A 56946-nucleotide genomic window follows, 5' to 3' on the forward strand; every position below is an offset into this window, starting at 1 on the left:
CCTCTACAGCGAAGGCCTGTCCGCGTTCAAGGCCGGCAGCGAGGATTTACGCTTCGGATATGACGAGGGCCTTCCCGGCAAGGCCTGGGCGAGCGGCCATCCCGTGATCCTCACAAAGTTCGCCAACTCCTATTTCAAGCGGACCGACCAGGCTCTCGAAGCCGGCCTGACCTGCGGGGTCGCCGTGCCGGTGTTTGCCGGCGAATTCCTGCAAGCCGTCATGGTGCTGTTCTGCGGCGACGACGAGGCCCATGTCGGCGCGATCGAGCTCTGGCACAACGATGCCGAGCTCTCGCACGAGATCGCGCTCGTCGACGGCTACTACGGCAGCGCCGACATGTTCGAGTTCAATTCCCGTCACACCAGATTTTCGCGCGGCTTCGGCCTGCCCGGACGCACCTGGAAAGCGGGCCTGCCGCTGATCATCAGGGATCTGCACGACGCCAAGAGTTTCCTGCGCTGGGAGGACGCCGCCAAGGTCGGGATCAATCTCGGCGTCGGCGTGCCCTACCGCACCGGCACCGACCAGACCTGGGTGCTGACGTTCCTCTCCGCGCAGGCGACGCCCATTGCGCGCCGCTTCGAGATCTGGGTCCCGAACGAAGCCCGATCAGTGCTGGTGTTTCGCGCCGGCGATTGCAGCGCCCAGACCGACCTCGCCGCGCTCTATGCGCAGAGATCGATCGCCAGGGGCGAAGGCAGTATCGGCGGGGCCTGGGCCACCGGCATGCCCGCGCTCAACGACGACCTCGCGCATGACGGCTCGATCGCCGCCGTGGGGGCTCGCGCAGCCGGGCTGAGCCGGATGGTGGTCCTGCCGGTGATCGGCAACGGCAGGCTCGAAGCGATGCTGGCCTGGTATCTCTAGCCAGCAGCTCAGTCCTCGGCCTGCTGATCGGCCTCCGACGGCGTTGCGTCCTTGCTGCGTGGCGCGGCCGTCTTCGGCGCAAGGCTTCCGTCGAAATCGTCCGCACCGGGGGTCGCGGGTGACCAGGGACGATCCGCGCCCCTCGCCCTCACGCCCTGAACCGCAAAACCGTCGCCACGCTGCGTCAGCGCCAGTGCGCCCTGGCGCGCGAGACGCGGTCGATCGACCACCATCGCGGCGCAATCCGGCGGCGCCGGCCTTGCCGTCACGACCAGCGCGGCGCGACTGCAATCATCAGCCAGCGCGTCGATGCGCAGCGCCTGCGCAACCATGCGGCCGTCGGCGAGTGGCGTCACACAGCCGGACTCGTCGCACGACACGCCGTCACCGAGCGAGGCGCTGGCGGCATCGCGCGGGTCGGCGTCCGCGGCCAACCATTCCTTCAGCAGGAAGTTGTCCTTGTTGGTCCGCATCAGATGCAACTGGCCGTCCCTGCCCCGCACGGCGACGTTCTGGCCGTCACCGGCGATGAGGATGTCGGGTTGCCGGACCGACAGACCCCAGATGGTTGCCGCGGCGAGCACGAACGCGCCCGACCAGCGCAGCGGCGTGCGTAGCAGGCCCATCAGGATCAGGCCGAAGCTCGCGGCGATCAAGGGCGCCATACCAAAGGCCGGGAGGCGGCCGATCGCGCCCGGCAGTGCCGCCACCCAGCGCGTGACCGCGATCATCCAGTCGATGCCAATCCCCATCAGCCACCAGAACACACCGTCGAGCCCGAATGGGGCCGCGAGCAATCCCAGTAGTCCCGCCGGCATCACCAGCGCCGACACCACCGGCATCGCGCCGAGATTGGCGAGCACGCCGTAGGGCGTGACGCGGTGGAAATGGAAGGCGGCATAGGGCGTGGTCGCAAGCCCCGCGATCATCGAGGCCATGAACAGCATCGCGATCTCGCGGCCGCCCCATAGCGCGATGCGCGCGGTCGTCGAATGATCGGGCGAGGCAAACAGGTTCGGCATGCCGATCTGCACCAGCGCGACCAGCCCAAGCGTTGCCGCGAAGGACATCTGGAAGGCCGGAGGCCCATCCCAAAATCATTCGTCTCATCAACATGCTAGCTGACCTTGCGCACCTTGCTCCGGGAATTTTTCCGGGATTCCGCGAGTCGCTCGACGGCGGCGGCGACGTCCTCATCCATGACGTGCGCGTACCGTAACGTCGATTTGATGTCGGCGTGGTTCATCGCCTTCTGCACCAGCTTGAGGTTGCCACTGTCGCGCAGCAGCTTGGTCCCGAAGTCGTGGCGGAAGTCGTGGAACCTGAAGTTGGTTAAGCCGGCGACTGCGCGGAGGCGCTGCCAGGCCGTCTTGGCGCCGGTGTAGGTCAAGGGATAGCGTTGGCCGCGCACTCTGCCGAGCTTCTTGTGGGCAAACATCGCGACATAGGTGAATACGAACTCGGCGTGCTGGCCCCGCAGCGGAAACAGGATCTCGCGGACATGCGAGGTGATCGGAAACACGACGCGCCGGCCGCCCTTGCCGGTCCTGACGATCTGCCGAGTACCGAAGTCTACTTCCGACCATCGTAGCGTCACGCATTCCTTCAGCCGCATGCCGGTAGCGCGTGCGAAATCGAAGAACGGTCCGTAGTCCTCGCGCATCGCGTCATCGAGCGCAGCAGCCTCTTCGCTCTTCAGCTCCCGGATGCGCTCGGCAGGTTCGGGCAGCAATAGATCGTCCCATTTCGGTTCGCTCTCGAATACGGTGCCCTCGGCCTTGGCGAATGTGAAAAGCCGCTGCAACACCTTTGTGGCGCTGCGATTGACGGTACCGTTGGCGATCTGCGGCAGCGCGGCCTGCTGCTCTTTGCTGGGGCGCTTGCCACGCCGTGAGACGCGATGACCGCGGCGCCACGCCACAAGCTCTTTGGTCGCCTTGTGATCGATCTCGGTGAGAGATTTGGCCTTGCCGAAATACGTGATCAGCCGCGCAAGGTTGGTCTCGGTGGCTTTCGGATCGGCGTCGTACTGCGCCTGGTCGTCCCAGAGCCGAGCGGCAACGTCATCGATCGCGAGCGACGTCTTGGATCGTGCCATCGCCTTGACCAACGCCTTGGCCTTCACTCGCTCGTCGGATTCGAACCGCTCGGCTTCCTTGCGAGCCGTGCATTTCGTTGAGCCATGAAACCGACGACCACTGAGCTGGAAGTCGTACTTGTAGTACGGCGATCGCTTGTCCTTGTAGACTGACATGGTGGCGCCTCTCGCTGCCGTCGGAGTGCTTCGAACTCGACGATATCCTGTTCGGCGTATCGACGGCGCGGGCGCTTCTTCCCCCGCCCCACGTTGATGTAGCTGATTTCGCCGTCCTGGACCAACGCGCTGAGTTGGTCCTCGGTGATCTTGAGCCGATGGGCGGCTTCTCGCGGCGTCAACAGCGGCGCCGATGTTGGTTGCAGTAGTTGTCCAGACATACATGCCCTCTCCCCCGGCTAATTTCGGGGATCGTGATGGAGGGCAAAGACACCGTGGACAGACGCAACCAATCATAAGATTGGAGCGCGCGATAGTCCGGTAACAAGCGAAATCTTGGTCGACCAACAAGCATGGAGCGGATGAAGGTTTCAAGCCATCCCAACGTAAAGAGGCCCCGGAGATGATCCGGGGCCTCTTTCATTTTGCTTTCTGTGGGTCCTACGCTGGTTGGGGCGCGGTGCTGTGAACACCGGTGCCTGGCTCATCCTCTCTTGCGAGCGGCGGCGCGAGCGCACGGCGCTCGGTGATGCCACCGTAGGATTCCAGCAGACGTTTGGCGCGCTCGACAGTGTCCTCAGTTTGGCGCATCGCGGCCAGCTCCCGCTCCAGCCTCTCGAACAATGGAGCCCTCTTGGGGCCATCCAGCACCAGCAGGTACGCAGACACGGCAACGGCACGCTCTAAGCGCTCGACGGTAACCTCCCCGCCGGGGGGACGCGCTTCCTTCTGAAGCGTATCGCACGTCAGGCGCTCGGCGTTGACGGCATCGCGCTCTTTGGTTTTGCCATCGCGGATCGGCATATTTCGTTTCCACCCGAACTCAGGCGTCCATCCCTGCAGATGCTTTTTGGGCGTCCACCCTCTCATGTCAGCTTTCTTGATCATGCTGCGCCCCGTGCCTGACGCTGCAGCTCTGTCTCAAAGTGCGCAATGAGATTGTCCCACGCGCTATCGCACTCGGCAGCGATGGCGTCCTCCGCGGCGATCGCGGCGAAGTGCGCCTCGTCGTATGCGGCGCGGCAGTCGCACTTGGCGGGAGTGACAGTGCCCTTGTGGGCGCCGATCTCCTCGCGCAGCGCAACCAGGCAAACGAAGAGGGTGAAGGGTGGAAATGTCGGGTGTTCGGACCTAATGTCCGATGCAGCTTTGGCCATGATGATCATATCCATCTGGTTAGAGTTAGGACCTGGCCGGTGCTTCCAACACCGCCAGGTCCGCACCTGTATAGCGCGAATCGATCGCAAACAAAAATCAGAACATGCGACAAGCGTCTAACAGACGTCCAACAACCTCCGATAGCTCTCTGATTTCCAAGACGATTAATTTATTAAGCGTGCAAGGCGCGATGGGCCGTCGCCTCACCTAGAGTCGCGATGGCCTGACGAATCGGAGGATCTGCAAAATTTCAACGTCCAACAAAAGCTCCCACGTGCGCGTGTTGGACGTTTGTTGGACGTCGCCCCAGCCAGCGAGCATCATTGAATGAAGCTCATCGCGGTGCGGGGACATTGTGTGTGACCTGAGGATGTGATCCCCTCAATCATTGCTGATGGGGGGCATTTTGCCGATGGGTTCGTTCAACGGATATCTGATGGCCGCTGTCCTGGAGTCGCTCCTGTTCGCCTCGCCGGCCGCTCACGCCGACGATGTGCTTCTCGGCAAGGTCAACTGTCTCCTGGCGAAGGGGGCGATCACAGTAAGTCAGAACGCGTGTGTCGACGTTGGCATCGTCGTCGCCAAGATGAACCGGCTGGGCACCGTAGACTTCAACCGCAAGCAATTGATCAAGGTTTGTGAGGTTGACCTGTACGGACTGGAACCCGGCGAGGACGCCTCGGTGTACCATCACGCCTGCGAACGCATCTATGATCTGACGTTCTGATCGACGCAATGCCGCGGCCGAGCAACTCCGTCTGAAGGCACGGTTCGCGCTGGAGGCATCGGCCGAGCATGCGAGCGACATGTTCGCCTGGAGGGTGAAGGAGCTGGTGGCAGTCTGACCTGGACAGCGACCGGCAGCATTCGATCATTGCGAAACAACTTTGCTGGAAATCGTTCTTGCGGCCTTCCTGCAAGCAGGCACGCCGCAAGCCAATCCCTCTTATCAATGGTTGATTCGGTCCAGTTGCAACGGATAGTTGCGCGCCAAATCCACAAGTTGCCACGGAGACCGGGAGCAAGACGCGCCCGCCGCGCGCAGGACGTCTCATCCCGACCGATAAACGTGAGTTGGAAACCCACAATTCCGGTCGCAAGCTAGGCGGGCGATTCTATTGGAGACGGCAATGAAGAAAGAGCGCAACTGGTACGGCGACGTCAGCCCGATGACCGAGGAGGATTGGGAGCGGTTTTGGCAAGCTGTGGAGCGGCGGTTCGGGGCGCTCGCTCGGCCTGTCAACCCGTGAAATTCCACGGGTTGCCGAACAGGCCGGGATAGAAGACGCTCCGGCCCATGGCTTCCCGTGAGATGGTCGCGCGGCCTTCGGAACGTAGCCTGACAGGTGGTCCGCGTGACGGATACGAAAGGGGCGTCATGCGCCCCGCCTGTCTATTTGCTGTTCACACTCTCCGGAATCGCCCGCTCGACCTCGGTGGCGAGCACACTCAAGTGATCCGCCAGCCGGCTGAATAATTCTCGCTTCTTAGGGTCGCCAACTCGCGGATGAGGGCGCACTCGGCTGCATCCGTTCGGAGATTTTTAAACCGAGTCTGGATGTCTTACATTGCGGCTCCTCCGTTCCCAGACGGGAACCGTATTGCTAAGGCGCGGAAGCGAACAGAGCTGATTGCCACGCCCCTATAAGCCCCCAATGGCCGGGGCCGTCCTCAAGTCACAAAAACGCGTTAGGATGGCCGGCTTCAGCAGCTTTGCGACTGCCGCGGCCAGGAAGCGGATCGGTTGCGCAATCGTGCGTAATCTCCCCGCAGCGCGTTTGCCGAGAGAAACGCAAAAAGGCCGCGGGCAATAAGCACCGCGGCCAGACTAGCGAAATGTCAGGTCAATTAAGTCGTGCGGCGCCGACGATGCGGTCGGGCCATCCCTACCGATTCGCGAGAGACGCTGGGCGGGAGGGAGACGTCAGGAGGCACCAGAAGCTGGTCGCGCAGAGCGCTCTCCAGAATGTCCGTTAAGTTTTCGGCCAACTGCCGATTTCTTTGCTGGTTTTCGGGCCGGCTTCGCGGAAGCGGTTCGCTGAAGATCATTGGCGGCGCTCCTACTGGGTTTGCTCGGTTTTGTTCTGGCAGGTGCCAGCTCGGTTGACAAGAATTGTATTCGTGGGACGCGGTTCTCTGCCTTCGGTAAGGGCATCACACCGTCCTTGCCCAAGACCTCAGACAAACCTACCATCTCAGACGTAGGTTCCAAAACCTGGTTGAACAGAAGCCTTGCTTCAGTGCGATCGATCACAAAGCCATGATCAGGGTAGCCGCTGACCAAAAACTCCAAGCTCTGGGTATCCTTAAGCGTTCGTGACCGCATATTCAGGCGCAGTCCGTAGTTTTTTGTGATGCTCATCGCGCGACTATTTTCGCCGATCTTCATCGGGTCGATCTGCCGATAGATCGGGTCGAGCAATTTGACCACCATCGAAGACGCAAGCTCAGCCGCCGTGCGAGTCGTGATCGAGCCACCAGTGTCCTGCCGTATGGTTAGCAAGAAGTTAAGGAACATTTTTGACGCGGTCGTCTGGAGTGACGTGAGCGCGGACCCCACCGTGAGGCCCGACCCCATTTCAAGGATCTCGTCGGCCTTGGCAATCTGAATGTCCATCGGGCCGAGTTCGCCGCGGTCGCCGACGTAAATATGGCTCGCTGCAAGCGCGATTAGCGTGCCAGCGGATTTGCACCAACCCGGCACGTAAAGCGAAACGTTGTCGTATTGAGCTTGCGCGGCCCTGCCGATCTTGAACGCGGCATCCGGGTCACCGCCAGGTGTGATGAGAATGAGGAGAATATTCTTACGTCGACGCCGGCCGCAGACCAAATCGATCACTCGGTTGCTGTTCGCGAACGTAATTTCACCGTTATAAAATAGGATATCTGCGTCGAGGGCCGTTGCGATCTTATCGGCTTCGCCCGCTGCCTTTGCCTCGTCGAACATCTTTGCTCTCTGAAAAAAGTCATAATTCGGCAAGCCGGCTTTAAAATCAAGGACAATAGCTGGGGTGCCTTTTGCACCGACGGACAACCTCCGAGAGCCTGACTGATCGACCTCGCGTGGGGCAACCTATATCGACGGGTCCTCGAAATTGACGTTTTAAGCACGTGGCTGTACAAAAATCTCAGGATATTTGTACAAATCACGGGCAAACCCATGGCGCGCAAAGCAAAACTGGTCGAAGCGGTCGCCTACATCCGTACCAGCTCCGCTGCCAACGTCGGCGCCGACAAAGACAGCGACAAGCGACAGCGCGCCGCGATCGAGGGCTTTGCCAAGCGGGCCGGCTGCGTCCTGGTCGGCGAGTTCACCGACGTCGCCGTGAAAGGTGCCGACCCAATCGAGACCCGCAAGGGCTTCGCGGCGCTGCTCGACAAGATCGAGGGCAACGGCGTCCGAACCGTCATCGTCGAGGATGCTTCCCGCTTCGCTCGCGAACTGCTGACGCAGGAACTCGGCATTATTGCGCTGATGGCGCGCGGCGTGCGCGTGCTCACGGCCAACGGCGATGACCTGACCGACAACACCGACCCGTCGCGGACCATGATGCGCCAGATCGCAGGCGCCTTTCACCAATACGAGAAGGCCCGGCTGGTGGCGAAACTCAGGGCTGCCCGTGAACGCAAGCGCGAAGCGGGCCACAAGGTAGAGGGGCGGAAAAGTCTCGCTGAGACGGCCCCTGAGGCAGTTGCAATGGCACGCAAGCTGCGGGAGCAGCGTCCCCGGCTATCGCTGCGCCAGATTTCCGCGGCCCTTGCGGAGGCCGGCCACGTCTCGATCAAGGGCAACGGCAGGGGCAGCCCGCGGCCGGGTGGCAATCCCTACTCGGCCTCGGCTGTTGCTTCGATGCTGGAGTGAGCAGACTGGTCACTCGCGTGTTGGCGTCGGGCATAGGCGGGCTGTCTATGTCGGGTTCTGCCCCGCGGTTCGCGAAGCGTTCTGGGTTGCCACTACGTTCTCATGCGTAGCTTGGTACTGTCCGTATTTAAGCCCCGGTGTCCTAAGCTGAATTCGGCTGTGTCCTAATTTGTCCCAGCGGCTCCAAAGGCATACCCCATGACATGGATCAAGGTATCCGGACCTAGCGGAACAAAAGTGGTCCGATGGAGGCGCTGGCCTGTTTCCGAGCGCAGTGGCCGGTTTTGATTTTGGGAGTGGCTCGATTTGAATGTTCACTTCGGAACCGACGAGGTCTCACCGGCATATTAGGAATCGGAACTTCGAACCCCCACGGTTAGGACCCGAGGTAGCGTCATGCAGAAGCGCCGACGATTTAAGCAAACCGTATCCCTTGAAGAGCGCCTTGCCGAAGAAGCCCGACGACTTCGCGAAGAAGCTGAACTCCTACCCCATGGACCTGTACGCGATGCAGCCCTGCGCAGGGCGCGCCAAGCTGAGACTGGCTCGCACATGAGCGAGTGGCTGAGATCCCCCGGGCTAAAGCCGCCGGAGTAATTTCTAGCAACCATCTGACAGCCAGCCTATTGTCCTTACATCACCGGCCAAGGCTCTGCCCGTAGGCGTCGGTGGCTGAGAGACCGATCGCGCTCCCGCCTTCTTGGAAGGGATGCGCCATGGACACTCCCAAAGGGCCTCGGCTGCCCCGTGAGCCGCCAAGCCACTGTCCTGCATGCGACGGCGTTCCTCGCCTGTACCTTACGCTCCCGAATCTCAGCAAAGGAACAACGGCCTACGTTTACCGCTGTAAGTCGTGCAGCCAGCTAATTTGGGACGATTAAGGCCGCCTCCTGGGGCGCCTACCCGGGGCATGTCCTAAGTTACAATTTCGGATTGAAAATTTAAGCGTAGGCTGATGACAGCCCAAGCGAGGTGGCTTCCCTTTGCCTCGCTCCGGCTAGGCCCGTAGCGTGCTTACGGAACGCTGCGGGCCGCTGATATTGGCCGCCTCAGTTGGCGGCCTCTATCATTGGTCCAGCTTCACTGGTCATTGGGGTGTCCTCCCTGCCCGGCCTGACCACGGCTCCTCCTCGGGCGGCACGTCGGAATAATCGTCGCCCTCAGGCTTCTCGGGCGTTGAGCCGCGCGGCAGCCCGCCGGTGATCTCGATACGACACACGACTTCACGCGTGCCGCCGCTCGGATGTGGCGTCCTGTCGTCCGGCACTGTTGTGGTAGCGATTCGCGCGTGAAAATATGGCGCGGCGTCGCGTGCGATGGCGGCGGCCGATCGGAGATGGTCAACACGCTTTCGAGCGTTCGTGCTGCTGTTCGCCAGTTTCCAAAACTCTCGCATCACGCCTAACATCACGTCGGCCGGCGTTAGTCCGGTCGCCTGCGCTTCCCGCTCCCGCGCCGCGCTCGCCCGATTGGGCTGGTTCTTTCGTCGTCCGGCACCGGGCCGCTTACCGCCGCGCATGTTTGATATTTTTTCAAAGGTCCCTGCGGTTAAAGCTCTCCCGCATCCAAGCGGGTAAGGCGCGCCTCAATCGCGAGGCCACCGGCGAGAGCCGTCGCCGATGGCCAGGTGCAGTCGAGCGTTTCGTTACTGCACAGTCCCCGTGCGCGTGCCGATATAGGCGACGTGCCGGACCGGGCGCGAAAGCTGCTTAAAGATCGTGCCGTTGCCGACGAACTCATAGACGGTGTGGCCGCCCGGCATTGTCTTGGTAATCTTGCGGTGCTCGAATTCGCGCATGCCTTCCGTGCTCATCGACGCCGCCATGGCGTCGCTGCGGATCTCATTGATTACGTTATCGAGCGCGACATGATCCGCCGCGATGATCTGCAGCTCGACGCCCTTCCAGCGAGGAGAGTGAGACTGCATCTTGCGGGTCGTGCGGATCTTGTAAGCAACTAGATCCTCACCGGCCATCGGCGGCTCTGCCGCGCTGCCCAACGCCCGCATCACGGCATCGGCCTTCGCCTGGACGTCGGCGAACGCATTCAAGTCGGCCATCGGGCGCGTCTGCTTCCGCTGCATGCCGGCAACGCTCGACGCCAACGCGGCGAATTCGCTGCGGCCAACGCTGTCGGCTGCGACGCGCTCGGCCATCGTGCCGTCGACGCCGCGATCGCGCTCGCCGGCCTCGTCGGCTTTCCTGCTCGCCTTAACGTCCTCAGCGAGTGCATCGCATTTCGCATTTACTGCGCTGATCGACGCGGTGATGTCGGTGCGCATCGCGTCCACGGCGTCCATCAGCGCCTTAAGTTGTTCAGCGTCCATTTTGGTATCTCCATTTTCGTTTGAGTTGGTTGTAGGGCGGCATCCTGTGTGGATGCACCGTACAGCCAGGCGCGAGTTTCTCAAAACCCCTTTGTGGATAGGGTTTGCGGGGTAACAAGCGATGCGCCGCGCGGTTTGCTTTTCCGCGCGTCATACGGCATGGTGATAGCGCGATGGATCTCCGATGGTCGCACCTGTGATCGCCCACCCCTTGGCCTCTGACCCAAGGGGTGGGCGAAGTTCTGACCGCAGCCGAGCGACGGATGGACTCGCCGGCCGCAGATGCCAGCAACGCGGCGCTGGCGCTTTTCCGGAAGCGCGCAATGAAACAGACCGTCGACAACATCCAATGCGTCGTGGCGCTTCTTAGGTTGCGGCGACGCCGCCGCTCAGATTAGGCTGGAGTTTCGATCGTCACCGAGCGGAGAGCCAGGCATGCGGAAGATCATCACCGTTGTTGTTATGGCCATCGGGCTTCTGACAATGAGACCCACACTGGCCAATGAGGACACAACGAGCGGAAGCTATTATCTCCGACACGGCTGCAAGCCCAACCTAACAAAGACCTTAACGCAGCTTGAGGCTTTCGAGACTGGATGGTGCTCAGGGACGATCTACGGCCTCCACTACGCGGCCGACATGAAAACCATCTGCAGCCCACCTGACGTCACCGTTGCCCAGGAGGTCGGCATAGTGACCAAATACATTGAAGATCACCCCGAAACGCGCGAGCGGCCTTTTAGGCTTCTTGCATTGGCGGCGCTAAAAGAAGCGTTCCCCTGTGCCAGCAACACCAAATAGCGCCCATTAGCCTATGGCGTGCCGTAATACGCGGCGCTGAAGCGGGTTAGCGAAATTCCGCCGCCCTTATGGCGTTGAGGGTCTCCGTCCGCCGCGCGCAAAGTGTCGCGATGGCGTGGCGGCTGAGCACTTTGCCCTCTTGCTCCGCATCGTCGAAGCTCTCCAGTGCGTCAACTAATTCGCTGCGGAGTTGTTCTGGCGTCTTGATCATCTGACTGCGGCTCGCCTGCACTGTTTGCTCGCCACCATGATGGACATGCCTTTCTTAACTAAAAGTTGCCCAACAGCTCGGCGGACCGTCGTCGCCCCGGTGCTGCAATCTTCATGACGACGCTCACTACGTGGTCCCCTGCACATTCGTCGCGATCGCGTTGAACTCCGTGACCCAGCTATAGGCGTCGTGCTGGCGGAAGTTGCCGTAATGATGGACCGACGTGATGAGGAAAGTGCCCTGCTGCGCCGCGCTCTGATTGATCAGCGAGCTCTGGGCTTGCGCAGTGTTTTTGATCAATGTCTTTGGCATCCTCACGGGATCTGAGAGCGTGATATCCGCACGCATGGCGCACTTGAAAGCTATCGTAAACGGCTCGATCCACGTCGGCTGCCCGATCAGGTCGACGAACGCGATATCCTTCACCTTGGTGTTGGGCTGATCGGTGACGTTGATAGTGTTGCCGTCCATGCTGATCTGGACGCCCTGATAGTCCGGCCTGTTGATGATCGACTTGCTCGCGCCAAACAAATATTCGGCGAACGCCTTCACGCCCCCATAGATGCCGGGTGAATCCTCCGGTGCGACCAGATTGCCATTGAGGTTCACTTTGACCGTCATCCCCGGGTAGCCCGTGGTTAGAGCTGCCTTGATCGCATCCGAGGCGTTCTGCCCTTTCTTCCAGTTAAGCGAAATATTCTTCGGTTGGATAGCCGGCCCGCCCTCTGCCGGCGGTACACCTGGCGAGATGATCAGGTCGAGCGACATGTCTGTGCCTTGCCAATTTCCAAACGATTGACTGATGTAGCCCTGCACGAGCAGGCCGGCCTGCTTTGCGGCCAGTGACGCGAGTGGAAGCCCCGGCTTGAATCCCCCGTAGACCTTTATCGTTTTAAAGTTGAGGTCCTTCGCCTGGCTGATCATCGATAACGGGATGCCCCACACCTTGACGAAGGCGCCAGCGTTGCCCGGGCTGTGGAAGGCGGCAATCGGGATATCCAGTTCGACTTGCAGCGCGCCGCGGATGTTCTGGCCGTTGAGGTAGCTGGTGAAGACGGTCTTGCCCCCGTCTATTTCGATTCGGTAATAGCGCATGGCCTTCTACTCTCCTTTCCAAGCCGAATCCTGCATCGGCGCTGCCGGCTTCATCATTTGATTGTCTCCCTAACCGCAACCATACAGCCCTTTGCAATGAGCCGAGACAGCGCACCGTAAAAGCGTTCGTCCGACCAGCTTCCGGCGGGCATGTCGCGGCGCATTTCGTCCCCCCGCAACTCGAACACGCTCTCGCCGTGATCGAAGTGGCATAACTCCAAGAGCACGAAGGCGTCAGGATCGCGCAAGCGTAGCTCTTCGGTGAAGAACGTGGCGTCGGATGTGATCTTCATTCGCATCGGTTAGACTCCCTGCATGTGGTGGTGGTTGGTCACGCGTTGCGTGGCTTGCGCTGCGCGCATGCTTTGCCCGGCTTCGTCTTCGGATTCCTGATAACTCTCGAAGTCCCCCAGCCAGTCGCCAAGCGATGGGGTGAGCCACGGTGTCTCGCGCAGAAAGGCCGCGGCGGCGTCGAGGATATCCTCGGCCGCGTATCCCTTGCGAAGCAGATCGTGCCAATGTATCAGCGGGTCATCTTCCCAGGTGCCGCTCCACCCTTCCATCCGCTCCAGCTCGCGCCACGCGATGGCAGCTTCCACCTCGCTCTGTGCGTAAATAGCCGGACTGCGACTACTCGACGAAGGAAGAGGCTCTCCGGTGGTCGTGCTTGTCTCGCCAGCATGCTCCCCACGATCAACATCGCTCGCGTCCTCAGCGTTAGCTGAGTTACGAATGTTACTTTCTGGTTCTAATGATGGTTCCGATGAAGGTTCTTGTGCGGCCAATACTGTCCGGGGGGCGCGGCCAACGTCGTCCGCAGGATGCGGCCGCGCAACGTTCAAAGGGGCGGTCTCATCCTGAGTTGCCGGCGGTTTCGGGACGATGGAAATTTCCGGAGTGTCTGGCAGCTCCATCAACAAGGTGATCATCAGATTGCCGTTGCCGCCATCCCACGCGCGCTTCGTCGGTTCGGTATGGATCAAACCCAACTCGCGCAGCTGAACCAACAGACGACGGATGGTGCGGGTAGAGACGCCGACGTCGTCTGCCAGCGTCGCTTGCGGGTGCCAAGATTTGCCAGTTTCTTTCTTGGTATAGGTGGCAAGCGCGAATAGAAGCGCCTTCAGATTTCCGCTAACTCGCTGGCGCTTTGCCCAATCGGTCGCTTGATAGCTCATTCGATCCTCGTTGTTGGCGAGGAACGGAGACAGAGCGCTTGCCTTTTCATCGCGGGTGATGCAATGATTCAGCTGCGTGGAGCGGCTGTCACCGTTCCTTGGTTTCACGAAGCACCGCCGGTTCACAGCCGGCGGTGTTTTCGTTTAGTGCTCCCTCTTCTGCGGTCTCTCGAAACGAGAGTCCAGCACGGCCTGGTTACCCTTTGACCTCACACAGAATGGCGCGAGTTTGTAAGTCTCCGCTGACACGATCATGTCGACGTCGCGCGTGCCCCCTCTCAATTCCCGAAGGCTGGAATCTTGAAGCTGCCGATGTTGTCGGCCGTCAGATCCTCAACGTCGCTCATGACCTGCGCAGCCGCTCTTACGATGGCGTCGACCTTCGCGCGCCGCGATTCCTGATCGGCGAGATGCTGCGTGTGGTGCTTCGGGCGCCGCGCCAAGACGGCCTTCTCGACATCGGACGCATCCAGCTCGCTCTTTTTAGCTACCGCTTCATCGGCGAGGGCCTGGCGCACCGCGTTGTCGGCAGCATGGATATCGCTTTCGTGAAGATTGGCATGCCGCCGCTTGCCGAGCGGAGGCAAAGCCCTATCTATCGCCTCCAATTCAGCGCGATGAATCTGGCCGAGCAATTCGTTCTTCTTTCCGCGCAAAACTTGTTCTGCGGTCGGATCATCGTTGACCACCTCGAAGTCGACGTGGCCATCATTGTTCACAGCGGCGGCGACATCCGGATGCGCGACCGGCCTCCGCACCGGGTGAATATGCTTAAGTTGCTTGGCCTTCCAGCCGCGCCAGGCTTCCGCGAACTCTTCGGGTGTTTTGAAATCGCCCGGAATAGGCTTCGGCGGAAGCGGCGCTTGCGCGGCAATCTTCGCTTCGCGATCGAGCCAGTGCAAAAGCTCGGTCGCATAGTTATCGACCGCCGAAGAGAAATCCATGATGCCGCGCTTCTGCTCCTCGGGCGTGAATGTCATCAGCGCGATTTGCGATTTGAGAACTTTATGGGTCATCTTCATTCCCTATGTTTAGAGCTTAATCCACCAATAGCCGGTGTCGCACAGATCAACGGTGTTGTGAGCGCCACCGCCGGTATTGTTCGATGTCACCGCGATCGCGGCGCTACCGGTCGAAGTGACCGCGCCGAAGCCGGCTGGGGTATTAAATCCGAACGCACCTCCACCGGTTGTGTTCGGGGAATTGCCGAGCCCGATATCGCTGCGGGTCGTCGTTACGGAGATGAAATTTACTCCGTTCGATGTGATGGTCGGCGCTTCGCCCGCTGTGAGCGTATGCACGTTTTCACCCAGTACCGAACCCGGCGTTGTCGAGCTGCCGATGGCGACCGGCACGCCAGCGAGGCGATTGGTCGGTGATCCGCCCATGGTGTCGACGCCGATCACACCGTGACCGCGCTTATCGTAGACCTGAATTTGCTTGTTCGCCGCAAAGTCCGCAGCCGCGTTGGCGCCGCGTGTCGTCGGAACGCCAGCACTCGTGAACACGGGGCATTGCGTGTTTGGAAAGTTATTCCAATGCCACGCAAACAGATTGGCAGCGACGGCGCTGGCGAGCTGCGTCGCATTCGATGCTGCATTGCCGATCGTGGTTGCGTTGGCTACCACCCAGCCGGCAACGGTCTCAGAAGTCGGCCTCCATTTGAAATCACCTGTAGTCGCCGCGCCAGCCGACGATTGAGCCTGCTGAGATGAACTGATGAGCTGGTAGTTCGTGACGTTGTCGACGAACTCCGCCCATCCACCGGCGATGAGCGCGCCAGCGCCAAGATCGCTTCCGTCCGGATTGACCCAAGGCGAAGGACCGGCGCCGATATCGAGCGTGCTAGGCCCGGTGTTGCTGTTCGCGATCTTCATGCGCAGGGTCATGCCCTGGATTCGCTGCGTGATCGTCGGAGAGTAGGCGGCCACATAGCTGTTCACGCCGCCCGTGTCCTGTGCCCAATTGTGGGCTGCTGCCTGAGCTTGTGGAATCTGCTCCATATTCTGGAAGGTGCCGGCCGTGACGAGATTTGCGCAGATGTCGCCACCCAACCATGACTTGGCGATCGTTCCTTCCTGCCCGCGGACGATGGTTAGGACGTCGACTGCGCGCTGTGTCACGAGCACGATCTCGTTCACCGTCTGCGTTGCTGCGTCAATCAGCGTCAGAAGGAACGGCTGATTTGCAGTCGGCGTCGGAAATATCGCGCCAGTGCCAGCAGAAACCTGCAATGAGGTCGCAACCGTATTGATCGGGGCGGCCAAGATCGTGTTGGCGTTGTTCGCGAATTGATAGGTTGGTGCGGCCATTGTGTGCCCCGGTTTCCTTTTACGTCGACGGTCGTGGATGAGGATCGGCGCGCGGCGGTTTTGGGTCGCCCCAATCAATGTGCCCAGGCAACTCGGCCACGATTGCGAGCGCCGCCGGATCGACGTCGCCCGTCACGTAAAGCCGAATGCAATTCAGCAACGCATGGCGCATCCGGCAACGAGCGCGCGATCGCCAATCGTCCGCAGATCGATGCGCGCCTCGCTGGCGCTGCAAAACCCATGTTCCGTCGCGTGACGCGATGATCCGCCAGCCGTCGCTAATCGTCGCGAGGACGGGAAAGGCGTCGTCGCTCTCGTCTAGCCGCGCGCCGCTAGGCAGAAACCGGGGAGGCCGTGGTGGGCGCGGTGGCGGAGCAGGCTTCACCACGGGCCTGCCCGGCGGCTTGACGGGACTACGGGTCGAGGTCGCGACCACCGGATCGACCGTGCCGGGCCGGTCGGGCAGATCAACCACGAGCGCGAGCTCCGACATACTCACGGGGCCAGTCACGTGCAGCTCTATGCACCGCCCGAGCGCCGCCCGCGAGCGACAGTGTGCGCTCGCATGCCACTCGCCGTCCTCGTGGAGGCCCTGCAGGATCCACTGCGAGGCGTCGCACACCACGCGCCATCGCTCGCCCAACTGCGCGACCACGGGTTCGCTCATTTCCCTGGCTCCCGTCGGCGCGGCGCTGGGGACGACCCCCGCGGGGGGATGTCGCTTCTCGCGGGTAGCGCCTCAATGATCGCAGCCGCCAGCGGGTCGACAGGCCCGGCGTGCGCTTTTACGAGCCCGCGCAGCGCTTCGGAGGTCCGGACAAGTCCCTTGCCCTGCCAGGTGCCGTCCGGGGCCAGGTGTTGCAGCGACCACGCCCTGCTCCGCAGCTTGGCGCTGGGCGGCACGACGACGATGCGCCATGAGGCGTTGAGCGCGATCGGGTCGCTCATGCGCGGAACCCTCCCGTCGTCTCGACAGGGACAGCCGGCGAACGTCCGGGACTTTTTCCGGGACTCTTCGCCACCAATTTCGGATTTATGCCGGTTCTTGATCGGTTTTTGTTCTGCGGCGAGCGCCTCGCCGCCCAGTCCAACCGATTGATATTCTACGACTTTTCCGGCGTTTTCGGATACTAAACCGCTGAAACGTCCACGCTCTGGAAGCTTGGATGCACCAGCGCCTCAGGCGCGACCGCAAGCACGATCAGTGCTGCCACCGCCAGCGTGCGGAACGTGATGGCGCGGCGATCGACCATGACAGCGATCAGCACCACGGCGGTCATGAAGAACGACCTTTGGGTCGCGACCTCCGCGCCCGAGAGCAGCAGATAGAACGCGGATGCGACCAGCGCCGCGGCCGCCGACCATTTCTTGATGGGGAAGCCCACCGCCAGCCCGGGGATCAGCGCCAGCAGCGCGCGAACCGCGAAGAAGACGACGCCCGCGACCACGGCCATGTGGTAGCCGGAGATCGACAGAACATGGCCGAGGCCGGAGATGAACATCGCGTCGTTGACGGGCGTGGTGATCGCATCGCGGCGCCCGGTCAAAAGCGCAGTCGCGATCGCGCGGTTGTCGCCATCGAGCGTGGCGCGGATGCGCGCATCGATCGCATCGCGCAGGCCTTGCATGACCGCCGCATAGCGCAACCGCAGGCCGCCGGCATCGGGCGGCGTCACGGACGCGATCGCTCCCATCACGAAACCGGAGGCGCCGATGCCCTGGAAGAACATGTCGCGCGAGAAATCGTAGCTGCCCGGCCGCAATGGCGACAGCGGCGGCATCAGCCGCGCCTTCAGCTGCACGAAGCTGCCGACATCGGGGGCCGTCCCCTTGCGCACGGAGAGACGGACGCGATCGAGCTTCACGTCGCTGCGCTGCGCCTCCATCGCGGTGACGCGCAGCACGAAACGGTCGGTCCGTTCGCGGATGTCGCGGGTCTCGACGAAGCCTGACAGCGACACCGAATAAAGCGGCCTTGCGAGCACCGTGTGCGCGATGCGCGCCGTCTTCCACGTCGCCATCGCAAAGCCGGCCGCGACCGCCGCGATCATGATCGCGGGCGCAAACCACCGGCTTCGCCGCAACAGGACGGCACCGAGCGCAAGCGCCACCGCCGTCGTGACACCGATCCACAGCACCGGCTCATGATCGGCGGCGAAGTAGAGCGCGATGCCGCAGCCGAAGGCGATGGGCACCCAGGGAAACAGTCGCCCGGCGCCGGCTTCGGCCTTTGCCCATTCGCGCAGCCGCCCGACTGCCGCAGGCCAAACGCCAAAGCCTGTCGGCGCAAAGCCGCCGGCCGACGCGGTCCGGCCGGTCGTCGGCCAAGTCCCGGCAATCGGGGCCCCGGCAATACCCTGCGAGGCACGCTGTGGCCGGCCCGGCTCCGCCATTCCTTGGCAACCCCTGCGATACGCGACAGGCGCAGAGGCTACCGGAACGTGCAGTCGCGCGAATAGCGGCACAAATCAGGAACGAAAGGGCCGCAGCCCTACTTTTCCTCTTCCATCGTCACGGCGACATCCGCCTTGGCCGAGAGCCGGACCTTGTTGCCCTCGACACCGGCGACCAGACCCTTGTCGATGAAATGGTGATGGCCCTTGTGGCTGCCCTCGCCGCTGTCCTTCTTGGTCAGCTTGATGCGGTTGCCTTCGACCTTGTCGACCGTGCCGACATGGACGCCGTCGGCACCAATGACTTCCATATGCTCTGCGATGTTCTGCATGCTGGGATCCTTGTTTGGACCCACACAACGCACCGGGAGCACGTTCGTTGCTTCGCAGGAATGACGATGCCGTGTGGCAATGCGCCTGTCAGATCAGCGGCGCCTTGGCCGAAGCATGGTGATTGACGATCTTCCAGTCGCCATCCTCAGGGATGATGACCCAGCTCATCTTGACGACGAGATCGGCCCGCTCGCCGGCGAGGTCAAACGTGATGGTTGCCCCCATGTTGATCAGGTCCGGCCCAGCATATGACGCCAGAACCTCGGAAAAAGCCGCGCTCGGCTTGCGCCAGCGCGGCAGGCCGTTGAAATAGTCGGCGACGCCGTCCCTGCCCCGATAGAGTGTTGGGTTGGAGCCGAAGAAGAACGCGTTGCTGGAGTACAGCGATGACAGCGCAGCCGCATCGAGAGCCGCGAAGCCGGCACACCATTTCGCGATGATGGCGGAAACGATGGTGTCGGCCTCACTGGTCATTTGTCGTCCCCCCAGCCCTTGTCGCTTCAGCCTTTGGCGACTTCCTTCGCGAAGGTGTCGCGCAGGCCGATGGTGCGTGAAAACACCGGCTTGCCGGGCGTCGAGTCCTTGTCGCGCACGAAATAGCCCTGGCGCTCGAACTGCATCGGCTCGGTGGAATTGCTCTCGGCAACCGATGCCTCGATCCGCGCGTCGGCCAGGATCTCCAGCGACTGCGGGTTGAGATCGGCCGCGAAGTTCGAGGCATCCGGGCTCGGATTGGCGAACAGCTGGTTGTAGATGCGGATCTCCGCAGGCACGGACGTCGCCGCCGGCAGCCAGTGCATGGTCGCCTTGACCTTGCGACCGTCGGGCGCGTTGCCGCCCTTGGTGGCGGGATCGTAGGTGCAGCGCAGCTCCACCACTTCACCCTTGTCATTCTTGATCACGCCGGTGCACTTGATGAAATAGGCGTAGCGCAGCCGCACCTCGTTGCAGGGCGACAGGCGGAAGAACTTCTTCGGCGGCTTCTCCATGAAGTCGTCCTGCTCGATATAGAGCTCACGACCGAACGTGATCTTCCGCGTCCCCGCCGACGGATCGTCCGGGTGATTGATGGCCTCGAGCTCCTCGCTCTGCCCTTCCGGATAGTTCTCGATCACCACCTTGAGCGGCCGCAGCACGCCCATGCGCCGCTGCGAGGTGCGGTTCAGCTCCTCGCGGATGCAGAACTCCAGCATGCCGACATCGACCACGCTGTTGGCCTTGGCGACGCCGATGCGCTTGATGAATTCGCGCAGGGCGGCCGGCGGCACGCCGCGGCGGCGCATGCCCGCCATGGTCGGCATGCGTGGATCATCCCAGCCGGCGACGTGGCCGTCGCGGACGAGCTGGGTCAGCACGCGCTTGGACAGCAGCGTGTAGGTGATGTTGAGCCGCGCCATTTCGTACTGGTGCGGCTTGGACGGCACCGGCAGCTTCTCGATGAACCAGTCATAGAGCGGCCGGTGGTCCTCGAACTCCAGCGTGCAGATCGAATGCGTGATGCCCTCGATCGCATCCGACTGGCCGTGGGCATAGTCGTAGCTCGGATAGATGCTCCACGTGGTGCCGGTGCGCGGATGGTGCGCATGCAGGATCCGGTACAGCACGGGATCACGCAGGTTGATGTTGCCCGCGGACATGTCGATCTTGGCCCGCAGCACGCGCGCACCGTTCGGGAATTCGCCGGCCTTCATGCGCCGGAACAGGTCGAGATTCTCGTCGACGCTCCGGTCGCGGAACGGCGAGTTCTTGCCCGGCTCGGTCAGCGTGCCGCGCGAGAGGCGGATGTCCTCCTGGGACTGGTCGTCGACATAGGCGAGCCCGTCATGGATCAACTTCTCCGCCCATTCGTACAGGCGATCGAAATAGTCCGAGGCGTAGAACAGGTTCTTGCCCCAGTCGTAGCCGAGCCAACGCACGTCGGCCTGAATGGAGTCGATATATTCCTGCTCTTCCTTGACCGGATTGGTGTCGTCGAAGCGCAGATGGCAGCGGCCCGGAAACTCCTGGGCGATGCCGAAATTCAGTGCAATCGACTTGGCGTGGCCAATGTGCAGGTAGCCGTTCGGCTCCGGCGGGAACCGGGTGACGATCTCCTTGTACTTGGCCTGATCGAGGTCGGCCTGGATGATGTCACGAATGAAATCGCGCCCAACCTCAGTCGCCACCGGTTCTGTCATTACGAAAATCCTGTAGGGAAATCAGCGGCTCTTCTGCCAAATTCGCTTGGCTGAGCCAAGGGGTTAAGCGAGCCCTTGAGCGGTCGCTGCCGGGCTTTAGTTATGCTCCGGTCCTGTTATATACCACCGCCTCCAATGCATAGGCCCTGCCAAGAATGACCGATTCCGTCGTCACCCGCTTCGCTCCCTCGCCGACCGGCTTCCTCCATATCGGGGGGGGCCGCACGGCGCTGTTCAACTGGCTCTTTGCGAAGAAGCACGGCGGCAAGATGCTGCTCCGGATCGAGGACACCGACCGGGAGCGCTCCACCGAGGCTGCGATCGGAGCGATTCTGGACGGGCTGAAATGGCTGGAGCTCGGCTGGGATGGTGACGTCATCTACCAGTTTAGCCGCGCCGCCCGTCACCGCGAGGTCGCCGAGCAGCTGCTGGCCGACGGCAAGGCCTACCGCTGCTACGCCACCGCCGAGGAGCTCACCGCGATGCGCGAGAAGGCGCGCGCGGAGGGCCGAACCCGCCTCTATGACGGCCTATGGCGCGATCGCGATCCGGCGACCGCCCCCTCCGACGTCAAGCCGACCATCCGCCTGCGCGCGCCGCAGACCGGCGAGACCGTGATCGAGGACCAGGTCCAGGGTCGCGTGGTCTGGCAGAACGAGAACCTCGACGACCTCGTCCTGCTGCGCGGCGATGGCAATCCGACCTACATGCTCGCTGTGGTCGTGGATGACCACGATATGGGCGTCACCCACGTCATCCGTGGCGACGACCATCTGATCAACGCCGCCCGCCAGAAGCAGATCTACGATGCGATGGGCTGGGCGCTGCCGAACATGTCCCACATCCCCCTGATCCACGGTCCGGACGGCTCAAAACTGTCCAAGCGCCACGGCGCGCTCGGCGTCGACGCCTATCGCGCCATGGGCTACCTCCCGGCCGCGCTCCGCAACTATCTCGTCCGCCTCGGCTGGAGCCATGGCGACCAGGAGATCTTCTCGACCGAGGAGATGATCGCCGCGTTCGATCTCGCCAATGTCGGCCGCGCCGCCGCCCGCTTCGACTTCGCCAAGCTGGAGAACCTCAACGGCCATTACATCCGCCACGCCGACGATCAATCACTCGTGAAGCTGTTCGAGGACGTGCTCGACCACGTCGTGCCCGCCCGCGACGAGATTAAGGCGAAGTTAAACGACACCACGCGCGGCCAGCTGCTCAAGGCCATGCCGGCCCTGAAGGAGCGCGCCAAGACGCTGATCGAACTGATCGACGGCGCCTATTTCATCTTCGCCGACCGCCCGCTGCAGCTCGATCCGAAGGCGGCGGCCCTGCTGACGCCCGAGAACCGCAAGCTGATCGGCCAGCTTCATTCCGCGCTGGAGAATGTCGAGACCTGGAGCGGCGCCACCACGGAGGCGGCGCTACGCGCTTTTGCGGAGGAAAATAGTCTCAAGCTCGGCGCGGTCGCCCAGCCCTTGCGCGCGGCGCTGACCGGTCGGACCACGTCGCCTGGCATATTTGAGGTTTTGGACGTGCTGGGGCGCGAGGAAAGCCTCGCCCGGCTTCAGGATCAGTCCAAGGACTAGACTAAGACGTAAGTAGGCCATGGGCAGACCATGGCTGCCATGATCTTGCAGCGCACACAGCAATAATATACCCATCTGACCGTACCTTCTGGAACATCCGGCCTGCCCCATCTTCTCCCTTGGGGGCCTCCGGCTCCGGCCCGTTTCACCATACATCGGGGACCTCTGATGGACGCAAAAGAAACCAACAAGACCGCCACGCTGACGGTCGGAAACAAGAACTACGATCTTCCGATTCACAGCGGCAGCGTCGGACCTGATGTCATCGATATCGGCAAGCTGTACGGCCAGTCCGGCCTGTTCACCTACGATCCCGGCTTCACCTCGACCGCGAGCTGCCAGTCCAAGATCACCTATATCGACGGTGACGCGGGCGTGCTGGAATACCGCGGCTACCCGATCGAGCAGCTCGCCGAGAACGGCGACTTCCTCGAGACCTGCTATCTGCTGCTCTACGGGAACCTGCCGACCGCCGCGCAGAAGAAGGATTTCGACGACCGCGTGATCCATCACACGATGGTGCACGAGCAGATGGCCCGCTTCTTCCAGGGCTTCCGCCGCGACGCCCATCCGATGGCCGTCATGGTCGCTTCGGTCGGCGCGCTTGCCGCGTTCTATCACGACTCGACGGATATCAACGATCCGAAGCAGCGCATGATCGCCTCCATGCGCATGATCGCGAAGATCCCGACGCTGGCGGCGATGGCCTACAAGTACACGGTCGGCCAGCCCTTCGTGTATCCGAAGAACTCGCTCTCCTTCGCCGAGAACTTCCTCAACATGTGCTTCGCCGTGCCGTGCGAGGAGTACAAGATCAACCCGGTGCTCGCTGACGCGCTGGACAAGATCTTCATCCTGCACGCCGACCACGAGCAGAACGCCTCGACCTCGACGGTGCGTATCGCCGGCTCCTCCGGCGCCAACCCGTTCGCCTGTATCGCCGCCGGCATCGCCTGCCTCTGGGGCCCGGCGCATGGCGGCGCCAACGAAGCGGCGCTGGCGATGCTTGCCGAGATCGGCACTGTCGACAAGATCCCCGAGTTCATCGCCAAGGTGAAGGACAAGAACTCGGAAGTCCGCCTGATGGGCTTCGGTCACCGCGTCTACAAGAACTACGATCCGCGCGCCAAGATCATGCAGAAGATGTGTCACGCCGTTCTCAAGGAGACCGGCCATGGCGACGATCCGATGCTGAAGGTGGCGCTCGAGCTCGAGAAGATCGCGCTCAGCGACCCGTACTTCATCGACCGCAAGCTGTACCCGAACGTCGACTTCTATTCGGGCATCACGCTGAAGGCGATGGGCTTCCCGGTCTCGATGTTCACCGTGCTGTTCGCAGTCGCCCGCACCGTCGGCTGGATCAGCCAGTGGAGCGAGATGATCGAGGATCCGCAGCAGAAGATCGGCCGTCCGCGCCAGCTCTACACCGGCGTCACCCGCCGCGACTACGTCGCGATCAAGGATCGCAAGTAAGTCGGACAGAAATGTCCAACGGAACGGCGCCATCCCACGATGGCGCCGTTTTTGTTTGCGGACTACTTCTCGGGCATCATGGACGAATGGAGATGGTCGATCTTCCACGCACCGTCTTCATAGCGATAGATGAACGAGTAGCGCGCCTTGACGTCCGACTTGCTCCCGCTGGCCGGGTCCGTCAGCGACACGGTCCACGTCCCGACGCGGCTTGCCGTGCGGCAATCGATCTCGACCGTGGACGTATCGATGCGGCCGACCGGGCTGCTCTTGAGAAACTTCACGAAGTAGTCGTTGACCTCGTCCCGCGTCGTCCTCGGCGTGTTCGAGACGGTCGCGAGCAAGACAGGATGCTTCGTGAAAAGGGCGGTGACCTTGGCAGGATCCTTTGTCGCCCATGCGCCATTGAACGTCGCAAACAGCGCCTCGATCTGTCCCTCGTTCGCGACAGGACAATTCTGGCTCTTGGCCTGCGCGCCGGTGGCGGCACCCGCAATCATGACAAGAGCAACGGACGCGAGCTTAACATTCCTTAACATAAACCTGCTGACTCCTCTGTTTCAGGCCAACAGCAGTTAGGAAGTTCCGGGCGGAACAAAAGAGCCGAAGGGCTAGACGAGTTGCGCATGCGTGATCTTGCCGCTCCCCTCTTGCAGCGATGACGCCCGCTCTCGTTTCGCCCGAGATATTGTAGGGTGAGCAGCGCAACGTGCCCGCCCGACAAATTTGGAGAATGCCGATGCTCAACGGAAGCTGCCTTTGCGGAGGCGTTGCCTACGAAGTCGACGCGGCCCCGGGCTCCATCGTCCACTGCCATTGCCGGACCTGCCGCAAGACGCACGGCTCGGCCTTCTCCACCGTCACCAACGTTCCGCGCGATCGTTTTCGCTGGACGAACGGCGAGGGGTTGCTGCGCGGCTTCGAATCCTCACCCGGCAAGACTCGCTATTTCTGTTCGCGTTGCGGCTCGCACATCGTGGCCTCGCGCGAAGGCCGAGACACGGTGCTGCTACGGATGGGCTGCCTGGACACCCCGATTGCGGAACGGCCCGAAGTCCACATCTGGCGATCGGATTCGTCCAACTGGTACGACCCGAAGGACGAATTGCCGGAATGGTCGGAAGGCACGCGGCCCAAGCCCGCATCCTGATCTTGTTGCCCCGCACAACAACAAGTCCACGCATCACACCGACGAGCGCTTGACAGCGGAAACACTCCGCGCGCAAATTCTTACACTAAGTAAGAATGACGACAGGGATGGAAATGCCGGAGCAGCCGAGAAGTCGGCGGCAGACGCGCGCTGCCATTTTGACCCATCTGCTCCAGTCCGGCGGCTCGTTCCGGCCGCCGCTGGCAAAAGCCGTGCGCCTGTCCGAAGCGAGCCTGTCGCGCATCCTGTTCGACCTGAAAGCCGAAGGCCTGATCGAGGAAGTGCGGCGCCCTGCCCCGTATGTCGGCGGCCCGACGGGACTGGTGTCGCTCGACCGCACGGTGGCTATCGGGGGGCTCGAACTGACCGGCCAGTGGCTCAGCATCGGCGTTGGCGGCCTGTCGGGCGAATTGCATTACACCGAGCGTGTGCCGCTGCCGAAGAAGCCGACCGTCGAATCCGTCGGCCGCGTGTTTCACGAAGCGCTGGCATTGCTGCGCGACTGGACGCGCCGGCGCCGCATCAGGCTCGCACAGGTCGGCGTCACCGTTCCGGGCCTCGGTCGGCTCAGCGAGTTTGGCAATCCGATCATTCCGTGCGACGTCGGACGTATCGGCGACATGTTCGGCGAATTGTTCGCGGGCGTGCCGGTCACCTTCACCAATTCGGTGGTGGCGCATGCCACGTTTCATCGTTGCCGCACGGAAAACTATCCGTTCAGCGATGCGCATCTGTTCGTCTTCGTCGGCCAGGGCGTCGCCGGCGCCTGGCTGGATGATCCGATCGAGGACGACGCGCTCGATCCGGTCGAGCTCGGCCACATGGTCTTCGGCGCTGACGGCCCACGCTGCCGCTGCGGACATCACGGCTGCGTCGAAGCCTATACGTCGCTGCCGGCGCTGGCCGCACTTCTGCGCGTCACCGAAGCGGAATTGGTCCGGCTCGGCAGTGAATGGGTGACCACGATCCCCCTCACGTCGCGGGTGCGGCAGGAACTGCGCCAGCGCCTGTTCAGGCTTGGCCTCGCCATCGGCAATACTTTGAACGTCAAGCCATGCCGCGGCGTTGTCGTCAGCGGTTGGCCATCGCTGCTCGCCGAGGAGGAGCGAAGAGCCGTGATTGAGGGGATCGATGCCTGCTTGCTCGGCGGCCGGAAACTGGCGCAGGTGTCGCTCGCTTTCGTTCCGCCGTCGACCGGCAATGATCCACAGGCTGCATTGGCCTTCGCCGCGCTCTGCCTGGCGAGGAGCGGCGGCATGCCGGCCGCATCGACGGAGGCCGCCTGACATGACCTAAGCCGCGTGCGGCTCACGCACGCCAAGAAAGCGTCAAGAACAGCGCAAAACAGCGCAAAGAACTTCAAACCGGGAGGAACTTGCCATGCCGATCACAACAACAAGGCGTCGTCTGCTCGCTGGATCTGCTGCCGCGCTCGCGCTGCCGGCCTTTGCTCGCGCACAAGGCGCGGTCAAGCCGCGCCTGACCGCAATCTCGCAATGGTCCGCAGGCAGCGACGGCGCTGCGATCACCGCGCTCGGCAAGAAGTTCGAGGAGAAAGGCGGCGTCTGGCAGCACTCGCCCGTGCCCGGCTTCACCACCGAAATGATGAACAAGCTGCGCGCGCAGATCATCGCCGGCGATCCGCCGGCCTGTTCGCAACTCAAGGGGCCGGAGATTGCGGCGTGGTCGAAGATCGCTCCGACCGTTGACCTCGACGCCGTGGTCGCCGCTGCCGGCTACGAGAAGGTCGTCGCGCCGGACCTCGCCAAATTGCACAAGCCAGGCGGCAAGTGGATTGCCCTGCCGTTGCAGATCTACGCCACCAACATGCTGTTCCTCTCCAAGCGCGGAATGGACAAAGCCAAGGCGGACAAGGTCCCCGTCACCTGGGCTGACTTCAATGCGCTTGCCGAGAAGATGAAGTCGGCCGGAATGGCCTATCCCATCGCCAACGGCGGCACCCGTCCCGATGACGGGCAAAAGTTCGAGGCATCGTTCGCCGGCATCAGCCCGACGGCATACCGCGCCGCGATCATGAATCTCGACAAGAAGGCGCTGGAAGGCCCCGAGATCAAGGCTGCCTTCGCACAGACACGCAAGATCTCCGAGTGGTGTGACCCCAATATCGGCGCCCAACCCTTTGCCACCAATGCGAAGCGTTTCATCGACGGCGACATGGGCATGTTGATCATGGGCGGCTGGGCGCAAGGCGTGTTGAAAAACGCCGGCTTCAAGCTCGACGACTTCATCATCACCCCCGGCCCCAGCGACAACAGCAAGCCGGTGTTCCTGTTGAATGCCGATGCCTTCATTTTCTGGCAGCGCAAGGAGGCCGATCTGCAGGCCGGCCAGATGCTGATGGCGCAGCTCGTGATGGATCCGGCGATCCAGACCATGTACTCGCAGATCACGGGATCGATCCCGGTGCGCACCGATGTCGATCTGTCCGGTGAAGGCTGGTCGGAGGGTCAACGGCGTACCGCGGCAGCCCTGAAAGACGCTGTTGCCAGCAATCAGGCCGTCCTGAGCGTTGCGCACAACATGGCGCAGGAAAACGGCCTCACCGCCGCGATGATCGACGTCATCACCGAATATGTGAAGAACAAGACGATCAAGCCGGAAGAAGGCGTGTCCCGCCTCGCCGAGGCCGTCGAGAGCGCGCGTTGACCAACGCCGTCTCGAAAGCAGTGCAACCGGGCCGGTCGGCGACCTCTGAGATGGTGCGCCGGCTGCCCGAATTTCTGATGATCTGGGTGCCGCTGCTGTTATCAGCAGCGCACCTCATATCGTTTTCGATCTGGACGATCTGGATCTCGTTCACGCCATCCACCCTCATTCCGGTCTCCGGCTGGGTGGGCCTGCGCAACTACACCGCAGTCCTGGCGTCACGAAACTGGCAGGTTGCCTTCGACAATCTGCTGCTGTTCGGCATCGCCTTCGTGGTGCTCAGCCTGTTCACCGGCCTCCTGCTTGCGATCCTGCTCGATCAGCGTATTCGCGCCGAGAACGTGCTGCGGTCCATTTTCCTCTACCCGCTGGCGGTCTCGTTCGTCGTCACTGGCACGGTCTGGAGCTGGCTCCTCAATCCCGGCATCGGGATCGAAAAGCTCGTCCATGACCTCGGCTGGACCGCCTTCCATTTCGATTGGCTGGTCAACCGCGACATGGCGATCTGGACCATCGTCATCGCGGCGGTCTGGCAATCCTCCGGCTTCGCCATGGCTCTCTTCCTGGCCGGCCTTCGCTCCGTCGATGCCGACATCATCAGGGCCGCGCAGATCGACGGCGCGGGGCCGATCCGAACTTATTGGCGCGTCATCCTGCCGACGCTCTGGCCGATCACCGTCACCGTGATCGTGATCCAGCTGCAATTTGCGATCTCGGCTTTCGACCTGGTCCGCGCATTGACCAACGGCGGCCCGGGAATTGCGACCCAGCTGCCGGCACTCGTCGTCTACGATCTGATGTTCCAGCGCAGCCAGCTAGGCCGCGGCGCCGCGGCGGCGGTTCTGATGTTGCTCATCCTTCTCGCGGTGCTGTTGCCTTACGCGGCATGGCGTTATGTCCAACGACGGCAGTCCACTCATGCGTGACCAAAGCTTCGCGCCGGGCCGCGCTCTGATCTATCTCGTGGTGTCGTTGCTCGCGGCCGCCTGGCTCGCGCCGCTGGTTGTCGTCATCCTCAACTCGCTGCGCACCAACGAGGAGATCGCGCAGGGCTCGATGATCGGTTGGCCGCAACATCTGGCCTGGAGCAATTACGCCATCGCCTGGAGCGGCTTCTGCGTCGCCGAGACCTGCAACGGCATACGGCCGTATATGCTGAACTCCGCGCTCGTCACGATCCCCGCGACAATCCTCTCCACCCTGCTCGGCGCTGTCGCCGGTTACGCGGTGTCGCTCTGGCGCTTTCGCGGCGACAACTGGATCTACGGTATCGTCACGCTCGGCCTCTTCCTGCCGCAGCAGATGCGCCTGCTCCCCTGGACCATCGTGCTACGCGACATCGGCCTCATCAACTCGCTGACGGGCCTCGTGCTGATCCACACGATCCAGGGGCTCTCCTTCACCGTGCTGTTCTGCCGAAACTATTACGTCGCCATTCCGCATGAATTGATCCGGGCCGCGCGGATCGATGGCGCCGGTTTCTTTCGGATCTTCTGGCGCATCATTCTGCCGCTCTCGCCTCCGATCCTGATCGTCACCGTGATCTGGCAGTTCACCCATATCTGGAACGAGTTCCTCTACGGCGTGACATTCACGACCGGCCAGCAGCAGCCTGTCACGGCGGCGCTGATCGCACTGTCGGCCGCGGTCGCGGATATCCCGAAGCACGGCGTGCAGAGCGCGGCGGTGATCATCGCAGCGCTCCCCACTTTGTTGGTCTACCTCCTCGGCGGCAGGTATTTCGTACGCGGTCTCACTGCCGGGGCCGTGAAATGATGGATGGGTCATGGCAGCACTGAGCATTCGCGCCCTGTCGAAGCGCTACGCCAATCTGGAGGTGCTGCAAGGCATCAACCTCGACATCGAGAGCGGTGAGTTCACTGTGTTGGTCGGGCCGTCCGGCTGTGGCAAGTCCACGCTTCTCAACATCATCGCCGGGCTCGATCGCGCCAGTGACGGCACGATCGAGATCGGCGGACGCGTCGTCAACGACGTCCCGCCCAAAGACCGCGACATCGCCATGGTGTTCCAGTCCTACGCGCTCTATCCGTCGATGACGGTGCGCCAGAACATCACTTTCGGCATGGAGTGCCGGCACGTCGCCAAGGCGGAGCAGGAGAAGGCCCTGGCGAACGTGGCCAGGCTGCTTCAGATCGAGCCGCTGCTCGGCCGCAAACCGTCGCAACTGTCCGGCGGCCAGCGCCAGCGCGTGGCGATGGGTCGCGCGCTGGTGCGCGATCCCCTGCTGTTCCTGTTCGACGAGCCGCTCTCCAACCTCGATGCCAAGCTGCGCGTCGAGATGCGCATGGAGATCAAGCGGCTGCACCAACGCATCGGCGCCACCATCATCTACGTCACCCACGACCAGATCGAGGCGATGACCATGGCAACGCGCATCGCCGTGATGCATCGCGGCGTGGTGCAGCAATTCGCCGACCCCGACACGGTGTACCGGTATCCGGCCAATCTGTTCGTCGCCCGCTTCATGGGCTCGCCGCCGATGAACACGATGCCGGCCCGGCTCGAGGCAGACAGCAGCGGTCCTGTGGCGGTGATCGGCGCAGGCCGGCCGGACGAGGTCCGTCTCCGTCTCCAGGACTACGACGCAGCGACCTCCTATGTCGGCCGCGAGGTGGTGATTGGAATCCGGCCGGAATGCATCGCCGAGGGCGATCGCGTGTTCTCTGGCGCCACGGGCGCGCCGGTCATCGTCACCGCGCCTGTCGAGCTGGTCGAGCCCACCGGCGCGGAGACCATTGTCCTGCTGCGGCTTGGCGGCGAGCCCGCGCAGGCGCGCATCTCGCCGGACATCCGCCCGACGCCGGGCGGGACCGCCTCTTTCGCCCTCGATACCCGCCGCATTTGCCTGTTCGACCCTGAGACGGAGCGACTGATCGAATGACCCAGACGACCTATGCCGACCTCGCCGATCGCGTGGTGGTGATCACCGGAGGCGCCAGCGGCATCGGTGCCGCCTTTACGCGCGCGTTCGCCGCTCAGGGCGCGCGCGTCGCCTTCCTCGACCTCGACACGCAGGCGGGCGAAGCCCTCGCGCAGGAGGTGGCGAAGACCTCCGGCACGGCACCGCTGTTCGTGCCCTGCGATCTCCTGGATATCGACGCCCTGCGCGCCGCGCTGGCGAAGGTGCAGGGGTCGCTTGGCGATGCCGCAGTCCTCCTCAACAATGCCGCGAACGATCAGCGCCAGGTGCTGGCTGATGTGACGCCGGCCGAGTTCGACTGGACGATCGGGGTCAATTTCAAGCACGTCTTCTTCGCTGCGCAAGCTGTGGTGCCGCAGATGCAGGCGCGCGGCGGCGGCTCGATCATCAACATGTCGTCGGTCGCCTGGATGCGCGGCGCGCCGGGGCTGCCGGTCTACGCCGCGGCCAAGGCGGCCATCGTCGGCTTCACCAATTCACTCGGCCGCAAGTTCGGCGCCGACCGCATCCGCGTCAACGCGATTGCGCCGGGCATGGTGATCACCGAGCGGCAGCGGAGGCTGTGGTATCCGGACGAGAAGGTCATCACCGAGATGCGCACGCGCCAGGCCATTCCCGATGCGGTAACGCCCGAAGACATCGCGGACATGGCGCTGTACCTCGCCTCCGACGCGAGCCGGCGCATCACTTGCCAGTGTTTCCGAGTGGATGGTGGGCTGGCGTAGATCGTCCGTCGGGCCATTCACATCGCCACGCACGAGATCAGCTCTCAAGCCTTTTTCTGGTCGAGCGAAGGATATCGTCAGATAGCTTGGGATCGCTCACGGCGCGAGCAAGCACGAGCGCCCCGACCAGCGAAGCAAGAGTGGCAAGCGCCTCCTCGTCGCGCTGGCGTCGCTTGATGCCGCCACCCAGCCGCTCGCCGAGCCAACCGGCCATTCCCCTCACTCCAGCAGTGAAACGCTCTCGCGCCCCGTGGCCTTGGCGCGGCATCTCGCAGCACAGAGCCGCAAACGGACATCCGGTCCCGGGTTCGTCGCGATGCGTGGCCGACAGATATTCAGAACCGTAGTCGCCAAGACTCCACTCCTCGCGCAGCTCCATGCCCTTGGTGACAATCGCATCGGCGACCGCTTCCTCGACAAGCCGCTCCTTGGAGCCGAACTGGCTGTAGAGGCTGCCGTGGGTCATCCCGGCCGCTTCAGCCAGCGCATCAACGCCGACACCGGATATGCCGCGCTCGCGCATAAGGCGCGACGCCGCCTTGAGAATTCGGTCGCGGTTTTCAGCCGCCTTCTCCTTGGAAACTCGCATGCGTCAGATCCTGAACCAGAGTGATCTTGACAAATATAGTTACGATCGTCATCTTATTAAATGATTACGACCGTAATCAAAAAAATCATCCGACCGGATCCGCGTGGCCGAAGCCCTCGCCCGCGGCGGATTTGATCGCGCAACCCCGTCCGGGGCCGCCAGGAGAAGTAGATGGCTCAGTTTAGAGGGAAGATTGCTCTGGTGACCGGCGCCTCGTCGGGCATCGGCGAAGCCACCGCGGAGCGGCTCGCGAAGGCCGGCTACAAGGTCTACGGCACCAGCAGACGGGGAGCCCAGACAGGCCAGCGATCGTTCGAGATGCTGCCCCTCGATGTGACCAGCGATGAATCAGTGGAGGCTGCCGTAAGCGAAGTGGTGCGGCGCGATGGCGGCATCGATGTGCTCGTGAACAATGCCGGCTTCGGCGTCGCCCCCGCCGGCGCCGAAGAGAGCTCGATCGATCAGGCGCGGTCGATCTTCGAAACCAACTTTTTCGGGCTGGTCCGGATGACGCGCGCTGTCGTGCCGCACATGCGACGCCAGGGCAGCGGTCGCATCATCAACGTCGGATCTGTCCTCGGCTTCCTGCCGATGCCTTACGGCGCGCTCTATGCCGCGACCAAGCACGCGGTGGAGGGATATTCGGAATCGCTGGACCACGAGCTACGCACCCGGGGCATCCGGGTCTCGGTCATCGAGCCCGCGTACACGAAGACGCCATTCGACACGAACTTCATGGAGCCGGATGCCAAGCTCGATGAGTACCGCAAAGCTCGTGCGGGCGTGAACAGGAGGGTGAAGGAGGTGATGGCGACGGCCGAGCTTCCGGGCGTCGTGGCCGAAACCGTGCTCACGGCGGCCGACGCGGCAAACCCGAAGGTCCGCTACGCGGCCGGCAAGCTCGCCAAGCGGCTGCGCTTCCTTCGCAGATTTGCGCCTGCCGGCTTGGTAGATGCCGGGATTCGAAAGGACCTGGGGCTCGACGCCAGGCATGTCGTGGCCTCCCGCCCCGCCCGAGCTTTCTGACGGGATGAACGAGCCACCGCCCCATACAGCCGCTCCCACAAAATCTTCGAAACAGCATCACATGAAAGCACTTGTCTTAAAGCGCTACGGCAAACCCGACCAAGTCACCTTCGCTGACATTCCCCGGCCACAGCCTGGACCGGATGAGCTTCTCGTTCAGGTCCACGCGGCCGGCTTGAATCCTGTCGACAACATGATTGCGAAAGGACTGTTCAAGCCCGTCCTCCCGCTTCAGCTACCAGCCACGATGGGCAGCGATCTGTCTGGTGTCGTGGTGGAAGTCGGAAGCCGCGTGACCCGCTTCAAGCCGGGCGATGCCGTGTTCGCCAGTATCTTCGACCTGAGCGGCACCGGCGCACTCACCGAACTCGCGCGTGTGCCCGAAAGCGCCGCCGCGCCCAAACCGGCAAATCTGGACTTCGTGCAAGCGGCCTCGATCCCGATGGTCGGCCTGACATCGTGGCAGGCCCTCAAGGAGCGAGCACAACTCAAGCCCGGCCAGAAGGTGTTCATCCCGGCAGGCGCCGGCGGCATCGGCACGTTCGCAATCCAGCTCGCGAAATATTTCGGGGCAAAAGTCGGGACGACAACGAGCACCGGGAACATCGACCTCGTGCGGAGCCTCGGGGCCGACGAGGTGGTCGATTACAAGACGCATCAATTTGAGGACGTGCTCCGAAACTACGACGCCGTACTGGGCACCGTCAGGGGCGATGCGATCGAAAAATCGCTTCGGATATTGAAGGCCGGGAGCACCGTCGTCTCGCTGGTCGGACCGCCGGACGCCGCATTCGCGCGCGCCCGTGGCATGAACTTTCTCATGGTGCTGGTGTTCGGGCTTCTCAGCCGCAAGATCATTCGCCTCGCCAGCAGACGCGGCGTCGCCTATTCGTTCCTGTTCGTGCGTCCAGACGGCAGCCGGCTCGCGGAGATTGGCGGGCTTCTCGAAGCGGAAAGCATCCGGCCGGTGATCGACAAGGTTTTTCCGTTCGAACAGGCGAAGGACGCGCTTTCATATCTCGGCCAGGGACGAGCGAAGGGAAAGGTCGTCGTCCAGATGAGATAGTGGCGTCGGCGACTCTATCCCTGGCTCGTCTGCCGCCCCTTCCGCATCGTCGCGAGCACGATGTCGGCGGCGAGCACGCTCGGCGATTTATTGCCGGTCGACATGATGGTGTCGAGCTGCGCGAAGGCTTCGACCTGTTGCTTGCGCATCGGTGTCTCCGCCAGCACCTCGGACAATGCGGCTGCGAGCTTCTCCGGCGTACAGTCTTCCTGCAAAAATTCGGGGATCACGTCCTTGCCGATCACGAGATTGGCGAGGATCACCGAAGAGACCTGGATCGCGCGGCGCAGGATGAAGGCCTCCATCGCGCCGACGCGATAGGCCGTCACCATCGGAATGCCCGACAGCGCGAGCTCCAGCGTCACCGTGCCGGATTTCGCCAGCGCCGCGCGCGCGATCCGGAATGCAGCGCGCCTCTCGGCTTCGCCGACGACGATCTGCGGCTTGACCGGCCAGGTCGCCACGCCCGCGCGGACCGTGGCTTCGAGATGCGGCATCGTCGGCAGCATCAATTCGAACGCGCGGCCCTCGGCCTGCAATCGCCCGAGCGCGGCGCCGAACAGGCCGAGATGATGCCGGATCTCGCTGCGGCGGCTGCCCGGCAGCACCAGCAACACCGGCGGCTCGCCGGCGCGTCGCTTTTGCTCGTCGGGGTTCGGACGCAGCGACGGCAATTGCTCGATCAGGGGATGGCCGACATAGCTGCAGGGCGGCCCTTTCAGCTTGCGGTACTCCTCCGGCTCGAACGGCAGCAAACCCAGCACGTGATCGACATAGCCGAGCATCGCGCGCGCACGGCCCGGCCGCCAGGCCCAGACCGAGGGCGAGACGTAGTCGATCACCGGGATCGCCGGATTCTTCGCGCGCACGCGGCGCGCAACACGATGGGTGAAATCGGGACTGTCGATGATGACCAGCGCGTCGGGCGCGGACTCGGTCACGGCATCCGCGGTCTCGCGGATCAATCGCAGGATCTTCGGCAGTTGCTGCATCACCGCGGCAAAGCCGACGATCGACAGCTCCTCGATGGGAAACAGCGTCTCGAGCCCCTCGCGTGCCATGGTGCGGCCGCCGACTCCCTCGAACTGCACGCCGTCGCCGAGGCGCTGGCGCAGCACCTTCATCAGCGCCGAGCCGAGCCGGTCGCCGGATTCCTCCGTCGCGATCAGGAAGATCTTCCGTTTGGGATTGCGGGTCTGCATCACGCGGGCAGACCGACGACGAAGAGATATTTGGCGTCGGCGAGCCCGATCATCGCCTGCGGCTCGGCGGCGATGGTGTTGCCGGCGATGACGGCGACACCGGCAAGGCCGGCCTTGGCGACGCCCTCGATCGTGCGCGCGCCGATCGTCGGCAGGTCGAAGCGAAGATCCTGGTCGCTCTTCGGCGCCTTCACCAGCACGCCACGCCCCGTGGCGGCACGGATACGGCCCTCCTCGCGCAGCCGCGCCACGCGCGCCAGCAGCGCATCAGTGCCCTCGATGTCCTCGACAGCCACCACATGGCCGTCGATCACCACGGCGGCCTGCCCGATGTCGAACGGACCGAGCGCGGTAAGCACCGCGCGTCCGCGTTCGATGTCGCCCTTGGCATTGTCGGCCGGCCAGGCGCGCGTGATGCAGCCCTCGGGCATCAGCAGGTCGGGCGCGACGTCCTTGATGCCGACCATGCGAAAGCCGCCTTGCTCGAGAATGCGCCCGACACTGGACAGCAGATGATCGTCGCCGCCGCGGAAGGCGCGGATGACGTTGCCGAGCAGCCGCAACGTCGTGAAGTCGAACCGGATCTCCGTGAGCGAAGGCCGCACCAGGGTGCCGATGAAGATCAGGTCGCGGCAGCCTTCCTCGCGGAACAGCCGCATAGCGCGGCCGAGCTGTCCGACCGAGATCCAGCGATGGCGGAATTTCTCCGCCTGCACCGGATCGCAGGCGCCTCGCAACGGAAACAGCACCGGCGTAATGCCGCGCGCCGCAAGCGACTCGGCCACCGCGAACGGCATCGCACCACCGCCGGCGACGACACCGACCGGTGATAAAATCCCTGGAGCCGCCGATGTCATGTCCGCGGCCATCCCGGCGTCACTTCTCGATGGTGGGAAGACAGAGCGGACGCTTGCCCTTGCCGATGAAGCCGAGGATTTCGGCGATCGCCGGATCTTCGCTCTCGAGGGACCGCACCGCCTCCAGCCGCTCGGCGAACGTGCCAGGGCCATGGAAGAGTTTCTGGTAGAATGCACGCACGGTTGCGAGGCGCTGCCGGGTGAATTTGCGCCGCTTCATGCCGATGAGGTTGAGGCTCTCCAGCACCGCATATTGGCCGTTGGCGAGCCCGTACGGGATGATGTCGTCGCGCACGCCCGAGAGGCCGCCGACCATCACATAGGAGCCGATGCGCGTGAACTGGTGCACCGCGGACAGTCCGCCGATATAGACGGCATCGCCGATCTCGCAATGGCCACCGAGCGTCGCCGAAGTCGCGAAGATCGCGTTGTTGCCGACCATGCAGTCGTGGCCGACATGGCTGTTGTTCATGAAGTAGCCGTCGTTGCCGACGCGCGTCTTGCCGCCGCCCTTGACGGTGCCGACGTTCATGGTCGCGCCTTCGCGGATGGTGCAGCCTGAACCGATGTCGAGCGTGGTCGGCTCGCCCTTGTAGCTGAGGTCCTGCGGCGCGCCGCCGAGCACCGCGAACGGCGAGATCACGCAATTGTCCCCGACCGAGGTATGGCCGATGACGGTGACCTGTCCGAGCAGCTTGCAATTGGCCCCGATCCGGGCGTTGCGACCAATGATGCAAAAGGGCCCGATCTCGGTGCCCTCGCCGATCACGGCGCCGTCTTCCACCCGTGCGGTGGGGTCGATCTTACTCATCAAGCGATCTTACTAATCAAGAAGGTCTGACTATGTGTTGAACTTGCTCGGCTTTCCGGTGGTTAGCGCGACTGCGCCCGATCTGTCCAGTGACGTATGATCTCGGCGTGTTTCAGAGAGCGGCTGAAGAAGCCACGCCACTGCATCAACGACCTCATCCAACACTTGAACGGGCGGCGCGCCCCAATCAGTCGGTCAACATGGCGCCGACATCGGCTTCGGCGACGACTTGGCCATTGACCTTGGCATCGCCGTGAAACCACCACATCGCCTTGCGGCGGCCAACCGAGCGCATGTGATACTCGATGGTGTCGCCGGGCAGCACGGGCTTGCGGAATTTGCACTTGTCGATGGTGAGGAAATACACCGCGCGCGGCTTCTCGGTGCCCTCGACCGACTTGATGCCGATCACGCCGGCGGTCTGCGCCATCGCCTCGATCATCATCACGCCCGGATAGACCGGACGTTCGGGGAAATGGCCCTGGAAGGCCGGCTCGTTGAAGGTGACGTTCTTGATGCCGATGCCGCTGTAATCGGCCCGGATGTTGATCACCCGGTCGATCAGGAGCATCGGAAAGCGGTGCGGCAGCGTCTGGAGGATCGCATTGATATCCACCAGCTCGAATTTCACAGGTGATTCCGCCGTCATTCCCGTCCCTCGTCCTTCGGATCGGCCTTGCTGTCGCGTACCAGGCGCTCCACCGCGATAATTTCCTTGAACCATTGTTTGGTCGGCTTGGCAAAAAATCCGCCCCAGCGACCATTCGGCGGGATGTCGTCCTTGACCCCGCTCATCGCGGTGACCTGGGCCCCATCACCGATCTTGAGGTGATTGTTGATGCCAACCTTTGCTCCCAGCGCCACGTTGTCGCCGATCGTCAGGCTGCCCGCGAGCCCGATCTGGGCCGCCAGCAGGCAGTTCCGGCCGATCGTCACATTGTGGCCGATCTGGACCTGATTGTCGATTTTGGTGCCCTCCCCGATCATGGTGTCCCGCAGGGAGCCGCGATCGATGGTGGTGCCGGCGCCGACTTCCACATTGTTCTGGATCAGTACGCGGCCGGTCTGGGGCACCTTCAGATGCCCTTCGGGGCCGAAGAAGATGAAGCCGTAGCCGTCCTGGCCGATCGAGCAGCCGGGGTGGATCAGCACGTTGTTGCCGATCAGTGCGCACTGGATTGCCGTGCGGGCTCCGACATTGCAGTCCCGCCCGATCTTGACGCCCGGACCAAGAACCACGCCGGCGCCGATCACGGTGCCGCTGCCGATCTCGACATCCGGACCGATAACGGTCAGCGGCTCGACGATGACATCGTCCTCCAGCCGCGCCGACGGGTCGATGATGGCCGATGGCGCAATGCCGTCATTGCCGAACCAGGACTGTGGGCGCAGCGCATCGCCATGCCATTCCCGGGCGATCCCGACAAAGGCACGGAACGGCTGCGCCACCCGCAGCACGGCCACGTGCGCGGGCACCTGGGCCTCGAAGCGCGGGCTCACCAGACAGGCGCCAGCCTTGGTCGCCTTGAGCTCATCGGCGTATTTGAGGTTGTCGAAGAACGCCAAATGCATCGGGCCGGCTTCGTCCAGCGAAGCAAGTCCGGTGATGACATGACCGCCCCTGGCAGGGTCGACCAGTTGCGCCTTGGTCAGCGCGGCGATGTCGGCCAGCGTCGAGGCCGGCGGCTTTTTGAAGAAGGTCGGCTGCGCCATTCCACCCCGTCGCGGTCCGGCTTCGGCATGAAGCGATCAGGCCGCATCATGCCTTATCTCATGGATTGAGCGTGATCTTTTTGGCGATCAACCCCCAGGGAATTCCCGGAAGGGAACTCCCAAGGGGGCCAGATCATCATGCCCTGTTGATCGAATTAGAACGAGGTGCCGCCGCCGAACCGGAATTCCTGCACGCGGTCATTCTTGCCCTTAGTGAGCGGCACTGCGTAGTCGAAGCGCAGCGGACCGAACGGCGAGGCCCAGATCAGACCGACACCGACCGACGACCGGACCACATTGCCATTGTCATACACCAGGCCGGTACAAGTTCCGGTCGTAGCCGGGTTGATGGTCGAAGGCGTGCAGTTCGAGTTCTTGGTCGTGGTCATTTCGTTGGTCAACGACCACGTCGTCGGGCCCTGATAGTCGAAGAGACCGCCGGCGTCGGCGTAGACAGCGCCCTTCAGACCCACTTCCTTCGGAAGGAACCAGAACGGCATCTGCAATTCCAGCGAAGCGCCCCAATATTTGGTGCCGCCAATTGCGTCCTGCGTACCATAGGGATTCAAGTCGCGCGGACCGATGCCGTTCGGCGCGAAGCCGCGGACGAGGTTCGGACCCATCTGGAAGTGATCCAGCATGCGCAGATCGCTGCTGCCGACCTTGTTCAGGACACCGCCCTGAAGATGGACCACACCGACGAGGTCCGACACCAGCGATTGGTAGTACTTCGCATCGGCCACGGTCTTCAGGTAGGAGACGTCGCCGCCGACGCCGGCGAAGTCCTGCCTGAAGTCGACGAGCAGGCCGTCGGTCGGGTTCTTGTTGTTGTCCAGCGTGTTGTAGGTCAGCGTGTAGCCAAGCGCCGAGGTCAGCGTCTTGCCGCCCGCAAGTTCCTTGCGGACCGGGAGCGACGCTTCACCATCACCGTAGCAGCCGAGGCCGTTGGTCGAGGTCAGATCAATGCCATTGACGGCAGCGAAGGCCGGGCTCGGGTTGAACGCCGACGAGCCGAGCACGTTGTTACAGTTCGCCAGGTTGGACGGCAGCGTGATTTCCTGCCGGTAGATCGAGTAGCGCAGCTGGAGCGAGAGATCCTCGCGCAGCTGGAAGCCGAGGCGCGGGCTGAAGCCCAGCGTCTTGGTGCCGTAGGAGATGTAGCTGTTGGACAGCTGGGTGCGCTGATAGAGGTCGAGGCCCAGCGCGACCCGGTAGTCGAGCAGGTACGGCTCGACGAACGACAGCGAATAGCCGCGGGCGTACTGGCCGTAGGTGACCGACGCCTTGGCGAACAGACCGCGGCCGAGCAGGTTGCGCTCGGAGACCGAGACTTCGGCCAGCGCACCGTCGGTCGTGGAGTAACCGCCGGACACCGAGAAGTCGCCGGTCGACTTCTCCTCGAGATCGACGATCAGGACCACGCGATCGCTGGACGAGCCCGGCTCCGTCGTGATCTTCACGGTCTTGAAGTAGTCGAGGTTCTTCAGGCGGCGCTCGGCGCGATCGACCAGCGCACGGTTGTAGGCATCGCCCTCGGACAGGTCGAACTCGCGACGGATCACGTAGTCACGGGTGCGGGTGTTTCCGCGGATGTTGATGCGCTCGATATAAGTGCGCGGGCCTTCGTCGACGTTGAACACGACGGCGACGGTGTGCGCATCGAAATTGCGGTCGCCGCCCGGACGCACCACTGCGAAGGCATAGCCGCGGCGCGACGCCTCGATCTGCATGTCCTCGACCGATTTCTCCACCGATTCCACGTTATAGAGCGAGCCGACATTGACGCGCGAGAAGCTCCGCAGCGTGCTCGGGTCGAAGTTCGGGATGCTGGTGCGGAAATCGACGGAGCCAACGCGGTATTGCTGGCCTTCCTCGATCTTGAAGGTGACGTTGAAGCCCTTCTTCTCCGGATCGTATTCGGTGAGCGCGGCCACGACCTGAACGTCGGCGAAGCCGTTCTTCAGGTAGAAGCGGCGAATCAGGTCACGATCTGCCTCGACGCGGTCCGGATCGTAGATGTCACCGCTTGAGAGGAAGCTCAGCAGGTTCGATTCGTGGGTCTTGATGACGTCCCGGAGGCGGTAGGACGAGAACGCGTTGTTGCCGACGAACTCGATCGACTTGACGCCGGTCTTGGCACCTTCGTTGACCGTGAAGACGAGATCGACGCGGTTGTTCGGCTGCTCGATGATCTCCGGCGTGACGGTCACGTCATAACGGCCGGAGCGGCGATAGATTTCGGCGATTCGCAGCGTGTCCGACTGCACCATGGCGCGCGAGAACGTGCCGCGGGCCTTGGACTGGACTTCGGCGGTGAGCTGCTCGTCCTTGATCTTCTTGTTGCCTTCGAACGCGATGCGCCCGATCACCGGGTTTTCCACCACGGAGACGACGATCTGACCGCCTGCGCCGCGGTTGATCTTCACGTCCTGGAACAGGCCGGTTTCGATCAGCGCCTTGAGGCCGTCATCGATGGCGCCCTGATCGAGGCGACCACCGGGGCCGGGCTTGAAATAGGAGCGGATCGTCTCCACCTCGACACGGCGATTCCCCTCGACGGAGATCGACTGCACGGTCTGAGCGAGCGCAGACGAAGACACAAAACCAGCCCCAACCGGGGCAAACACCGGCGCGCCGAACAAGATCAGGGTTGCGAGCAAGCCCCCCCGGAGTCGCAGTCCAAACTTCATGCGCAACGCGCCCTTATCAACGTACCAGACCCAACCCCAAAGCCGGTCTGGGAGATTCCCCAAGTTCTAGCCGCTTGTAGCCAATTTCACCGACGCCGCAAACGGCCGAGCGCGCCGCAATTTCAATTTCATTCCAAGACGTTGCTCAACAGCAACGCCACAAAAAAGCCCCTATCAGGAAGCCGCCATCCGCAGGATGTCGTTATAGGTCGCAAACACCATCAGCATCAGCACAAGGCCCAGTCCGATTCGGAAGCCCATCTCCTGGGTCCGCTCGGACAGCGGACGGCCGCGCACGACTTCGGCTGCATAGAACATAAGGTGGCCGCCATCGAGCAGCGGGATCGGAAACAGGTTCAGAAGTCCGATTGAGACCGACAGCACGGCGCACAGATTGATCACAAACTGGAACCCGGCGCTCGCCGCCTGCCCCGACATCTTGGCGATGCCGAGAACGCCACTGACCTCGTTCGGATTGCCCTGGCCCACGAACAAGGAGCCCAGGAACTTGAAGGTGCTGGTGATGATGAACCAGACCTGCTCCACCCCGATCTTGAGCGCCTCGCCGACACCGACCGGCGCGGTCGAGGCCTCACCGGCCTGGGACTTGTGCTCGACGCCGAGCACGCCGACCTTGTGGCTGTTGCCGAACGGATCCTTGCGCTCGAGCAGCGCCGGCGTCGCGGTCAGCGACACGATCGCGCCATCCCGCTTCACCTGGAAGGCCAGCGCCGAACCGGCGTTCGTCGCGACGATCCGCTGCATGTCGGCGAAGCTCTCGATCGGCTTGCCGTCGATCTGCACGACGACGTCGCCGATCTTGAAGCCGGCAGTGGCCGCAGCACCGTCGGCGACGACGCCGTCGACGCGCGCGATCGTGCTCGGCTTGCCGTAATACAGGGCCATCCCCGCGAAAATCAGTGCGCCGAGGATGAAATTGGCAATCGGACCGGCCGCGACGATGGCGGCGCGCGGGCCGACCTTCTTGTGGTGGAAGCTGCCGGCGCGCTCCTCGGCCGTCATGGCCGCGAGCGTCTCGGCCGACGGGGTCGAAGCCTCGCTTTCGTCGCCGAAGAACTTGACGTAGCCGCCGAGCGGAATCGCCGAGATCTTCCAGCGCGTGCCGTGGCGGTCGTTGAAACCAACCAGCTCAGGTCCGAAACCGAGCGAAAAGGTTAACACCCGAACGCCGGCCCAGCGCGCGACCAGGAAATGGCCGAGCTCGTGGAAGAACACGACGATGGTCAGGACAAACAGGAAGGGAACGACGTAGCCGAGGAGCCCATGGCTCAACGTATTGAAACTATGGGTAAAAAAGTCGATCATCGAATTCCCTCACCCAGCGCCGCTAGGCCCTGGCCCCGAACTACCTAGGATGCCTTTAAGGCAATTTGAGGCAATAGGGCGGCAGCTTTATTTCGAGAAACATGGTCAATGGATATTGCGTCGTCCGCCGAGGTCATGGGGCCCTGGTTCCCGCCCCGGATCCAGTCCTCCAGCGTCGCCTCGACCAGTCGCGCAATGGCGCCGAACCGGATCTTGCCAGCGATGAAGGCCGCGACCGCGACCTCGTTGGCGGCGTTGTAGACCGTGGTCGCCCCCTTCCCGTGCCGGAGCGAATCGAACGCCAGGCGAAGCCCGGGGAACCGCTCGAAATCCGGTGCCTCGAAGGTCAGTTGACCGATCTTGGCCAGATCGAGCCTGGCCGCCGGTCCCTTGATGCGGTCGGGCCAGCCGAGGCAATGGGCAATCGGCGTGCGCATGTCCGGCGAGCCGAGCTGCGCCATCACCGAGCGGTCGGAGAACTCGACCATGCCGTGAATGATCGACTGCGGATGCACCAGGACGTCGATCTCGTCGGGCGCCAGCGCGAACAGATACGACGCCTCGATCACCTCGAGCCCCTTGTTCATCATCGAGGCGGAATCGATCGTGATCTTCTGGCCCATGCTCCAGTTCGGGTGCTTCAGGGCCTGTTCGAGCGTCGCCTGCTCGATGTCGGCCGGCTTCCAGGTGCGGAACGGACCGCCGGAGGCGGTGATGATGACGCGAACCAGCTCGTCGCGATTGCCCGATGCCAGCGCCTGGAACAGCGCGTTGTGCTCGGAATCGGCCGGCAAGATACAGGCGCCCGCTTTCGCCGCGCGCTGCATGAAGAAATCGCCGGCGCAAACCAGGCATTCCTTGTTGGCGAGCGCGACATGCGCGCCGCGATCGACCGCAGCCAAGGCCGGCTTCAGTCCCGCCGCGCCGCTCACCGCCGCCATCACCCAATCGGCCGGACGCGCGCCCGCCTCGATCACCGCGCTTTCGCCGGCGCCGCATTCGGTGCTCGTGCCGGCGAGTGCGGACTTGAGCTCGGCGAGCTTGGAGGCATCGGCGATCGCGACGAAGCGCGCGGAAAATTCCTTCGCAAGCTTCGCCAGCGCCTCGACATTGCTGTTCGCGGTCAGGGCCTCGACGCGATAGCGCTCGGGCGAGGCGCGCAGCAGATCCATCGTGCTGTCGCCGATCGAGCCGGTGGCACCGAGCACCGTGACGCTGCGGACGTCGGCCGCAGCCGGCTTGTTGTTACGCAAAGGGACTGCGCTCATATCCTCACCAAACCATAAGACCGCTTCCGGCGCTATGCACACCATGGCGGAGAAAGCCGATAATCCATGCCACCAGGATGGCGGCGACAAAGCCGTCCAGGCGGTCCAGAAGTCCGCCATGGCCGGGAATTAAGTGACTGGAATCCTTGACGCCAAAGCGCCTTTTCACCGCGGATTCGAACAGATCGCCCGCTTGCGAGACCACCGACAGGATGGCGCTGACGCACAGCAGTGGAACCGCTTTTCCGAGGCCGAATGCGGCAAAACCGGCCGCAATCGCAAGGCTCGCGGCAAAACCGCCGAACGCGCCGGCCCAGGTCTTCTTCGGGCTGACGCGCGGCCACAGCTTCGGTCCCCCGATGCCGCGGCCGGCGAAATAACCGCCGATATCGGTCGCCCACACCACGAGCAGCACGAACATCAGCGCGGAGAAGCCGTTGACGAGATCCTTCCGCACCAGGATCGAGGCGAGCAGCGCCGCCGCTGCATAGGCAAAGCCGGTCGCGGCCCAGACGAACTTGCCCCGGGCGATCAGCGTCACGATCGCGCCGCCGACACAGCCGGTGACAACCGCGGTCTTCAGTCCACCGAAGGCAACGCTGGCCCCCATCATGGCGATGACGATCGTCCCTGCCCCGGTCAGCGCGGCCGAGCCGGCGCCCACCACCATCAGCCACTCCGCGAACAGTCCGATCGACACCAGGGTGACGAGCAGCGCCCACAGCCAGCCGCCGGCGTAAGCGACCGCAATGGTCAGCGGCGCCAGGACCAGCGCTGCGAGGACTCGCATCACGAAATTGCTCGGGGCAGGCTTCGCGCCCGCGGCTTCGGCGCCGGGTTCGCTCACGAGACGGTTTTCGCGACCAGGCCGCCGAAACGGCGCTCACGCCTGGCGAATTCGGCGATCGCGCCTTCGAGCGCCGCCTTGTCGAAATCGGGCCAGTGGACCGGCACGAACACGAGCTCGCTATAGGCGGCCTGCCACATCAGGAAGTTGGACAGGCGCTGCTCGCCGCTGGTGCGGATGATGAGGTCGGGATCGGGAATGTCGGGCGCGTCGAGATGAGCGCCGAGCGCATCGGCATCGATCGAGGCAGGATCGCGGCTGCCGTCTGCGACTTCGCGCGCGAGCTTCTGCGCCGCCTTCGCGATCTCCTGCCGCGAGCCGTAGTTGAAGGCGACGACGAGCGTGAGGCGCGTGTTGTCGCGCGTCAATTCCTCGGCCTCGTTGAGCAGCGAGCAGATGTCGCCCTCGAGCCCGTCGCGCTCGCCGATGATGCGAACCTTGACGCCGTCGCGATGCAGGCTCGCGAGGTCGTTGCGGATGAAACGCCGGAGCAGACCGAAGAGATCGCCGATCTCGCTCGCCGGGCGGGACCAGTTCTCCGAGGAGAACGAGAAGATGGTGAGATAGCGGATGCCGAGCTCGTGGGAGGCACGCACCACGCGGCGCAGCGCCTCGACACCGCGGCGATGTCCCTCCGCACGCGGCAGGCCGCGCGCAGCCGCCCAGCGCCCGTTGCCATCCATGATGATGGCGACATGCGCAGGCGCCTCGGACCGGTCTGGTCCTTCCGTTGCGGGCGCGGCGGCGTTGGACATGGAAAAGAAGCCTTAAACGGTGAGGATTTCTTTTTCCTTGGCGGCGAGCAGCTGGTCGATCTCGGTGATGGTGCCGTCGGTCGCCTTCTGCACCTCATCGGCGTGACGCTTCTGATCGTCCTCCGACATCTCGTGATTCTTCTCGAGCTTCTTCAGGACATCGAGACCGTCGCGACGGACGTGTCGCGCAGCCACCTTGGCGGCTTCGGCGTATTTGTGCGCGACCTTGACCAGTTCCTTGCGGCGCTCCTCGTTCAGCTCGGGAATGCGCAGGCGCAGCACCTGGCCTTCGGTCGCAGGCGACAGGCCGAGATTTGAATCGACGATGGCCTTCTCGACCGGCTTCACCATCGTCTTGTCCCAGACCTGCACCGAGATCAGGCGCGGCTCGGGAACGCTGACGGTGGCGAGCTGATTGAGTGGCATGTGACTGCCATAAGCCTCGACCTGCACCGGATCGAGCATCGATGCCGACGCGCGGCCCGTACGCAGGCCGCCAAGCTCGTGCTTGAGCGACGCCACCGCGCCCTGCATGCGGCGCTTCACTTCGTTGAGATCGAAATTACCCGTGGCCATCACGTTTCTCCTTCAATATCCCGGCGACCTCACCTCGCCGCCCTTCCCTCGGGCGCGCAGATGAGCCGTCAGCCGGCGACGATCGTCCCGTGGCCGGCGCCGCGTAGAATCGCGCCGATCGAACCGGGCTCCGCGATCGAAAATACGATGATAGGCAGCGACGTCTCGCGGGCAAGTGCGAAGGCGGTCGCATCCATCACCTTGTAGCCGCCCTCGATGGCCTGCGAATGCGTCAGCCGGTCGAATCGCGTGGCGGACGGGTCCTTCTTCGGATCGGCCGAGTACACGCCGTCGACATTGGTCGCCTTCAGCACCGCCTGGGCACCGATCTCGGCGGCGCGCAGCACCGCCGTCGTGTCCGTGGTGAAGAACGGATTGCCGGTTCCACCGCCAAGCAGCAGGATCCGGCCTTCGGCCAGGTATTTGTGCGCCGCCGCGCGGGTGAACAGCTCGGACACCTCGGGCATGACGAACGCCGAGAGAGCCCTCGCCGGCGTACCCTTGCGCTCGATCGTCGCTTCGAGCGCGAGGCAGTTCATCATGGTCGCAAGCATGCCCATGGTGTCGCCGGTCGGGCGCGACACGCCGCGGGAGGACACCTCGACGCCGCGAAAGATGTTGCCGCCGCCGATCACGACCGCAACCTCGGTGCCGAGCTGACGGGCGGCGATCAGATCGTCCGCAACCCGGTCCATTGTCGGCTGATCGATGCCAAAGCCTTGCTGTCCCGCGAGGTATTCGCCGGACAGCTTGATCACGACGCGACGATAGACCGGATCAGTCATGAGCACTTTCCTCGTCCGGGCGCCGCTTCCGGCGGCACGCCGGAAGGAACGTTCCGGCGCTTACTTCTTGCCGCTGGCCGCCGCGACCTCAGCCGCGAAGTCCGATTCCTGCTTCTCGATTCCCTCACCGAGAGCATAGCGCACAAAGCCCGCGATCTTCACGGCGCCGCCGACCTTGCCTTCGGCTTCCTTCACCGCCTGCGCCACCGACTTGCCGGTGTCGTGGATGAAGGCCTGCTCGAGCAGGCAGACTTCCTTGTAGTAGGTCTTCAGACCGGACTCGACGATCTTCTCGATCACGTTCTCCGGCTTGCCCTGCTGGCGATATTTGTCGGCGAGCACGTCCTTTTCGCGCTTGACGACCGCCGGATCGAGACCGGACGGCTCGAGCGCGAGCGGGTTGGCGGCGGCGACATGCATCGCGATCTGGCGGCCGAGCGCTGCGAGCTCGTCGGCCTTGCCGGGCGATTCCAGCGCCACGATCACGCCCATCTTGCCGGCGCCGTCGACGACCGCACCGTGGACGTAGCTCGACACCACGCCCTGGCTCACTTCGAGCGCAGCGGCGCGACGCAGCGTCATGTTCTCGCCGATGGTGGCGATCGCGTCGTTGATCGCGGCTTCCACCGTGACGTCACCGACCTTGGCGGCCTTGATCTTCTCGACGTCGGCGCCGGCGTCGAAAGCGACCTGGGCGACCATCTTGACCAGGCCCTGGAACTGGCCGTTACGCGCGACGAAGTCGGTCTCGGAATTGACCTCGACCACGACGCCCTTGGTGCCCTTGGTGAGCGCGCCGATGAGACCCTCGGCCGCGACGCGGCCCGACTTCTTGGCGGCCTTCGACAGGCCCTTCTTGCGCAGCCAATCCTGCGCCGCTTCCATGTTGCCGTCGTTCTCGGTCAGCGCGGCCTTGCAGTCCATCATGCCTGCGCCGGTGGACTCGCGCAGATCCTTGACCATCGCAGCAGTGATCGTTGCCATCGTTGAAAATCCTTCTTGCCTGCCGGTTCGCCGCGGCGCGGCTCCAATTGCCCCGCCGCGGTCCATCTCAGGAATTCGCGTCAACTGAATGAAAATGGTGGCCGGATCCTATCCGGCCAACCCATCGCTCTTTTTGACTATTCCGCTTCCGCGGTCAGCGCCTTGGCCTTGGCGACCCAAGCGTCCGCGCGGCTCGGCAGACCGACTTCTTCGCCGATCTTGTGCGCGGTGTCGTGATCGAGCTCGGCGAGCTGCCAGTAGTGGAAGATGCCGAGGTCGTTGAACTTCTTCTCGATCGCGCCCGACACGCCCGGGAGCTTCTTGAGGTCGTCGGCGGTGCCGCGCGGGCCGGCGAGGCCCTGGAAGCCGCCAGCAGCCGGCAGCTCTTCGGCGACCGGACGGGCCGAGGCACCGATGTCGATGCCGGAATCGCCCTGGGCGCGCGAGATGCCGTCGATCGCGGCACGCGCGATCAGGTCGCAATACAGCGAGATCGCGCGACCGGCGTCGTCATTGCCCGGCACCACGTAGGTGATGCCCTTCGGGTCGGAGTTGGTGTCGACGATCGCAGCGACCGGAATGTTGAGCCGCTGGGCTTCCTGGATCGCGATGTCTTCCTTGTTGGTGTCGATCACGAAGATCAGGTCGGGCAGACCGCCCATGTCCTTGATGCCGCCGAGCGAGCGATCGAGCTTGTCGCGCTCGCGCTGAAGCGTCAGGCGCTCCTTCTTGGTGTAGGAATTGGCTTCGCCGCCGGCGAGAACCTCATCGAGGTGACGCAGGCGCTTGATCGAGGCCGAGATCGTCTTCCAGTTGGTCAGCGTGCCGCCGAGCCAGCGCGAATTGACGAAATACTGCGCGCAGCGCTTGGCTGCGTCCGCAACACCGTCCTGCGCCTGGCGCTTGGTGCCGACGAACAGGATGCGGCCGCCCTTGGCAACCGTGTCGCTGACGGCCTGGAGGGCCGTGTGCAGCATCGGCACGGTCTGGGCGAGGTCGACGATGTGGATGTTGTTGCGGGCGCCGAAAATGAACGGAGCCATCTTCGGATTCCAGCGATGAGACTGGTGACCAAAGTGCACGCCAGCTTCGAGCAGCTGACGCATAGTGAAATCGGGTAGTGCCATCGTTCTAATTCTCCGGTTGGTTCCTCCGGAAGCGTGTGAGCAAGACGGAGCGTTGTCGCCCCGGCTGCCACCGGACGGCCTTGTGAGCCATGCTTCCGTGTGAGATGCGGCGCTATATAGCGCCATTTCGGCCAGAAGCAAGGAAATAAGGGCCTTTCGGGGCTTTTACCGCCCGCGAAAGGCCCATTCCGGGATTTCCGCCCTGCCCGCTAGCACTTTGGCTGGTTCGGCGGGCATTTTTTCGGGGCCGGAGCCGCTGGCCGCGGCGGCGGTGCCGGCGGCCGCGGCGGGGCCGCAGCCACCCGGGGCGGCGGTGGCGGCGGCGCCGGACGGGCGACAGGCGGCGGCGCCGGCCGCGCGGCGGCAACGGGCGGCCGCGGTGGTGGTGGCGGCGCGGCGACCCTCGGCGGAGGCGCGGCCACCCGCGGCGGCGGAGACGTTGCCGGTCTTGCGACCGCCTGCGGATGCGGTGGTGGCGGCGGTGGCTGCCTTGTGACCTGCGCGGGCGTTGGTGTTATTGGCCGCTGCCCCTGCGGCTTGAGCGTCTCCCGCACACCGACCGGCGGCGACGGCTGCGTCGGATTGCCATTGGTCACGTTGGTGGTCACCGTTGGCTTGCCCGCAGGGCTCGTGGTTGGCGAGGTCACCGCCGGCTCATGCGCCAGCGATTTTGCATGCGGATCCGTCACGCCGGTCACGGGCGTCTGTGTCACGGGTGGCTTGGCCGCGGCGTTGGCCGGAGCGGTCGTGTTGGTCGGCGCCGTTGCCGTATTGGGATGCATTTGCGGAGTGCCGCCGACCGGCGTCGTCGTGGTCGGAGCGCCCCCAACTTTCGGCGTTTGGACTCCCGGCTGCGCTCCGGTCCCGGACGATACGGGTGCCGTCTTCGTGTCGGGAAGCGGCAGCGCATGGCCCTGGAGCGGCGTTGACGTCGCCGCATTGTTCGGCGCGAGATTGGCCTTCGTCGGAACGATCGTTCCCGGCTTGGCCGTCGGGTTTTGGACGAAGGCCTGCTGGCTCGCATTGAGCGGCTGGGTCGGGTTCTTCTGAAACGACAGTGCCTTGTCCTGAACGATCCTGGGGACATGGGTGACGGCGCCCGCGTTGGTCGTGCCCGCGGCAACGGATACGGCGGCCGTGACGTTACCGGCCGGCGGCGGCGGCACGGGCCGGTTGATCACGGTGTTGATGACCGTGGTGTTGTGGATGTTGTTGAAGATGATGTTGTTCGGCGGCGGCGCGACATAGACCGGCGGGCTGTAGAACGCCGGGATCGGCACGAACACCGGCTGCGGCAGCACGAACAGCCCGACGACGGCAAGCGGCGGTGCCAACACCACGAAATCCGGCGGCGGCGGCGGACAGAAATAGACCGGCGGCGGCGGCGGCGGCGCGAAACCGAAATCGGGGTCGCTGAAATACAGCACCGGACGGTCGACATAGACCACCTCCGCCGGCGGCGGTGGCGGCACGTCATAGTCCATCATCGCAAAGGTCGGCGGCGGCTCGAGCGGCGCGGTCAGGATCGCCAGGCGCCGACGCGCATCACCCGCATGCGGCCCGCTCGGATAGCGGCGCAGATACGACCAATAGGCGTCCGGCGTATCGGCGCGATAGGACCGCCGCCAGGTGATCGCCTCGCGGCGCGCCGCCACGATCGCCATCACGCGCTTGGCCATGGGATCACCGGGATAAGCGGCGAGAAATTCCTCATAGGCCGGCAGCGTGTCGCGCTCGAGTGCGGCCGCATAGGCGTCCTGCACGCCGAGATCGCGGATCGGCTTGTTGCGGATGGCGGCGACCTGGTCGGGCGCGGCCTGCGGCGGCGGCGCATCCGGGGCGCGCTCGAAGAAGGCGAACTGCGCGGTGATCTTCTGGTCGTCCCACGGAACTTGCGCGCCCTTGGAGGTCTCGTTGACGCGCAGGCGAACGCGGTCGAACACTTCCGGCAACGACAGCCCGCCGGTGCGGATCATCTCGGCGAGCGATTGCGCATAGATGCCGTATGGCCCCGGCTCTTCCGGCGCCACCGTGCCGGGCGCGGCGTTGAAGGCGATCAGCATGTTCGGATCGGGTTCGACCAGCGCCAGGCCGCTCGCGATCGGCTGCTGGCCGCCCTCGATGAAGGGCTGCGCGCGCGCCGCGTCGAGCACGACGATGTTGGCCTTGAGCGGGATCGCGGCGAGCTGGCGGGCATAGTCGCTGATGCGCAGTGCCTCGGTCGGAATGTCGGTGTCGCGCGCGATGTTGGAATCGACCGGGATGAAATAGTTCTCACCGGCGAGCTGCACGCCATAGCCGGACAGATAGATCATCGCGACGGTGCCGGGGCCCGAGGCCTGCGCCTTCTGGATGAAATCGCGCAAGCTCTTGCGCAGCGTGTCGCCGTCGAGGTCACGCGCGCCGACCACGTCGAAGCCTGCCGCCTGCAGCGTCTGCGCGATCAGGCCGGCATCGTTCGCGGTGGTTGCCAGCGGCGACTTCGAATAGGCGCCGTTGCCGACCACGAGCGCGATGCGCTTTTCCTGCTGCTGTGCAAACGCCGGCCGCAGCGCGCCCGCGGCAATGGCCACGATCGGAAGGAGAAGGCAGATAAAGATTCTGAGCGTCCCACGCATGGCTTGCCTGCCGTTTTTGTTGTTGAGGTGCCAACGCGTATGAAACGCGCTGCCAGCTGAATGGTACTTGAACGAAACACTTTGTCACGAAAGGCTCGGATTGAGGCGGCGGCATGACGCCCGCCGATCCCGGCATGTTGCGTCAGCTCCGCGTAAGCCTTGCGGCCAAAACCGAGCGAGGGCCGGTCTATTCGTTCAGCCCTGCGCGATCAGATCGACCGTTCCCGTCGTCAGCCGGTAGATTCCACCGACGACCTTGAGCTTGCCCTGTTCCACCGCCGCATTGAGGATCGGCGCGGCCGACTTCAGCTTGCCGACATTGTCGATCACGTTCTGCCGGATCGCCTTGTCGAGCACGTCTCCACCCTGCTGCATCGCAGCTTTCGCCGCCGGCGCGATCGCATCGACCAGCGAAGGAATGTGTCCCGGCGGCGATGTGTTGTCCTTGATCGCCTTCAGCGTCGCATCGACCGCGCCGCAGGCATCATGGCCGAGCACGAGGATCAGCGGCGTGTTGAGCACGGCGACCGCGTATTCCAGGCTGGCGATGGTTTCGGTGCCGGCAAAATTGCCGGCGACGCGGCAGACGAAGAGATCGCCGCGGCCGGTGTCGAAGGCATATTCCGGCGCGATGCGCGAGTCCGCGCAGCTCAGCACCGCCGCGAACGGATTCTGCCCGCCGGCCAGCGCCTCGCGCTCATGCTTGAAATCGTGGCGCCGCGCCACGCCCTCGACGTAGCGCGCATTGCCCTCCGTCAGCCGCTTCAGTGCCGCATCCGGCGACAGCACGTTCTGCGGTTTGGGCGGGGCCTTGTGCTCCTTGGCGAAGGCTTGGCTGACGAAGGCTTGGCTGGTGAAGGCTTGGTCGGCGACGGCGGTGCCCAGCGCAGCGACAGCGAGCCGCATCGCGGATCGGCGCGACGGCCCCGTGTGACTCAAGCGATCTTCGGAGCATTTCTCGCACATCGTTCGCTTCCTCGGCCGTTCCAGCGGGATCAGTGCAGCCCCAATACTCTACATTCCGGCTGCGACGGCGTCACGAACTCTGAAGGCCCTGCTCCGCGCCTACTGGGCGTCGGCCAGCTTCAGCTCGGCGATCGTGGTTCGCGCGGCGGTTTCGTCCAGCGCCAGGAAATCAACGGGACCCTGGTTCTTGTAGCCGGAGGTCATCGCGAGCGTCAGACCATAGCCCAACACCCCCGTACTCGCATTTGCGATCACGGCATTCTTGCGCTCGCTCACGCGGGCGACAAAAAACAAGGTCTCGCCTGGCCGCGCGGAAAACTCGACATGCGTGACGCCGGGAAAGCCCGGCTCCTCCGCCACGAACCAATGCGGCCCTGCCGCCGGACGATCCGCATAGACATAAGTCCCGGTCTTCAGCCCCGAGAGCGGCGTGCCATCGAGCTTGAATCCCCAGCCCGCATCGGCAAGACCGCCAAAGCCTTTTTCACGAAACACCACGATGCGCGCCTGCCCCGCTTTCGGTGGCCCGATCTTCCGCAGCGTTTCCGAATAATCCAGCCCGCTTCTCGCAGTCGTCTCACAGCCGCACAGCAACGCCGCGGCCACGAGCAGCACCAGCCCACGCAATAGCATCACGCCCCCGAACTTCATTCCCCGAAAGGCATGCTAGCCGGAAACATCGCTTGGTTGCAATGGCAGGATCGGATCCACCAGACCGATCATACGGTCGCAGCAGCAAGGCTAGATCTGCTGCACGTCCACCACGCCAGCCACCGCCTTGATGGCGCCCGCGATCTGCGGCGAGACCTTGAAGCGGCCGGGCAGCTTCATCTCGACCTCGGTCTCGAGGTCGAGCATCATCACCAGCGAAACTTCACCGTCGCCGTTACCGCGCGGTGCGATGCCGGGACTGCCGACCTTTGGCGCGGCGCCATTCGCGCCCTCCGGTCCGGCCAGGCGCTTGGCGATCGAGTCCAGCGGCTTGGTGTCACGCACGAAGATGCGCAGGCCCTTCTGCGTCTTGGCCGCGGCGTCGTCCAGCGGCTCGGCATGCAACACGCGGGCGCGGACATCCTCGCCCTGCAATTCGGCGCCGAGCTGCAGCAGCACGGCGGCGCCCGGCTCCAGCACGTCGCGATATTGCGCGAGGCCCTCGGAGAACAGCACGGCCTCGAAATGACCCGTGGGATCGGACAGTCCCATGATGCCCATCTTGTTGCCGGTCTTGGTGCGCCGCTCCATGCGCGACACCACGGTGGCCGCGACCTTTCCGGCGGTCGCACCTGTCTTCACGGCGCGCGAAAATTCCGCCCAGCTTTGCACCCGCAGCCGCTTCAGCACCATGGCGTAATCGTCGAGCGGATGGCCCGACAGGAAGAAGCCGACGGCGTCGTATTCGCGACGGAGCTTTTCGGCCGGCAGCCAGGGCTCGATCTGCGGCAGCATGATGGTCGGCGCGTCCGCTGACATGCCGAACATGTCGTTCTGGCCGATGGTCTCGGCCTGATGCGCGCGCTGGCACGCCGCCAGGATCGAATCCGCACCGGCGAAGACCCTCGCCCTGTTCGGCTCCAGCGTGTCGAAGGCGCCGGCGGCGGCGAGACTTTCGATGATGCGCTTGTTGATCGCACGCGGATTGACCCGCGCGGCGAAGTCGGCGAGCGAGGTGAACAGGCCGCGCTTGGTCCGCTCCTCGATAATCTGGTCGATCGCCTGGATGCCGACGCCCTTCAGCGCGGCGAGCGCGTAGTAGATGACCTTGTCGCCGACCTCGAAGGTCGCGCCGGAGCGATTGATATTCGGCGGCTCGACCTTGATGCCGAGGCGCTGCGCCTCGGAGCGGAATTCGGAGAGCTTGTCCGTGTTGTTGAGATCGAGCGTCATCGACGCCGCGATGAACTCCACCGGATAATGCGCCTTCATGTAGGCGGTGTGGTAGGACACCAGCGCGTAGGCCGCCGCGTGGCTCTTGTTGAAGCCGTAGTCGGCGAATTTCGCCAGCAGCTCAAAGATGGTCTCGGCCTGCCCCTTCGGCACACCGTTCTTCACCGCGCCGGCGACGAAAATGTCGCGCTGCTTGTCCATCTCGGCGCGGATCTTCTTGCCCATGGCGCGGCGCAGCAGGTCGGCGTCGCCGAGCGAATAGCCCGACATCACCTGCGCAATCTGCATCACCTGTTCCTGGTAGATGATGACGCCGAAGGTTTCTTTCAGGATCGGCTCGAGCACGGGATGCAGATATTCCGGCTCCTCGTCGCCGTGCTTGCGCGAGCAATAGGTCGGGATGTTCGCCATCGGGCCCGGGCGATACAGCGCGACCAGCGCGATGATGTCCTCGAAACGGTCAGGACGCATGTCGACCAGCGCGCGGCGCATGCCCTGGCTTTCAACTTGGAACACGCCGACCACCTCGCCGCGCGCCAGCATCTGATAGCTTTCGGCATCGTCGATCGGCAGCGTCGCGAGATCGACATGGATGTCGCGCGGCTTGAGCAGCTTGCACGCGACGTCCAGCACGGTCAGCGTCTTCAGGCCGAGGAAGTCGAACTTCACGAGGCCGGCCGGCTCGACCCATTTCATGTTGAACTGGGTCACCGGCATGTCCGACTTCGGATCGCGGTACATCGGCACGAGTTCGCTCAGGGGGCGATCGCCGATCACGATGCCGGCCGCGTGGGTCGAAGCGTGCCGCGTCAGGCCCTCGAGGCGTTGCGCGATGTCGAAGGCACGCGCCACCACCGGGTCTTCGTCGCGGAACGCCTGGAGTTTCGGCTCGCTCTCGATCGCAGCCGCCAGCGTCACCGGCGCGGCTGGATTCTGCGGCACGAGCTTCGTGAGCTTGTCGACCTGGCCGTACGGCATCTGCAGCACGCGACCGACGTCGCGCAGCACGCCGCGTGCCTGCAGCGTACCGAAGGTGATGATCTGCGCGACCTGGTCGCGACCGTAGCGCTCCTGGACGTACCTGATCACCTCGCCGCGGCGATCCTGGCAGAAGTCGATGTCGAAGTCCGGCATCGAGACGCGCTCGGGATTGAGGAAGCGCTCGAACAGCAGACCGAACTTGATCGGGTCGAGGTCGGTGATGGTCAGCGCCCACGCGACCAGCGAGCCTGCGCCGGAGCCGCGGCCCGGTCCGACCGGAATGCCCTGGCTCTTTGCCCATTTGATGAAGTCGGACACGATCAGGAAGTAGCCGGCGTACTTCATGCGCATGATGACGTCGAGCTCGAACGCCAGACGCTTGTTGTAGTCCTCCTCCGTCATGCCCTGCGACAGGCCGTGCACGCGCAGGCGATTGGCGAGCCCCTCCTCCGCTTGTCGCTTCAGCTCGGCCGCTTCGACCGAAGCCGCATCGGAGCTGCCGGCGGCACCGACGGTAAAGAACGGCAGGATCGGCTTGCGCGTCATCGGGCGGAACGAGCAGCGCTCGGCGATCTCCACTGTAGACGCCAGCGCTTCCGGAATGTCGGCGAACAGCACCGCCATCTCGGCGCGGGTCTTGAAGCGGTGATCGGGCGTGAGCTGCTCGCGCTCGGTCTCGGCGATCAGCCGGCCGCCGGCGATGCAGAGCAGCGCGTCGTGCGCCTCGTAGTCGTCGGTCGACGCGAAATACGGTTCGTTGGTCGCGACCAGCGGCAGGCCCTTCGCGTAGGCGATGTCGATCAGCCCGCTCTCGATGCGCCGTTCCTTGTCGATGTTGTGGCGCTGCAATTCGACATAGAGGCGGTCGCCGAACAGGCCGACGAGACGCTCACAGCGCGTGGCCGCGATCTCGGCCTGCCCCGCCGCCAGCGCCAGCGAGATCGGCCCGTCCGGACCGCCGGTCAGCGCGATCAGTCCCTCGGTCTCGCCGTCGAACCAGTCGAACTTGATGAACGGTGCGTGGCTGTCGGGCGATTCGAGGAACGCGCGCGAATTCAGCCGCATCAGGCTGCGGTAGCCGCGTTCCTGGGCGGCCAGCAGCACCACGCGCGAAGGCGGCAGCGCGTTGCGCGCGTTGGGATCCTGGTCGCCGAAATCGATCGCGAGCTCCAGGCCGACGATCGGCTGGATGCCGGACCCCGCCAGCTTGTCGGAGAATTCGAGCGCACCGAACAGATTGTCGGTGTCGGTCAGTGCCAGCGCCGGCTGATGATCCTTCTTCGCAAGCTCGGCGAGCTTGGCGATCTTGATCGAGCCCTTGAGCAGCGAATAGGCCGAGTGAACGTGAAGGTGGACAAATCCGGCGCT

General features: G+C 63.7%; 52 protein-coding genes and 3 pseudogenes (2 of these 55 running past the window's edge). 16 read left to right on the forward strand and 39 right to left on the reverse strand.

Features of this window, described 5'->3' with window-relative positions; translation table 11 throughout:
- Nucleotides 1-868: the 3' portion of a GAF domain-containing protein gene (locus tag NLM32_RS26430; protein WP_254131771.1), read on the forward strand. The gene continues 74 nt to the left of window position 1, outside the view; only the last 868 of its 942 coding nucleotides appear in the window; its start codon lies beyond the left edge, outside the window; it ends in the stop codon at nt 866-868.
- Between the two features lie 8 nt (nt 869-876).
- Here the strand turns inward: NLM32_RS26430 and NLM32_RS26435 are convergent.
- The 5 genes and pseudogenes from NLM32_RS26435 to NLM32_RS26450 all read right to left on the reverse strand — a co-directional run.
- Nucleotides 877-1950, reverse strand: a pseudogene (locus tag NLM32_RS26435) (ComEC/Rec2 family competence protein); the annotation flags it as partial.
- 35 nt (nt 1951-1985) lie between these two features.
- A complete protein-coding gene (locus tag NLM32_RS26440) occupies nt 1986-3122 on the reverse strand; it encodes a site-specific integrase (protein WP_254131772.1) in 1137 nt (378 codons plus the stop codon).
- A gap of 44 nt (nt 3123-3166) precedes the next feature.
- A pseudogene (locus tag NLM32_RS46390) lies at nt 3167-3343 on the reverse strand (hypothetical protein); the annotation flags it as partial.
- Nucleotides 3344-3563: 220 nt separating this feature from the next.
- Complete coding sequence (locus tag NLM32_RS26445) at nt 3564-4010, reverse strand: hypothetical protein (RefSeq protein ID WP_254131773.1); 447 nt, start codon at nt 4008-4010, stop codon at nt 3564-3566.
- Nucleotides 4007-4279 (reverse strand): hypothetical protein, encoded by a 273-nt coding sequence (locus tag NLM32_RS26450; protein ID WP_254131774.1) that lies wholly within the window; start codon nt 4277-4279, stop codon nt 4007-4009. Before NLM32_RS26450 ends, NLM32_RS26445 begins: the two co-directional genes overlap by 4 nt.
- A 437-nt stretch (nt 4280-4716) precedes the next feature.
- Here NLM32_RS26450 and NLM32_RS26455 point away from each other — a divergent pair, with 437 nt between their 5' ends.
- Entirely contained in the window at nt 4717-5007 is a 291-nt protein-coding gene (locus tag NLM32_RS26455) for a hypothetical protein (RefSeq protein ID WP_254131775.1), read from the forward strand.
- A gap of 1197 nt (nt 5008-6204) precedes the next feature.
- On the opposite strand, the gene NLM32_RS26460 is transcribed toward NLM32_RS26455, so the two are convergent.
- Entirely contained in the window at nt 6205-7314 is a 1110-nt protein-coding gene (locus NLM32_RS26460; protein ID WP_254131776.1) for an ATP-dependent Clp protease proteolytic subunit, read from the reverse strand.
- A gap of 126 nt (nt 7315-7440) precedes the next feature.
- On the opposite strand from NLM32_RS26460, the gene NLM32_RS26465 reads away from it, so the two are divergent.
- Entirely contained in the window at nt 7441-8142 is a 702-nt protein-coding gene (locus NLM32_RS26465) for a recombinase family protein (protein WP_254131777.1), read from the forward strand.
- Nucleotides 8143-8538: 396 nt separating this feature from the next.
- Nucleotides 8539-8739 carry a hypothetical protein gene (locus NLM32_RS26470; RefSeq protein WP_254131778.1) on the forward strand — a complete coding sequence of 67 codons (201 nt, stop codon included), beginning with the start codon at nt 8539-8541 and terminating at the stop codon, nt 8737-8739.
- Between the two features lie 490 nt (nt 8740-9229).
- Here the strand turns inward: NLM32_RS26470 and NLM32_RS26475 are convergent, their stop codons facing one another.
- Both NLM32_RS26475 and NLM32_RS26480 read right to left on the reverse strand, forming a co-directional pair.
- Entirely contained in the window at nt 9230-9661 is a 432-nt protein-coding gene (locus NLM32_RS26475) for a hypothetical protein (RefSeq protein ID WP_254131779.1), read from the reverse strand.
- Between the two features lie 126 nt (nt 9662-9787).
- Nucleotides 9788-10423, reverse strand: a complete 636-nt coding sequence (locus tag NLM32_RS26480) for a hypothetical protein (RefSeq protein WP_254131780.1) — start codon at nt 10421-10423, stop codon at nt 9788-9790.
- Between the two features lie 480 nt (nt 10424-10903).
- Between NLM32_RS26480 and NLM32_RS26485 the strand changes: the two genes are divergently transcribed.
- Nucleotides 10904-11269, forward strand: a complete 366-nt coding sequence (locus tag NLM32_RS26485) for a Rap1a/Tai family immunity protein (RefSeq protein WP_254131781.1) — start codon at nt 10904-10906, stop codon at nt 11267-11269.
- A 46-nt stretch (nt 11270-11315) separates the two neighbouring features.
- Here NLM32_RS26485 and NLM32_RS26490 read toward each other — a convergent pair whose 3' ends face one another.
- The 11 genes and pseudogenes from NLM32_RS26490 to NLM32_RS26540 all read right to left on the reverse strand — a co-directional run bounded on the left by NLM32_RS26490 (nt 11316) and on the right by NLM32_RS26540 (nt 20968).
- Nucleotides 11316-11480 carry a hypothetical protein gene (locus NLM32_RS26490; RefSeq protein ID WP_254131782.1) on the reverse strand — a complete coding sequence of 55 codons (165 nt, stop codon included), beginning with the start codon at nt 11478-11480 and terminating at the stop codon, nt 11316-11318.
- Nucleotides 11481-11606: 126 nt separating this feature from the next.
- Nucleotides 11607-12575 (reverse strand): hypothetical protein, encoded by a 969-nt coding sequence (locus NLM32_RS26495; RefSeq protein ID WP_254131783.1) that lies wholly within the window; start codon nt 12573-12575, stop codon nt 11607-11609.
- Between the two features lie 53 nt (nt 12576-12628).
- A complete protein-coding gene (locus NLM32_RS26500; RefSeq protein WP_254131784.1) occupies nt 12629-12874 on the reverse strand; it encodes a hypothetical protein in 246 nt (81 codons plus the stop codon).
- 3 nt (nt 12875-12877) lie between these two features.
- A complete protein-coding gene (locus NLM32_RS26505) occupies nt 12878-13753 on the reverse strand; it encodes a helix-turn-helix domain-containing protein (RefSeq protein ID WP_254131785.1) in 876 nt (291 codons plus the stop codon).
- A 278-nt stretch (nt 13754-14031) separates the two neighbouring features.
- On the reverse strand, nt 14032-14769 hold the full coding sequence (locus NLM32_RS26510) for a hypothetical protein (RefSeq protein WP_254131786.1): 738 nt from the start codon (nt 14767-14769) through the stop codon (nt 14032-14034).
- Between the two features lie 15 nt (nt 14770-14784).
- Nucleotides 14785-16065 carry a hypothetical protein gene (locus NLM32_RS26515; protein ID WP_254131787.1) on the reverse strand — a complete coding sequence of 427 codons (1281 nt, stop codon included), beginning with the start codon at nt 16063-16065 and terminating at the stop codon, nt 14785-14787.
- Nucleotides 16066-16084: 19 nt separating this feature from the next.
- Entirely contained in the window at nt 16085-16732 is a 648-nt protein-coding gene (locus tag NLM32_RS26520; protein ID WP_254131788.1) for a hypothetical protein, read from the reverse strand.
- A gap of 487 nt (nt 16733-17219) precedes the next feature.
- Nucleotides 17220-18458: pseudogene (locus tag NLM32_RS26525) on the reverse strand (ComEC/Rec2 family competence protein); the annotation flags it as partial.
- Nucleotides 18459-18556: 98 nt separating this feature from the next.
- On the reverse strand, nt 18557-18790 hold the full coding sequence (locus tag NLM32_RS26530) for a DUF2171 domain-containing protein (protein WP_015685840.1): 234 nt from the start codon (nt 18788-18790) through the stop codon (nt 18557-18559).
- Between the two features lie 88 nt (nt 18791-18878).
- Nucleotides 18879-19265, reverse strand: a complete 387-nt coding sequence (locus NLM32_RS26535) for a nuclear transport factor 2 family protein (RefSeq protein WP_254131789.1) — start codon at nt 19263-19265, stop codon at nt 18879-18881.
- Between the two features lie 26 nt (nt 19266-19291).
- Nucleotides 19292-20968, reverse strand: a complete 1677-nt coding sequence (locus tag NLM32_RS26540) for a glutamine--tRNA ligase/YqeY domain fusion protein (RefSeq protein WP_254131790.1) — start codon at nt 20966-20968, stop codon at nt 19292-19294.
- Nucleotides 20969-21123: 155 nt separating this feature from the next.
- On the opposite strand from NLM32_RS26540, the gene gltX reads away from it, so the two are divergent.
- Together gltX and gltA are read left to right on the forward strand one after the other, a co-directional pair.
- Nucleotides 21124-22551 (forward strand): glutamate--tRNA ligase, encoded by a 1428-nt coding sequence (gltX, locus tag NLM32_RS26545; RefSeq protein ID WP_254131791.1) that lies wholly within the window; start codon nt 21124-21126, stop codon nt 22549-22551.
- A gap of 168 nt (nt 22552-22719) precedes the next feature.
- On the forward strand, nt 22720-24024 hold the full coding sequence (gene gltA, locus NLM32_RS26550) for a citrate synthase (protein WP_254131792.1): 1305 nt from the start codon (nt 22720-22722) through the stop codon (nt 24022-24024).
- A 62-nt stretch (nt 24025-24086) separates the two neighbouring features.
- On the opposite strand, the gene NLM32_RS26555 is transcribed toward gltA, so the two are convergent.
- Complete coding sequence (locus tag NLM32_RS26555; protein ID WP_254131793.1) at nt 24087-24563, reverse strand: SgcJ/EcaC family oxidoreductase; 477 nt, start codon at nt 24561-24563, stop codon at nt 24087-24089.
- Between the two features lie 200 nt (nt 24564-24763).
- Between NLM32_RS26555 and NLM32_RS26560 the strand changes: the two genes are divergently transcribed.
- From NLM32_RS26560 to NLM32_RS26590, 7 genes are all read left to right on the forward strand, one after another.
- Complete coding sequence (locus NLM32_RS26560; protein ID WP_254131794.1) at nt 24764-25174, forward strand: GFA family protein; 411 nt, start codon at nt 24764-24766, stop codon at nt 25172-25174.
- 107 nt (nt 25175-25281) lie between these two features.
- Nucleotides 25282-26460 carry an ROK family transcriptional regulator gene (locus NLM32_RS26565; RefSeq protein WP_254135426.1) on the forward strand — a complete coding sequence of 393 codons (1179 nt, stop codon included), beginning with the start codon at nt 25282-25284 and terminating at the stop codon, nt 26458-26460.
- Between the two features lie 94 nt (nt 26461-26554).
- A complete protein-coding gene (locus NLM32_RS26570; RefSeq protein ID WP_254131795.1) occupies nt 26555-27841 on the forward strand; it encodes an ABC transporter substrate-binding protein in 1287 nt (428 codons plus the stop codon).
- On the forward strand, nt 27838-28767 hold the full coding sequence (locus NLM32_RS26575) for a carbohydrate ABC transporter permease (protein ID WP_254131796.1): 930 nt from the start codon (nt 27838-27840) through the stop codon (nt 28765-28767). Before NLM32_RS26570 ends, NLM32_RS26575 begins: the two co-directional genes overlap by 4 nt.
- Complete coding sequence (locus NLM32_RS26580; RefSeq protein ID WP_254131797.1) at nt 28760-29617, forward strand: carbohydrate ABC transporter permease; 858 nt, start codon at nt 28760-28762, stop codon at nt 29615-29617. The genes NLM32_RS26575 and NLM32_RS26580 overlap by 8 nt, the downstream gene beginning before the upstream one ends.
- A gap of 10 nt (nt 29618-29627) precedes the next feature.
- On the forward strand, nt 29628-30743 hold the full coding sequence (locus NLM32_RS26585) for an ABC transporter ATP-binding protein (protein WP_254131798.1): 1116 nt from the start codon (nt 29628-29630) through the stop codon (nt 30741-30743).
- Nucleotides 30740-31507 (forward strand): SDR family NAD(P)-dependent oxidoreductase, encoded by a 768-nt coding sequence (locus NLM32_RS26590; RefSeq protein WP_254131799.1) that lies wholly within the window; start codon nt 30740-30742, stop codon nt 31505-31507. The genes NLM32_RS26585 and NLM32_RS26590 overlap by 4 nt, the downstream gene beginning before the upstream one ends.
- 37 nt (nt 31508-31544) lie before the next feature.
- Here NLM32_RS26590 and NLM32_RS26595 read toward each other — a convergent pair whose 3' ends face one another.
- Nucleotides 31545-32096, reverse strand: coding sequence for a TetR/AcrR family transcriptional regulator (locus tag NLM32_RS26595; RefSeq protein WP_254131800.1), 552 nt, complete (start codon nt 32094-32096; stop codon nt 31545-31547).
- 171 nt (nt 32097-32267) lie between these two features.
- On the opposite strand from NLM32_RS26595, the gene NLM32_RS26600 reads away from it, so the two are divergent.
- Complete coding sequence (locus tag NLM32_RS26600) at nt 32268-33122, forward strand: oxidoreductase (RefSeq protein WP_254131801.1); 855 nt, start codon at nt 32268-32270, stop codon at nt 33120-33122.
- A gap of 61 nt (nt 33123-33183) precedes the next feature.
- Nucleotides 33184-34188: an NADP-dependent oxidoreductase gene (locus NLM32_RS26605; RefSeq protein ID WP_254135427.1), complete on the forward strand. Its 1005-nt coding sequence runs from the start codon at nt 33184-33186 to the stop codon at nt 34186-34188.
- A 14-nt stretch (nt 34189-34202) separates the two neighbouring features.
- Here the strand turns inward: NLM32_RS26605 and lpxB are convergent, their stop codons facing one another.
- The 18 genes from lpxB to dnaE all read right to left on the reverse strand — a co-directional run.
- Nucleotides 34203-35393: a lipid-A-disaccharide synthase gene (gene lpxB, locus NLM32_RS26610; protein ID WP_254131802.1), complete on the reverse strand. Its 1191-nt coding sequence runs from the start codon at nt 35391-35393 to the stop codon at nt 34203-34205.
- Entirely contained in the window at nt 35390-36247 is an 858-nt protein-coding gene (locus tag NLM32_RS26615; RefSeq protein WP_254131803.1) for an LpxI family protein, read from the reverse strand. The genes lpxB and NLM32_RS26615 overlap by 4 nt, the downstream gene beginning before the upstream one ends.
- Before the next feature lie 19 nt (nt 36248-36266).
- Nucleotides 36267-37058: an acyl-ACP--UDP-N-acetylglucosamine O-acyltransferase gene (gene lpxA / locus NLM32_RS26620; protein ID WP_254131804.1), complete on the reverse strand. Its 792-nt coding sequence runs from the start codon at nt 37056-37058 to the stop codon at nt 36267-36269.
- 187 nt (nt 37059-37245) lie between these two features.
- Nucleotides 37246-37707 (reverse strand): 3-hydroxyacyl-ACP dehydratase FabZ, encoded by a 462-nt coding sequence (gene fabZ / locus NLM32_RS26625; RefSeq protein ID WP_018320213.1) that lies wholly within the window; start codon nt 37705-37707, stop codon nt 37246-37248.
- Entirely contained in the window at nt 37704-38771 is a 1068-nt protein-coding gene (gene lpxD, locus NLM32_RS26630) for a UDP-3-O-(3-hydroxymyristoyl)glucosamine N-acyltransferase (protein WP_254131805.1), read from the reverse strand. The genes fabZ and lpxD overlap by 4 nt, the downstream gene beginning before the upstream one ends.
- A 155-nt stretch (nt 38772-38926) precedes the next feature.
- Nucleotides 38927-41461 (reverse strand): outer membrane protein assembly factor BamA, encoded by a 2535-nt coding sequence (gene bamA, locus NLM32_RS26635; protein ID WP_254131806.1) that lies wholly within the window; start codon nt 41459-41461, stop codon nt 38927-38929.
- Between the two features lie 174 nt (nt 41462-41635).
- Nucleotides 41636-42787 carry an RIP metalloprotease RseP gene (rseP, locus tag NLM32_RS26640; protein ID WP_254131807.1) on the reverse strand — a complete coding sequence of 384 codons (1152 nt, stop codon included), beginning with the start codon at nt 42785-42787 and terminating at the stop codon, nt 41636-41638.
- 44 nt (nt 42788-42831) lie between these two features.
- The gene (gene dxr / locus NLM32_RS26645) at nt 42832-44055 is read right to left on the reverse strand and encodes a 1-deoxy-D-xylulose-5-phosphate reductoisomerase (RefSeq protein ID WP_254131808.1); all 1224 of its coding nucleotides are present in this window, start codon (nt 44053-44055) and stop codon (nt 42832-42834) included.
- 4 nt (nt 44056-44059) lie between these two features.
- Entirely contained in the window at nt 44060-44845 is a 786-nt protein-coding gene (locus tag NLM32_RS26650) for a phosphatidate cytidylyltransferase (protein ID WP_254135428.1), read from the reverse strand.
- A 53-nt stretch (nt 44846-44898) separates the two neighbouring features.
- Nucleotides 44899-45657 carry an isoprenyl transferase gene (locus NLM32_RS26655; protein WP_254131809.1) on the reverse strand — a complete coding sequence of 253 codons (759 nt, stop codon included), beginning with the start codon at nt 45655-45657 and terminating at the stop codon, nt 44899-44901.
- A gap of 12 nt (nt 45658-45669) precedes the next feature.
- Nucleotides 45670-46233, reverse strand: coding sequence for a ribosome recycling factor (gene frr / locus NLM32_RS26660; RefSeq protein WP_092229539.1), 564 nt, complete (start codon nt 46231-46233; stop codon nt 45670-45672).
- Nucleotides 46234-46301: 68 nt separating this feature from the next.
- The gene (pyrH, locus tag NLM32_RS26665) at nt 46302-47018 is read right to left on the reverse strand and encodes a UMP kinase (RefSeq protein ID WP_254131810.1); all 717 of its coding nucleotides are present in this window, start codon (nt 47016-47018) and stop codon (nt 46302-46304) included.
- Between the two features lie 60 nt (nt 47019-47078).
- Nucleotides 47079-48002: a translation elongation factor Ts gene (gene tsf / locus NLM32_RS26670; RefSeq protein ID WP_254131811.1), complete on the reverse strand. Its 924-nt coding sequence runs from the start codon at nt 48000-48002 to the stop codon at nt 47079-47081.
- A 137-nt stretch (nt 48003-48139) separates the two neighbouring features.
- Nucleotides 48140-49129, reverse strand: a complete 990-nt coding sequence (locus NLM32_RS26675) for a 30S ribosomal protein S2 (RefSeq protein ID WP_254131812.1) — start codon at nt 49127-49129, stop codon at nt 48140-48142.
- A 209-nt stretch (nt 49130-49338) separates the two neighbouring features.
- Nucleotides 49339-51747, reverse strand: a complete 2409-nt coding sequence (locus NLM32_RS26680; RefSeq protein ID WP_254131813.1) for a caspase domain-containing protein — start codon at nt 51745-51747, stop codon at nt 49339-49341.
- Between the two features lie 195 nt (nt 51748-51942).
- On the reverse strand, nt 51943-52713 hold the full coding sequence (locus NLM32_RS26685) for a carbonic anhydrase (protein ID WP_254131814.1): 771 nt from the start codon (nt 52711-52713) through the stop codon (nt 51943-51945).
- Nucleotides 52714-52812: 99 nt separating this feature from the next.
- The gene (locus NLM32_RS26690) at nt 52813-53346 is read right to left on the reverse strand and encodes a hypothetical protein (RefSeq protein WP_254135429.1); all 534 of its coding nucleotides are present in this window, start codon (nt 53344-53346) and stop codon (nt 52813-52815) included.
- Nucleotides 53347-53454: 108 nt separating this feature from the next.
- On the reverse strand, nt 53455-56946 hold the 3' portion of the coding sequence (gene dnaE, locus NLM32_RS26695) for a DNA polymerase III subunit alpha (RefSeq protein ID WP_254131815.1). The gene runs 6 nt beyond the window's last position; 3492 of the gene's 3498 nt are visible here — the last part of the coding sequence; the start codon falls outside the window, past its right edge; it ends in the stop codon at nt 53455-53457.

Origin of the sequence: Bradyrhizobium sp. CCGUVB14 (genome assembly GCF_024199935.1) — a bacterium.
Classification (GTDB): domain Bacteria; phylum Pseudomonadota; class Alphaproteobacteria; order Rhizobiales; family Xanthobacteraceae; genus Bradyrhizobium.

Excerpts from the sequence above, each read along its gene's own strand:
- lpxD (WP_254131805.1), bottom strand. The coding sequence starts at position 38,771 with ATGGCGCAGCCGACCTTCTTCAAAAAGCCGCCGGCCTCGACGCTGGCC.
- NLM32_RS26450 (WP_254131774.1), bottom strand. The coding sequence starts at position 4,279 with ATGGCCAAAGCTGCATCGGACATTAGGTCCGAACACCCGACATTTCCA.
- dxr (WP_254131808.1), bottom strand. The coding sequence starts at position 44,055 with ATGAGCGCAGTCCCTTTGCGTAACAACAAGCCGGCTGCGGCCGACGTC.
- NLM32_RS26520 (WP_254131788.1), bottom strand. The coding sequence starts at position 16,732 with ATGAGCGAACCCGTGGTCGCGCAGTTGGGCGAGCGATGGCGCGTGGTG.
- NLM32_RS26590 (WP_254131799.1), top strand. The coding sequence starts at position 30,740 with ATGACCCAGACGACCTATGCCGACCTCGCCGATCGCGTGGTGGTGATC.
- NLM32_RS26440 (WP_254131772.1), bottom strand. The coding sequence starts at position 3,122 with ATGTCAGTCTACAAGGACAAGCGATCGCCGTACTACAAGTACGACTTC.
- NLM32_RS26515 (WP_254131787.1), bottom strand. The coding sequence starts at position 16,065 with ATGGCCGCACCAACCTATCAATTCGCGAACAACGCCAACACGATCTTG.
- pyrH (WP_254131810.1), bottom strand. The coding sequence starts at position 47,018 with ATGACTGATCCGGTCTATCGTCGCGTCGTGATCAAGCTGTCCGGCGAA.
- NLM32_RS26600 (WP_254131801.1), top strand. The coding sequence starts at position 32,268 with ATGGCTCAGTTTAGAGGGAAGATTGCTCTGGTGACCGGCGCCTCGTCG.
- NLM32_RS26605 (WP_254135427.1), top strand. The coding sequence starts at position 33,184 with ATGAAAGCACTTGTCTTAAAGCGCTACGGCAAACCCGACCAAGTCACC.
- NLM32_RS26675 (WP_254131812.1), bottom strand. The coding sequence starts at position 49,129 with ATGGCACTACCCGATTTCACTATGCGTCAGCTGCTCGAAGCTGGCGTG.
- NLM32_RS26615 (WP_254131803.1), bottom strand. The coding sequence starts at position 36,247 with ATGACATCGGCGGCTCCAGGGATTTTATCACCGGTCGGTGTCGTCGCC.
- fabZ (WP_018320213.1), bottom strand. The coding sequence starts at position 37,707 with ATGACGGCGGAATCACCTGTGAAATTCGAGCTGGTGGATATCAATGCG.
- NLM32_RS26540 (WP_254131790.1), bottom strand. The coding sequence starts at position 20,968 with ATGACAGAACCGGTGGCGACTGAGGTTGGGCGCGATTTCATTCGTGAC.
- tsf (WP_254131811.1), bottom strand. The coding sequence starts at position 48,002 with ATGGCAACGATCACTGCTGCGATGGTCAAGGATCTGCGCGAGTCCACC.
- NLM32_RS26465 (WP_254131777.1), top strand. The coding sequence starts at position 7,441 with ATGGCGCGCAAAGCAAAACTGGTCGAAGCGGTCGCCTACATCCGTACC.
- bamA (WP_254131806.1), bottom strand. The coding sequence starts at position 41,461 with ATGAAGTTTGGACTGCGACTCCGGGGGGGCTTGCTCGCAACCCTGATC.
- NLM32_RS26495 (WP_254131783.1), bottom strand. The coding sequence starts at position 12,575 with ATGCGCTATTACCGAATCGAAATAGACGGGGGCAAGACCGTCTTCACC.
- rseP (WP_254131807.1), bottom strand. The coding sequence starts at position 42,787 with ATGATCGACTTTTTTACCCATAGTTTCAATACGTTGAGCCATGGGCTC.
- NLM32_RS26535 (WP_254131789.1), bottom strand. The coding sequence starts at position 19,265 with ATGACCAGTGAGGCCGACACCATCGTTTCCGCCATCATCGCGAAATGG.
- frr (WP_092229539.1), bottom strand. The coding sequence starts at position 46,233 with ATGGCCACGGGTAATTTCGATCTCAACGAAGTGAAGCGCCGCATGCAG.
- NLM32_RS26650 (WP_254135428.1), bottom strand. The coding sequence starts at position 44,845 with ATGCGAGTCCTCGCAGCGCTGGTCCTGGCGCCGCTGACCATTGCGGTC.
- NLM32_RS26475 (WP_254131779.1), bottom strand. The coding sequence starts at position 9,661 with ATGCGCGGCGGTAAGCGGCCCGGTGCCGGACGACGAAAGAACCAGCCC.
- NLM32_RS26445 (WP_254131773.1), bottom strand. The coding sequence starts at position 4,010 with ATGATCAAGAAAGCTGACATGAGAGGGTGGACGCCCAAAAAGCATCTG.
- NLM32_RS26455 (WP_254131775.1), top strand. The coding sequence starts at position 4,717 with ATGGCCGCTGTCCTGGAGTCGCTCCTGTTCGCCTCGCCGGCCGCTCAC.
- NLM32_RS26685 (WP_254131814.1), bottom strand. The coding sequence starts at position 52,713 with ATGTGCGAGAAATGCTCCGAAGATCGCTTGAGTCACACGGGGCCGTCG.
- NLM32_RS26560 (WP_254131794.1), top strand. The coding sequence starts at position 24,764 with ATGCTCAACGGAAGCTGCCTTTGCGGAGGCGTTGCCTACGAAGTCGAC.
- NLM32_RS26585 (WP_254131798.1), top strand. The coding sequence starts at position 29,628 with ATGGCAGCACTGAGCATTCGCGCCCTGTCGAAGCGCTACGCCAATCTG.
- NLM32_RS26470 (WP_254131778.1), top strand. The coding sequence starts at position 8,539 with ATGCAGAAGCGCCGACGATTTAAGCAAACCGTATCCCTTGAAGAGCGC.
- NLM32_RS26580 (WP_254131797.1), top strand. The coding sequence starts at position 28,760 with ATGCGTGACCAAAGCTTCGCGCCGGGCCGCGCTCTGATCTATCTCGTG.
- NLM32_RS26505 (WP_254131785.1), bottom strand. The coding sequence starts at position 13,753 with ATGAGCTATCAAGCGACCGATTGGGCAAAGCGCCAGCGAGTTAGCGGA.
- NLM32_RS26500 (WP_254131784.1), bottom strand. The coding sequence starts at position 12,874 with ATGCGAATGAAGATCACATCCGACGCCACGTTCTTCACCGAAGAGCTA.
- NLM32_RS26595 (WP_254131800.1), bottom strand. The coding sequence starts at position 32,096 with ATGCGAGTTTCCAAGGAGAAGGCGGCTGAAAACCGCGACCGAATTCTC.
- NLM32_RS26480 (WP_254131780.1), bottom strand. The coding sequence starts at position 10,423 with ATGCGCACCGACATCACCGCGTCGATCAGCGCAGTAAATGCGAAATGC.
- lpxA (WP_254131804.1), bottom strand. The coding sequence starts at position 37,058 with ATGAGTAAGATCGACCCCACCGCACGGGTGGAAGACGGCGCCGTGATC.
- NLM32_RS26655 (WP_254131809.1), bottom strand. The coding sequence starts at position 45,657 with ATGTCCAACGCCGCCGCGCCCGCAACGGAAGGACCAGACCGGTCCGAG.
- NLM32_RS26485 (WP_254131781.1), top strand. The coding sequence starts at position 10,904 with ATGCGGAAGATCATCACCGTTGTTGTTATGGCCATCGGGCTTCTGACA.
- NLM32_RS26530 (WP_015685840.1), bottom strand. The coding sequence starts at position 18,790 with ATGCAGAACATCGCAGAGCATATGGAAGTCATTGGTGCCGACGGCGTC.
- NLM32_RS26510 (WP_254131786.1), bottom strand. The coding sequence starts at position 14,769 with ATGACCCATAAAGTTCTCAAATCGCAAATCGCGCTGATGACATTCACG.
- NLM32_RS26690 (WP_254135429.1), bottom strand. The coding sequence starts at position 53,346 with ATGCTATTGCGTGGGCTGGTGCTGCTCGTGGCCGCGGCGTTGCTGTGC.
- NLM32_RS26490 (WP_254131782.1), bottom strand. The coding sequence starts at position 11,480 with ATGATCAAGACGCCAGAACAACTCCGCAGCGAATTAGTTGACGCACTG.
- gltX (WP_254131791.1), top strand. The coding sequence starts at position 21,124 with ATGACCGATTCCGTCGTCACCCGCTTCGCTCCCTCGCCGACCGGCTTC.
- NLM32_RS26565 (WP_254135426.1), top strand. The coding sequence starts at position 25,282 with ATGGAAATGCCGGAGCAGCCGAGAAGTCGGCGGCAGACGCGCGCTGCC.
- NLM32_RS26570 (WP_254131795.1), top strand. The coding sequence starts at position 26,555 with ATGCCGATCACAACAACAAGGCGTCGTCTGCTCGCTGGATCTGCTGCC.
- NLM32_RS26555 (WP_254131793.1), bottom strand. The coding sequence starts at position 24,563 with ATGTTAAGGAATGTTAAGCTCGCGTCCGTTGCTCTTGTCATGATTGCG.
- gltA (WP_254131792.1), top strand. The coding sequence starts at position 22,720 with ATGGACGCAAAAGAAACCAACAAGACCGCCACGCTGACGGTCGGAAAC.
- NLM32_RS26680 (WP_254131813.1), bottom strand. The coding sequence starts at position 51,747 with ATGCGTGGGACGCTCAGAATCTTTATCTGCCTTCTCCTTCCGATCGTG.